Raw genomic sequence first — 46,515 nt, forward strand, 5'->3', positions numbered from 1 at the left:
CGTCGGCGGCGGACCGGGTGGTGTTCCTGGTCGACGGCCGGGTGCACGACGAGCTGTCGGCGCCGGACGCGGAGACCGTCGCGGCCCGGACGGTGTCGCTGGAGAGCCGTACGGCGACGGGGGCGGTGGCGTGCTGAGCACCGCCCTGCGCACCCTGTACGACCGCCGGGCGTCCTTCGTCGGCGGCTTCGTCGCGCTCGCGCTGGGCGTCGCCCTGCTCACCGTGATGGGCCAGGCCCTCGCGGCGTCGCTGCACGCGCCGCACCGCTCCCCGGAGCGTTTCGCCGCCGCCCCGGTCGTCGTCCGGGCCGACGACACGCTCCGGGTGCCGACCCCGGCGGGCCCCCGCACGGCCCGCCTCCCCCACGCCCCGCCCCTGCGGCCCGCCGCGCTGGACGCCCTCGCGACGCTCGGCCGCGTCACCCCGGACCGCTCCTTCCCGGTGCGCCCGGCCGACGGCCCGGCCGGCCTTGTCGGCCTTGTCGGCCACCCCTGGTCGACGGCGCGCTTCGCCCCGTACGCCCTCACCGCCGGGCGGGCGCCCGCGACGCCGGACGAGGTGGTGACGGCGGGCGGCTGGACGCGCCCCGGCGCCCGTCTGCGCACCGCCCACGGCACGGTGACCGTCGTGGGCACGGTCGGCGACCTCGGCTTCGAGCGTGCGGTGTTCTTCACGGACGCCCGCGCGGCGGCCCTCGCCCCCGAGGTGCGGCAGGCGGTGGTCGAGGCGGACGCCACGGCCGTACGGGCCGTGCTGCGCGGCGACGCGCGCGTGCGGGTCCTCACCGGCGCGGAGCGGCGCCTCGCGGACGCCGACCCGGACCGCGACGCGGAGGCGCTGACCGCGCTGAACGCCCTGTTCGGCACGGCGGGCGGGGTCAGCGCGTTCGTGTCGGTGTTCGTGGTCTCCTCGACGTTCGCGTTCGCGGTGGCGCAGCGCCGCCGGGAGTTCGGGCTGTTGCGCACGGCGGGTGCGACGCCGGGTCAGCTCCGGCGCTCGGTCCTGGCGGAGGCGCTGCTGGTCGGCGCGCTCGCCTCGGCGGCCGGGTGCGCGCTGGGGGCGTACGCCGCCCCGCACCTCGGCGCGCTAGTGGTCGACGGCGGCCTGGCCCCGGCCTGGTACCGGGTCGGCGGCGCGGTGTGGCCGTACCACCTGGCCTTCTGGACGGGCCTGTTGGTCGCCCTGGCCGGAGCGGGCGGCGCCGCGTGGCGGGCCGGGCGCACGCCTGCCGTGGAGGCGCTGCGGGAGGTGTCCGTGGAGCCGGCCCGGCTGCCCCGCGCGCGATGGGTGTGCGGGACGCTCCTGCTGCTGACGGCGGCCACCACCCTGGCGTACGCGCTGTGGACCGACCCGGGCGACCTGCTGCACCGCAAGACCTGGGTCAGCCGCCCCCTGCTGCTGGTCGGCGCGGCCGCGGTGCTCTCCCCGGTGCTGGTGCGCCCCCTGGCCCGGCTGTTCGTGCGGCTGCCGGGGGTGCTCGGCGTGCTGGTGCGGCAGAACGTCCTCACGGGCGCCCGGCGTACCGCGTCGCTGGCGGCGCCGGTCATGGTGACCGTGGCGCTCGCGGGCTCGCTGCTGGGGGCGACGGCGACGCTGGGCGGGGCGCGCGCGGCGGAGGTCGAGCGGCAGACGGCCGCGGACTTCGTGGTGACCCCGGCGGACGGCACGGCGTTCGCCCCGGCGGCGCTGGCGCGGCTGCGGCGGGTGCCGGGCGCCGAGGTGTCCGCGACGGCCACGACCGCCGTGCGGACCCTGGAGGACGGCGTCGCACTGGTGGGCTTCCCGGCCCGGGCGGCCGAACCGGGCCCGCTGGAGCGCACGGTGCGCCTGCCGGTGACGGCCGGACACCTCGCCGACCTGGACGACGAGTCGATCGTGGTGACCCGGGAGTGGGCCCGGCACCGGGTGGGTGAGCGGGTACGGGTCTGGCGCGGCGACGGCACGCCGCGCACCCTGCGCATCGCGGCGGTCCTGGCCACGGGCACGGGCGGCAACGGCGCCTACGTCACCCCGGCGAACGCTCCCGGCGCGGGCGTCGACCGGGTGGACGTGCGGGTGCGCGCGGGGGCGTCGGCCGTGACGGTCGCCCGGCACCTGAGGTCGGTCGAAGGGGTGCGGCTGCTGACCAAGGCCCAGTGGGTCCGGGCGAGTTGGCCGCCCCGGAACCGCGCCACGCGCCTGGGCGTCCTGCTGGTCCTCGGCATCGCCCTGCTCTACACGGGCCTGTCGGTGGCCAACACGGCGCTGATGGCGGCGTCGGCCCGCCGCACGGAACTGACGACCCTGCGCCTGACCGGCCTCACCCGCGCCCGGATCCTGCGCCTGACGGCCCTGGAGAGCCTGACGGTGGTGGCACTCGGGTCCGCCCTGGGCGTCCTGGTGACGCTGGCCGACCTGTCGGGCATGACGACGGCCCTGCACCTGCTCACGGCCCCGGCCCCCTTGACCGTCCCGTGGCGCCCCCTCGCCTGGACGACGACCACGTGCGCCCTGCTGTCGCTGTGCGCGTCCCTGACCGCGACGGGTTGGAGCCTGCGCGGCCGCCCGACCCGCGTGTGACCCCGAACACCACGGAGCCCTTGCCGACTTCCGCCGACGAGGGGCTCCCTGCGGTGTGAACCTGCGGGAAGCGCCGCATACATCACGTACGACATGCCAAAGCCCCGGCCGGAAAACCCGGTCGGGGCTTTGAGCTGCGTGGACCTGTGGGGATTTGAACCCCAGACCCCCTCGATGCGAACGAGGTGCGCTACCAGACTGCGCCACAGGCCCTTGCAACGAGTGAAACTCTAGCATCCCCGTCGGCCTGCTCAAAAATCCGTTGTCGGGCGGCCGGGCGGGGCGTCCGGCGCAGGTCACCAGGGGCGCGCCGGGCGCCGCTCCGCGGGGGTCCGGGGACTACTCCGCGGGGGTGCGGGGACCGCTCCGCCGGGGTCCGAGGACCGCGCCAGGGCCCGCTGAGCGTCACTCGTTGGCGGCGCGGGGCCGTTCGCCGTCCTCGTACTGGTCGAACAGCGGGGTGCGGCCCCGCTCGCGGGAGCGGCGGGCCGAGGCGGCGCGCCGGGCGTCGGAGCGCTCCTCGTCCTCGGGCCGGGACTCGGCGGTCTCCGTCCCGGCGCCGGTGCCGGCCTCTGGCTCCGCCTGGTCCGCGGCGACCGTGCTGGAGCGGGCCGAGCTCCAGGTGTCCGGGGCGCCGAGGTCGACGTCCGGCGTGGCGCGCGGGGCGACCGGTGCCGTCACGTACGTCGGCAGGGGCACCGGCACCGGGTCCCAGCTGTCGCCCTGGCCGGGGTGCCGCTGGCGTTCACGCTGCTGGTCGACCCACTCGGCGTGGTCGGTCTGCTCGACGAGGGCACGGCGGTCCGCGGCGAGCGCGAGCAGCCCGGGGTCGGTCTCCGGCTCGGGGGCCGTGGCGGGCTCCTCTGCGCCGGCGTCGGCCTCCACGGACGGCGTGGCCGCCGAGGAGGCCCGGCGGCGCGGCTGGCGCTCGCGCAGGCGCTGCGCGGCGGCCTCGGCCTGGCGCCGGTCCATCTGGTAGGTGAAGCGGCGGCGCTCCTGGGCGCGCAGGTAGCCGATGTACCCGCTGAGCAGGACGGCGGGCACACCGGGCGCCCACAGGAACGCCAGGCCGCCGACGGCCGCGACGACGGCGCCCAGGGTGAAGGCGAGGAACAGCATCACGGTGGTGCGCCGGCGGCGCGCGAGCACCTTCGAGCGCTGGGCCCGCGCCGTGGCCGCCTGCGCGGAGGGGCTCGGCGCGCGCCGGGCACGGGGCACGCGCCGGGCGGCATCGGGTGCCGCGGACGGCGCCGACGACTCGGAAGACGGGGAGGGCTGGGCGGACTCGGAGGACGCCGACGCGGCGTGGCTCCCGGCGAAGGGCTCACCCACCCGCTCGCGCTCGGTCCGCTCGACGCGCTCCACGCGCTCGTGCCGGTCCGCGCCGGGCTGCCCGCCCTCGCGCTCCGGGAGCGTGACCCGGGTCTGCGGGCGGGTCGGGGGCACGGCGAAGGCCCGGACGTCCACCGAGTCGGTGACCGCGTCCGGGTCGGCGTCGGGCTCCGCCTCGTCGGTGGAGCGCGCCCGCAGGTCCTTGGCGTAACGACGCTCCATGGCCGCCCGTCCGGACAGCAACCGGATGGCGGTGCTGAAGCGTTCGGTCGGACGGGCCTCGTTCAGCTCGTCCTGCCTACGGAGCCACATCGGCACCAAGTAGGCGGCCCAGGCCCCGACAATGACTGCGTAGATGAGGCCGCTGCTGCTCACGCCTCACACGGTAGAGGGGATCGCCTGGGGCCATCGCCCAATTGGGCCGGTGTGTCGCACGATCTGGCTGATATTTCGAACTTTTTTTGTGACCGATGCGATCAGTGGCTCACCCGGGCCGGGAATTCATTGCTCCGAGAACGTCGCCCATCGATCAATTTCGAACATATTTTCAATTTCCGGGGTTGCCGGCATTCCCCGGTGTGTTCTGGTGGTCACGGGGCGCGGTGCGGGGCCGCGACCTCCGCCAGCGCGTCAGCAGGCCCTCCGGGACTTCCTCGGCGGTCAGCGCGAAGACCAGGTGGTCCCGCCAGGCGCCGTCGATGTGGAGATAGCGGGGCCGCAGCCCCTCCTCGCGGAATCCGAGTTTCTCCACCACACGTCGGCTGGGGCCGTTCTCGGGGCGAATGCAGACCTCGATGCGGTGCAGGCCGACCGCGCGGAAACAGTGGTCGACGGCGAGCGCCACGGCCGTCGGCATCACCCCGCGGCCGGCGACCGACTGGTCCACCCAGTAACCGACGTGCCCGGAGCACATCGAGCCCCAGGTGATCCCGGCGATCGTCAACTGACCGACGAGCTGCCCCTGGTACTCGATGACGAACGGCAGCATCCGGCCGGCGTTCGCCTCCGAGCGCAGGTGCCGGACCATCTGCCGGTACGTCGGCCGGTGCGCGATCGGCCCGCTGGGCGCGGGCGGCGGGATGGTCGCCTCCCAGGGGCGCAGCCAGTCCCGGTTGCGCCGGTTGACCTCGCGCCACGCGCGTTGGTCGCGCAGCTTTATCGGGCGGAGGACGACGTCGCCCTCCGCCAGTTGGACGGGCCAGGACGGGCTGTTCAGCGCGCACCCCCGGACGGTCTGGTGGGGTCCTCGCCGTGGGCACCGTGACCGTCATGCCCGTCGGTGCGTCGGTGGTCGCCGCCGCGGAGCTGGTCGACGGCGTGCACGAGCAGCGGCTCCAGGACCGCCAGCCCGTCCTTCACGCCGCCGGAGGAGCCCGGCAGGTTGACGATCAGGGTCCGCCCGGCCACCCCGGCGAGGCCGCGCGAGAGGGCCGCGGTCGGCACCTTGTCCCGGCCGAACGCCCGGATCGCCTCCGCGATGCCCGGCACCTCGTGGTCCAGCACCGCGCGCGTGGCCTCGGGGGTGCGGTCGGTGGGCGAGATGCCGGTGCCGCCGGTGGTGACGATCACGTCGTAGCCGCTCTCGACCCCGGCGCGCAGGGCCGCCTCCACGGGGTCGCCGTCGGGGACGACCCGGGGGCCGTCGACGGTGAACCCGAAGCCGGTCAGGCCCGCGGCGATCAGAGGGCCGCCGGTGTCCTCGTAGACCCCGGCGGCGGCCCGGTTGGAGGCGGTGACGACCAGTGCGCGGTACGGCGCGGCGGCGGGGGGCGGCGCGGCGGTCACGGCCGGCTCCAGTCGCCGGACTTGCCGCCCGTCTTCTCCTCCACGCGCACGTCGGTGATGACCGCTCCCTTGTCGACCGCCTTGACCATGTCGATCACGGTGAGCGCGGCGACGGAGACCGCGGTGAGGGCCTCCATCTCGACGCCCGTGCGGTCCGTCGTGCGCACCGTCGCGGCGATCTCCACGGCGTCGTCCGCGACCGACAGGTCCAGTGTCACACCGGACAGGGCCAGGGGGTGGCACAGCGGGATCAGATCGGGCGTGCGCTTGGCGCCCAGGATGCCCGCGATGCGCGCGGTGGCCAGGGCGTCGCCCTTGGGCACGCCCCCGCCGCGCAGCAGCTCGACCACGCGGGGCGAGACGAGGACCCGGCCGCTCGCGCGGGCGGTGCGCGCGGTGACGTCCTTGGCGGACACGTCGACCATGCGGGCGGCGCCCGCCTCGTCGAGGTGCGTCAGTCGGTCCTGCGCTGGGGGTCCGGGGGCTTCCCCCCGGGATGGCACGGTCATGGTGTGTGGCGCTCCCGGTCCGGGCCCGTCGCGGTGCGGCGCACGGGCCTGCTGTGCGCGACACGGTACCCCCAAGTCCCAGGGCGCAACCGCCCAGGACCGCCCCGCGGACCGGTCCGCGCGGGGCTCAGCCGAGCAGGACGACCTCGACCTCGGCGCCCGGCTCGACGGACTCGACGTCCTCGGGGACGACGATCAGCGCGTCGGCGTGCGCGAGGGCCGCGACCAGGTGCGATCCGGCGCCACCGACCGGGCGGACGGCGCCGTCGGCGTAGCTGCCCCGCAGGAACTGGCGGCGTCCCCGGGGCGAGGTCAGCGGGCGGTCGGCGGTGAGCGTCGCGCGCGTGGTGGGCCGGTGGACGTCGGTGAGGCCCATCAGGGTGCGGATGGCGGGGCGGACGAACAGCTCGAAGGAGACGTACGACGACACCGGGTTGCCCGGGAGCGCCAGCAGCGGGATGTGGTCGGGGCCGAGGGTGCCGAAGCCCTGCGGCTTGCCGGGCTGCATGGCGAGCTTGCGGAACTCGACGCCGCTGCCGGGCTCGTCCTCGTCGCCGACGTGCGCCAGGGCCTCCTTGACGACGTCGTACGCGCCGACGCTGACGCCGCCCGTGGTGACCATGAGGTCGGCGCGGACCAGCTGGTCGTCGACGGTGGAGCGCAGGGTGTCGGCGTCGTCGACGACGGCGCCCACGCGGTAGGCGATGGCGCCGGCGTCCCGCGCGGCCGCGGTGAGGGCGAAGCTGTTGGAGTCGTAGATCTGGCCGTCGGCCAGTTGCTCACCGGGCTGGACGAGTTCACTGCCGGTGGACAGCACCACCACGCGGGGGCGCGGGCGCACGCGGACCGTGCCGCGGCCGATCGCGGCGAGCAGAGCGATCTGCGGCGGGCCGAGGACGGTGCCCGCCTCCAGCGCGCGGTCCCCGGCGCGGACGTCGCTGCCCTGCGCGCGCACGTGGGCGCGTGCCTCGGCCGGCCGGTGCACGCGCACGTGCCCGGTGGCGCCCTCGGGGGCGAGGCTGCGGGCGCGCATGCCGTCCACGGGGCCCTCGCCGAGCCCCCCGTCGGTCCACTCCACGGGGACGACGGCCTCGGCGCCCGGGGGCAGCGGGGCGCCGGTCATGATGCGGGCGGCCTGGCCCGGCCCCACCTGGAGCAGGCCGGGCTGTCCGGCCGCGACGTCGCCGACGACCTCCAGGGCCGCCGGGAACTCCTCGCTCGCGCCCGCGACGTCGGCGACCCGGACCGCGTAGCCGTCCATGGAGCTGTTGTCGAACGGCGGCAGGGACACCGGCACCGTGACGTCCTCGACCAGGACGCAGCCCTGGGCGTCGAGGAGGTGCAGCTCGATGGGCTCCAACGGGCGGATCGCGGTGAGGACGTCCTCCAGGTGCTCGTCCACCGACCACAGGCGGTCCTGGCCGGGGGAGTGGGGCGCGGCGGTGCTCAACGTGGTTACAACTCCTCGGTGACGTAACTGCGAAGCCAGGACCGGAAGTCCGGACCCAGATCTTCACGTTCGCACGCGAGTCTGACAATGGCACGCAGATAGTCGCCCCGGTCGCCGGTGTCGTAGCGGCGGCCCTTGAAGACGACGCCGTGCACCGGGCCGCCGACCTTCTCGTCCGCGGCGAGCTGCTGGAGGGCGTCGGTGAGCTGGATCTCGCCGCCGCGGCCGGGCTCGGTCGTGCGCAGTATGCCGAAGATGCTGGGGCCGAGGACGTAGCGGCCGATGATGGCGTAGCTGGAGGGGGCGTCCGCCCGGTCCGGCTTCTCGACCAGGCCGGTCACCTTGACGACGTCGGCCTCGCCGGTGCCCTCCACCGCCGCGCACCCGTAGAGGTGGATCTGCTCGGGGGCGACCTCCATGAGGGCGACGACGCTGCCGCCGTGCTGCTCCTGCACCTCGATCATCCGCTGGAGCAGCGGGTCGCGGGGGTCGATCAGATCGTCGCCCAGCAGGACGGCGAAGGGCTCCTGGCCGACGTGCGGGGCCGCGCAGAGCACCGCGTGGCCGAGGCCCTTGGGGTCGCCCTGGCGCACGTAGTGCATGGTCGCGAGGTCACTGGACTGACGGACCTTGGCGAGCCGGCCGGCGTCGCCCTTCTTCTCCAGAGCCGACTCGAGCTCGTAGTTGCGGTCGAAGTGGTCCTCCAGGGGGCGCTTGTTGCGACCCGTGACCATGAGGACGTCGTCGAGGCCGGCGGCGACGGCCTCCTCGACCACGTACTGGATCGCCGGCTTGTCGACGACCGGCAGCATTTCCTTGGGAGTGGCCTTCGTCGCCGGGAGGAACCGGGTGCCGAGACCTGCTGCGGGGATGACAGCCTTGCTGATCCGTGGGTGCGACTGAGTCATGGGCGCCACCCTATCCGGTGCGTTTGAGAGGAATCTGTAGCTCCGGTTAATAGATGTTCATATGAACTGATTCGAACAGAACGGGAGCGTACGCGTGCATCATCACGGCACAGGCGGGGCCGAGTCTGACAAGCGGATGTTGCGGCGGGAGTTCCTCGCGGTGAGGAACACGTTGACGGCCGATGACGTGCGCGAGTCAGCCCTGGCGCTCGCCGGGCACGCCCTGGAACTACCCGAGTTGGCGCACGCGCACACGGTCGCGGCGTACGTCTCCGTGGGCACCGAGCCCGGCACCCTCGCGCTGCTGGACGCGCTGCGCGCGCGGGGCGCCCGCGTGCTGTTGCCCGCCCTGCTGCCCGACAACGACCTCGACTGGGGCGCCTACGCGGGCGAGGGCTCCCTCGCGCGCGTGCAACACGGCGGCAGGATGGCCCTCTTCGAGCCGACCGGCGCCCGGCTCGGCCCGGACGCCGTGACGGAGGCCGACGTGGTGCTGCTGCCCGGCCTGGCGGCCGACGCGCGCGGCATGCGGCTGGGCCGCGGCGGAGGCTCGTACGACCGGGTGCTGGCCCGGCTGGAGCACGCGGGCGCACGTCCCGCGCTGGTGGTCCTCCTGTACGACACGGAGGTCGTCGCCCGCGTCCCGGCCGAGCCGCACGACCGCCCGGTGCACGCGGTGGTGACCCCGTCGGGCGTCCGCCGCTTCGACCACCCCTGAGACCCGCGGCGGTAACTGAGCGAAGGGGCCCTCCACGCGCGCGTGGAGGGCCCCTTCGCTCAGTTACCGCCGCGGGTCACGGCTTGAGGACGAGGGTGTCCCTGGTGCTCTTGTCGACGGCCTTCTCGCCGAACGCCCAGTCGAGCAGCTCCCCGTCGGCCCACTTGCCCGTCTGGTCGGTGTAGTGGGCGCTGAAGGCGTGCCCGGACGCCCCGGTGAGGTTGATCCACTTCGACTTGTCCAGGTCGTCGAGGTTGACGACCATCCGCATCGACGGCACCCAGACGACGCCGTAGCCGCCCGCCGCGTTCCAGCCGGTCGCGTCGACCGCGGCCTCGCCGCCGCCGAGCTTCCAGGGGCCCCGGTTGAGGACGCGCCGGACGAAGGACGGGCCGCTGGTGCCGAGGGTCTGGTTCTTCAGGAACAGGCGGTGCAGCCGGCCCCAGCTCCAGGTGTCGATGTCCTTGCCGAGCTTGGCGGTCAGCTCCCAGCGGGCGTCGACCATGGCCCGCTTGAACAGCTCGTCCCGGTTCGTGGCGCCGTCGCGGGTGCCCGACTTGGGCGTGGTCCACCAGTCGCTGTCCGGCTTGTCCATCAGCGTGCGGACCACCTGGAACCAGCGGTCCCCGCCGTCCGGCTGCGCCTGGTCGGCGGCGCGCTGGCCGCACTCGCGCACCTTCTGGGTGCGGTCCACGGGACCGGTGCTGTTGACCGGGTCGACCCACAGGCACTGGCCCTCCACCCGCAGCTCCTTGGGCAGCTTGTTGCCGAAGGCGAGCTTGAGGATGTTGCGCCAGACCGCGTTGAAGTAGGCGGCGGCCGCCGAGTCGGCGTCCTGGGTGTAGCCCCAGCCCTGGAGCAGCTTCTGCGCCTCGCGGACGTCCGGGTCGTCCACGTTGATCTTCAGCAGCACGGGCACCAGCAGCTTGGCGATCTCGCTGTCGTTGTCCGTCTGCATCTGACGCATGTCGTCGGTGGAGATCTTGCCGCCGCCCTTGATCTTGGACTTGATCAGGTCGGTGATGCGCTGGCTGCGGGTGCCGTAGCCCCAGTCCGTAGTGAGGGTGTAGGGGTACTTGTCCTCGTCGACGACGGCCTGGTTGGCGGTCACGATGTAGCCGCGGCTGGGGTTGAACTCGTAGGGCAGCTCGTCGAACTCGATGGAGCCGGTCCAGCGGTACTTCGGCTTCCAGCCCGGCGCCGGGACGGAGCCGTCGACGCCCTTCGCGCGCGTGGGGATCTTCCCGGGCAGCTGGTAGCCGATGTTGCCCTTCGTGTCGGCGTAGACCAGGTTCTGCGAGGGGACGTCGAACTTCTTGGCCGCGGCCCGGAAGCCCTCCCAGTCCTTCGCCCTGTCCATGGCGAAGACGGCGTCCATGGTGGTGCCCGGCTCCAGCGCGGTCCACTTCAGGGCCACCGCGTAGCCGTCCGCGCGGTCGGGGGCATCGGTGTCGACGGTGGCCTTCTTGCCGACCTTCAGCAGCTCGTCGTCACGGTCGGACAGCAGCGGCATCCCGTCGGCGGTCTGGCGCACGACGATCTTCCTCGCGGTGCCGCCGGCGACCTTGATGGTCTCCTCGCGCGTGACGAAGGGCCGGACCTTGTCGTCGTACAGGTAGCCGTCGCCCGTGACCTTCTCCAGGTAGAGGTCGGTGACGTCCACGCCGGAGTTCGTCATGCCCCAGGCGATGTCCTGGTTGTGGCCGATGACCACGCCGGGCATCCCGGCGAACGTGTAGCCGGTGACGTCGTACTGGCACGTGCTGGAGACGCTGCGGCAGTGCAGGCCCATCTGGTACCAGACGGACGGCAGCGAGGCCGACAGGTGCGGGTCGTTGGCCAGCAGCGGCTTGCCGGTGATCGTGTGGTCCCCGGACACGACCCAGGAGTTGGAGCCGATGCCGTTGCCGTTCACGCCGACGGCGGTCGGCAGGTCGTCCAGGACGTCGGACAGGCCCGAGAGCTGCCCCTGCAGGGCCGAGCCCTCGGTGCCGCCGGAGGAGCCCGTGCCGCCGGACGAGCCGGTGCCGTCCCCGGAGCCGGTGCCGTCCCCGGAGCCAGTGCCGCCCGACGAGCCCGTGCCCCCCGTGGACGTGCCGTCGGACGAGCCCGAGTCGTTCTTCGACTCGAACGTTCCGGTCAGCTCGTCGTACTGGCCCTGCTGGACGATGGCCCGGTTGCGGCTGTACGGGTACTGCGGGTAGAGGTCGGCGATCTGCTGCGGGCCGAGGCGGCTGGTCATCAGCGCGCGGTCGATCTCGTCCTGCATGTTGCCGCGCAGGTCCCACGCCATCGCCTTCAGCCAGGAGACCGAGTCGACCGGGGTCCACTTCGACGGCTTGTAGTCGTTGGTGAAGCCCAGTGCCGCGTACTCCAGGGAGATGTCCTTGCCGTCCTTGCCGTCGAGGTAGGCGTTGACGCCCTCGGCATAGGCCCGCAGGTACTTCTTCGTGGCGGCGGACAGCTCGCTGTCGTACTCCTTCTGGGCGATCCGGTCCCAGCCCAGGGTGCGCAGGAACTCGTCGTTCTTCACCTGGCTCTTGCCGAACATCTCCGACAGGCGCCCGGAGGTCATGTGGCGGCGGACGTCCATCTCGTAGAACCGGTCCTGCGCCTGGACGTAGCCCTGCGCCTTGAACAGGTCCTCGTCGGAGGAGGCGTAGATCTGCGGGATGCCGTAGCCGTCCCGCTTCACGTCGACCGGGCCGGACAGGCCGGGGAGCGTGATCGAACCCTTGGTCTGCGGGAAGGAGGCGCGCACGGTGCTGATGGACCAGTAGGCACCGAAAGCGATGCCGCCGACGAGGGCCAGCACCAGCACAAGCACGATCAAACGGGCTTTGCGCCCCTTCTTCCTGCCGGACTTGCCGGGCTTGTCACCCGTTGTGGCGGTGGTGTTGGGGGGCATCGCTGTCCTTGCTGTCCTAACGCGAGCGGCAGGTCGGGCTGTGACTTCGAATGAGCGCTGGAGCAACCATAGGCGCAGGGCCCCGTGGCACTTGACGCGGAGTCGGCAACCAGCGCGCAAGGACGTTCGATCACGCCCCGGCGAGCGTCAAGAAATCGTCAAGAGTTAGGTAAGGTAATGAAGTAGTCGGGTGCGGGGGCGCGTCACTTCGTGTCCGATGGACGAGTGCGTCGGCGCGTCACGCGCGTGCGCCAGGGAAAGGGAACCGCCGCTGACTGTTCACCACCTCAACCAGCTCCTGCTCGTCTGCTCGATCGTCCTGCTCGTCGCCGTCGCAGCGGTCCGGATCTCCTCGCGCAGCGGGCTCCCCAGCCTGCTCGTGTACCTCGGCATCGGCGTCCTCATGGGCCAGGACGGCATCGGCGACATCCGCTTCGACAACGCCGAACTCACCCAGGTCATCGGCTACGCCGCCCTGGTCGTGATCCTCGCCGAGGGCGGTCTCGGCACGAAGTGGACGCAGATCCGGCCGGCGCTCCCGGCCGCCTCCGCGCTGGCGCTGGTGGGGGTCGCGGTGAGCGTCGGGGTCACCGCGGCCGGCGCGCACTACCTGGTCGGGCTGGAGTGGCGGCAGGCGCTCATCATCGGCGCCGTGGTCTCCTCCACCGACGCCGCGGCCGTCTTCTCGGTGCTGCGCCGGATCCCCCTCCCCGCGCTCGTGACGGGCACCCTGGAGGCCGAGTCCGGCTTCAACGACGCCCCCGTGGTCATCCTGGTCGTCGCCTTCTCCCGGACCGGGCCCGTCGAGCACTGGTACGTGCTGATCGGCGAGATAGCGCTGGAGCTGGTCATCGGCGCCGCCATCGGGCTCGCCGTCGGCTGGGCGGGCGCCTGGGGCCTGCGCCACGTCGCCCTGCCCGCCTCCGGCCTCTACCCGATCGCCGTGCTGGCCATCGCGGTCGCCGCCTACGCCGGCGGCGCGCTGGCCCACGGCAGCGGCTTCCTCGGCGTGTACCTGGCCTCGATGGTGCTGGGCAACGCGAAGCTGCCGCACTGGCCGGCCACGCGCGGGTTCGCCGACGGGCTCGGCTGGATCGCCCAGATCGGCATGTTCGTGCTGCTCGGCCTGCTGGTCACCCCGCACGAACTGGGCGACGACGTGGTGCCCGCGCTGCTCATCGGGCTGGTGCTCACCATGGTGGCGCGGCCGCTGAGCGTCGTGCTGTGCCTGACGCCGTTCCGGGTGCCCTGGCAGGAGCAGGCGCTGATGTCGTGGGCCGGGCTGCGCGGCGCCGTGCCCATCATCCTGGCGACCATCCCCATGGTCAGCGGCATCGAGGGCAGCCTCCGCGTGTTCAACATCGTGTTCGTCCTGGTCGTCGTCTACACCCTCGTCCAGGGCCCGACGCTGCCCTGGCTCGCCCGCACGCTCGAGCTGGGCGACGAGTCCGAGGCCACCGACCTCGGCATCGAGTCGGCGCCGCTGGAGCGGCTGCGCGGGCACCTGCTGTCGGTCGTCGTCCCGAAGGGTTCCCGGATGCACGGCGTCGAGATCAACGAGCTGCGGCTGCCGGCCGGGGCCGCGGTCACCCTCGTCGTCCGCGAGGGGACGTCGTTCGTGCCGGCGCCCACGACCGTCCTGCGCCGGGGCGACGAACTGCTCGTGGTGGCCACCGACCCGGTGCGCGACGCGGCCGAGGCGCGCCTGCGCGCGGTGGGCCGCGGCGGCAAGCTGGCCGGGTGGCTGGGCACGGGCGGCCGGGGCGGCGGGGAGGGCCGGACGGCGCACGGCTGATGTGTTTCGTGTGCGTTTCGACCTGTTCACCGCTCTGCCGATCACAGGTGAACGCGCGCGTGGTGCTCGTTTTCACAGCCCTGACCAGGTCCGGCCCCGGTATCATGAAGGCGCACCTTGATCGGACCAACTCTGCCTGACGCAGAGCTGGCGCGACCGTATGGCGGCCGGACAGCCCTTCCGCGGCGACCCACCGGTATCTACCGCAGTACGCGCAAGAGGACAGCTCTCGGCGCGCCCTGGTGCCAGGGGACGCGCTACCAGGCGGCAGAAAGGCACGGGCCGTGGCATCCACGGTCACCTCCGAGCCGTCGACGAACTCGCCGGCCCCCTCCCGCCCGGGATACGGACAGCTGCTGCGCACCCGCGGCGCCTGGACGTTCCTGCTGCCGGGCTTCGCGGCACGCCAGCCGTTCGCGATGCTCACCCTCTCCATCGTGCTGCTCGTGCAGCACACCACCGGTTCGTACGGCGCCGCGGGCGCCGCCGCGGCCGTCACCGGCGTCTCCATGGCGCTGTTCGCCCCCTACAGCGGCCGCCTGGCCGACCGCTACGGGCAGCGCGCCGTACTGATCCCCGGCGTCCTCGTGCACACCCTGTCCGGCGTCGGCCTGACCGTCCTCGCGCTGGCGCACGCGCCCCTGTGGGCGCTGTTCGCCGCGGCCGTGCCGACCGGCGCCTCCGTCCCGCAGGTCGGGCCCATGGTGCGGGCCCGCTGGGGCGTGAAGCTGAAGGGCTCGCCGCTGATGACGACCGCGGCGGCCTTCGAGTCCGTCACCGACGAGCTGACCTTCGTCGTCGGACCGCTCCTGGCCACCGCCCTGTGCACCGCCGTCCACCCGGCCGGCGGCCTGCTCACCGAGGCGACGCTGACCCTGGTCGGCGGCCTGCTGTTCGCCGCGCAGCGCGGCACCCAGCCTTCGGTCACCCCGGCCGGCCACGCACGCGTGGAGCACGCCTCCGCGCTGCGCGTGCCCGGCGTGCGCGTGCTGATCGTGGCGTTCCTCGGCATCGGGTCGGTGTTCGGCGGCATGCAGGTGTCGCTCGCCGCGTTCACCGAGTCGATCGGCGAGCCCGGCCTGAACGGCGTCCTGTACGGCGTCTTCGCCGCCGGCAACATGCTCTCCGGCGTCGTCTGCGGCGCCGTCGCCTGGAAGGTGGCCCCGCAGCGCCGCCTGCTCGTCGGGTACGCCGCGCTCGCCCTGACCGCGTCCGGGCTGTGGGCCGCGCACTCCGTCCTCGTGCTCGCGGGCCTGGGCCTGCTGGTCGGCATGTGCATCGCGCCCGCGCTGATCACCGGCTACACCCTGGTCGAAGGGCTGGTCCCGGCCGGGGCCCGCACCGAGGCGTTCACCTGGCTGACCGGCGCGGTCGCGCTGGGGCAGGCGGCCGCCGTGACCGTCGCCGGGCAGCTGGAGGACCGGGTCGGCGGCGGCGCCGGGTTCCTGGTCCCGATGGCCGGCACGGTGCTCGCGCTGGTGACCCTGGTGGCGCTGCGCTCCCGGCTGGTGGCACCGGTCCGCGAGCGCACCGTCGCGCGTGGCGTGGGTCACCGCGAGCCGGTGGCAGTGGACTGATCCCGGGGAATGCGTCACTATGGACCGTCGTTAGCACTCATTGAGTGAGAGTGCCAGGAGGAAGACAGTGCCGACCTACCAGTACCAGTGCACCGAGTGCGGCGAGGGCCTCGAGGCGGTGCAGAAGTTCACCGACGACGCCCTGACCGAGTGCCCCAACTGCGGTGGCCGCCTCAAGAAGGTGTTCTCCGCGGTCGGCATCGTCTTCAAGGGCTCCGGGTTCTACCGCAACGACAGCCGCGGCTCCTCGTCGAGCAGCGCGCCGGCGTCCTCGAAGTCGACGTCGTCCTCGTCGTCGCCTTCCACGTCGACGTCGTCCTCGTCGTCCGACTCGTCGAGCTCCTCCGGGTCGTCGTCGAGCTCCTCGTCGTCGAGCTCCAGCAGCTCCTCCGCCGCGTAAGACGTCGCCGGGCACCCGCCCGTACCGCGTTCCGGGCCCTGCCGTCGGTGACGGTGGGGCCTTCGGCGTGCCACGGGGCCCGCGCGTCGGGCTAGTGTGCTGGTCATGGTGAACGCAGAGATCGGCGTAATCGGCGGCTCGGGCTTCTACTCGTTCCTCGAGGACGTCACCGAGATCCAGGTGGACACCCCGTACGGGGCGCCCAGCGACTCCCTCTTCCTCGGCGAGGTCGCCGGCCGGCGGGTCGCCTTCCTGCCCCGGCACGGACGCGGCCACCACCTGCCGCCCCACCGGATCAACTACCGGGCCAACCTGTGGGCGCTGCGCTCCGTGGGCGTGCGCCAGGTGCTCGGCCCCTGCGCGGTGGGCGGGCTGCGGCCCGAGTACGGCCCCGGCACACTGCTCGTCCCCGACCAGCTGGTCGACCGGACGAAGTCCCGGGTGAACACCTACTTCGACGGGCTCCCGCTGCCCGACGGCGCCGTGCCCAACGTGGTGCACGTGTCGCTGGCCGACCCCTACTGCCCGACGGGCCGGGCGGCGGCGCTCAAGGCGGCGCGGGGCCGGGACTGGGAGCCGGTCGACGGCGGCGCCCTGGTGGTCGTCGAGGGCCCGCGCTTCTCGACCCGCGCCGAGTCGCTGTGGCACCAGGCCCAGGGCTGGTCGGTGGTGGGCATGACGGGCCACCCCGAGGCGGCGCTGGCCCGCGAACTCGAGCTCTGCTACACGTCCCTGACCCTGGTCACCGACCTCGACGCGGGCGCCGAGACCGGCGAGGGCGTCTCCCACGACGAGGTCCTGCGCGTCTTCTCGGCGAACGTCGACCGGCTGCGGGGCGTGCTCTTCGACGCGGTGGCCGCGCTGCCGACGACGGCTGAGCGGGACTGCCTGTGCGCGAACGCGCTGGGCGGGATGGATCCGGGGTTCGAGCTGCCGTGACGTGACGTGACGGGGCTTGGCAGGAGCGGGGGTTCGGAGGGGCGGGGCTTCGGAGGGGCGGGGGCTCGGAGAGGCGGGGGCTCGGGAGGGTCAGGGGCGCGGAAGTCCTCGTTCGGGTGAGGGAGTTGTCCACAACCGGCCGGTGGTGCACCGGCTCCGGCGGGCTTCGGCGCCCGGCCCCATCGTGGGACGCGCAAGCCGATCCCTCGCCCAGGTGGTGATCCCGTGCCGGTCCCCCAGCCCGCCCCCACGTCCGTCCCGTCCCCTTTGTATCCCGCGCCGTTGGGTGCGGACGCGCCTCCGCCGTGCGAGGTGCCGCACTTCCCGCCCGTGCGGGTGCGCGGCGGACGGTGCTCCTTGCGGCGGCTCGTACGGTCCCGGCGGCGAGCCGTGGCGCTGGGACTCGCCGTCACCGCGGCCGCGCTCGTGGCGGCCGGCCCGGTGGACGAGGCGGGCCGCTCCCGCGGTCACCCGGCCGACAACCCGGCCGCCCCTATGCCGACGGCGCCGGCCGATCCCGTACGGCGGGGTCCGCCCGCCGAGCCGGTGTCGGCGCCGGTGCGGATCGCGGACGCGGCCACGGTGCGGCTGCTGCGCCCCGGGGACCGGGTCGACGTGATCGCCGCCGGGCAGACGGCCATCGGGGCGGGGACTGGGGCGGGGACGGGCGCCCAGGTCGTGGCGCGCGGGGCGGTGGTGACGCGGATCCCGGAGTCCGGCGACGTCGGCGAAGGTGCGCTGGTCGTGCTGTCGGTGCCCCGGTCCACGGCGGTGCGCCTGGCGGGCGCGGGGGCGACGGCGCGGCTGGCGGTGGCGCTGTGGTGAGGCGATCAAGTAACACGATCGTGCTACCCGATGGGACAGGCCGAGGTGACGCTGCCGTAGGTTGCAGGACTGTTTGTTCCACGCCCTGTGAGCACGAGGAGAGTCACCCAGGTGAAGGAAAAGCAGGAACCCACCGTCTGGCAGGGCTTCAAGTCCTTCCTGATGCGCGGGAACGTCGTCGACCTGGCAGTCGCGGTGGTCATCGGCGCCGCCTTCACGAACATCGTCAACTCGGTGGTGAAGGGTGTGATCAACCCACTGGTCGGGGCGATCGGCACCCAGAACCTCGACAGCTACAGCTCGTGCCTCAAGGGCCCGTGCGTGAAAGCGGCGGACGGCTCGGTCTCCCACGGCGTGATGATCCTGTGGGGTTCCGTCCTCGGCGCGACGCTGACCTTCGTGATCACCGCGGCCGTCGTCTACTTCCTGATGGTCCTGCCGATGTCGAAGTACCTCGCCCGCGTCGAGGCCCGCAGGAAGGCGCGCGAGGGCACGCGCGAGATCATCGAGGTGACCGAGCTGGAGGTCCTGAAGGAGATCCGCGACGCCCTCGTCTCCCAGCGGGGCTCGGGCCACAGCCGCGAGTAGGCGCGACCCCCGGGTCCTCAGATGTGGTGGGGCGGCTTCTCGTCGAGGAAGCGCTTGAGGTCGGCGGCGCTGTCGTTGCCGGACGGCTGTTCGCCCCAGCCGCGGTCCGTGTCGTCGGAGGACTGCTGGTCCAGCGGGTCGTCGAAGACGAGCGCGGGCCGGGGCTCGGGGGCGGGAGGGGTGCTCATACGTCCAGGGTACGGGCCGAGGAGGACACGGGTCCGTGGGCCGCTGGGTGGGCTTTCCGGAGGTTCGTCTGCTGTGCTGGGACCCATGACGACCGGTTCGACTCCGCCGCACTCCCCTTCCCCCTCGCCCTCGCCGTCCTCTTCTTCCCCGTCCTCCTCATCCCCGTCCTCCTCATCCCCGTCCTCCTCTTCCTCCGCCGCTCGGCCACGGCCGGTGCGCAGGCTCGTCGCCCGGGGGCGGGGCGAGGCGCACCGGGTGGCCTCGCCGCTGGAACTGTTCTTCGACCTGTGCTTCGTGGTCGCCATCGCCCAGGCCGGGGTGGCGCTGGTGCACGCGGTCGCGGAGGGGCACGCGGGACAGGGCGTCCTCGACTACGCGATGGTGTTCTTCGCCATCTGGTGGGCGTGGATGAACTTCACCTGGTTCGCCTCGGCCTACGACAACGACGACGTGCTGTACCGGGTCGTCACGCTCGTGCAGATCGCCGGGGTGCTGGTGCTGGCCGCCGGGGTGTCGCGGGCCTTCGGCGAGCACGACTTCGTGGTCGTCTGGCTCGGGTACCTGATCATGCGGCTGGCGCTGGCGGCCCAGTGGCTGCGTGCCGCCCGCACGGCCGAGGGCGCCGAGCGGACCACGGCGCTGCGCTACGCCTCCGGTGTGCTGCTGTGCATGGTCGGCTGGCTGGGGCTCGTCGTGCTGCCGGAGCCGGCCCGGCCGTGGGTGTTCCTGGTGATGGTGGTCGCGGAGCTGAGCGTGCCGATGTTCGCCGAGCGGGACTTCATGACGTCCTGGCACCCGCACCACATCGCCGAGCGGTACGGCCTGTTCACGATCATCGTGCTCGGCGAGACGATCGCGGCGGCCACGGTCGCCGTGAAGTCGGCGGTCGACGAACACGACGCGCTGGGCGAGCTGGTGCCGATCGCGGTGGGCGGTCTGCTGATCGTGTTCGCGGCCTGGTGGATCTACTTCGTGGTGCCGATCCACGGGCACCTGCGGTCCAGCGCGCAGGCGTTCCTGTGGGGGTACGGCCACTACCTGATCTTCGCGTCGGCGGCGGCGATCGGCGCCGGCCTGGAGGTGGCGGTGGAGCAGGCGGTCGGCACGGCCCACGTGTCGACGACGGCCGCGTCCGCCGCCGTGACGGTGCCGACCGCGCTGTTCCTGGTCACGGTGTGGGCGCTGCACGCGCGGCACTTCAAGGTGGGCCTGGCGCAGCAGCTGGTGCTGCCGGTCACCGCGCTGCTGGTGGTGGGCTGCACGTTCCTCGGTGAGGGGGCGGTGCTCGCGGCGGGCCTGGTGTGCGCGCTCGCGGTGGCCACGGGCACGACACTGACGGCGCGTGCGGAGGCGCGGGAGGACGCGGTGGGGCGGGCCCCGGACGCCGTCGGCTGACCATCGGCTGAGGGCGGACCCCGTGCCGGTGCGGGCGGCGGTGCCGGTGCGGACGCCGGTGCCGGCGCCGAGGGGGGACAGGTGCCGATGCCGGTGGCCGAGGGTGGGCAGGTGCCACTGCCCGCCACCCGGCGTGGGTGACACTGGCTGCCATGACAGTCGACGCTGTGACGGACGTGGCCGGGGTGCGGGTGGGGCACGCGACGCGGGTGGGCGGCGGGTGGCTCACCGGTACGACCGTCGTCCTCGCCCCGGAGGGCGGCGCGGTGGCTGCCGTGGACGTGCGCGGGGGCGGGCCCGGGACGAAGGAGACCGACGCGCTCGACCCGCGCAACCTCGTGCAGCGGGTCGAGGCGGTCGTCCTGACCGGCGGCAGCGCCTACGGGCTCGACGCGGCCTCCGGAGTGATGGCCTGGCTGGAGGAGCAGGGCCGCGGGGTGCGCGTCGGACCGGAGCCCACGCACGTCGTGCCGGTGGTACCGGCCGCCTGTGTCTTCGACCTGGGGCGCGGCGGCGACTTCCGGGCTCGGCCGGACGCGGCCACCGGGCGGGCCGCGGTGGAGGCCGCGGCGGCGACCCCGCCGGGGGCGCCGGTGGCGGAGGGCGGTGTGGGCGCCGGTACGGGTGCGGTGATCGGCGCGTTGAAGGGCGGGGTCGGCACGGCGAGCGTGGTCCTCGACTCGGGGATCACGGTGGGCGCGCTGGTGGTGGCCAACGCCGTGGGCTCACCGCTGGATCCGGCGACGGGCGCGCTGTACGGGGAGTGGTACGAGGGGCGGCGCCCGCGGCTCCCCGACGAGGAGGTGCACGAGGCCGCGCTCCGGCGGCTCGCGAAGAGCGCCGCCAGGAACGCTCCCCCGCCGCTGAACACCACGCTCGCGGTGGTCGCCACCGACGCCCGGCTGTCCAAGGCGCAGGCGCAGAAGCTGGCGGGCACCGCGCACGACGGCATCGCCCGCGCCGTACGGCCGGTGCACCTGCTGCACGACGGGGACACCGTGTTCGCCCTCGCGACCGGCACCCGGCCCCTCGCGAGGGCGGACCAGGACCAGCGGCTGCCCGCGGAGGACGCCCGCGCCGGCGGGGACCTGGCGGCCGTCGACGACCCGCTCGCGCTGAACGACGTGCTCGCCGCCGGCGCGGACGTGGTGACGCGGGCCATCGTGCGGGCGGTGCGCGCGGCCGGGTCCGTCGAGTCGGCGGGCGGCGCGTGGCCGTCGTACACGGAGCTCTACGGGGACGGACGCGGGGAGGCGGACCCGGCCCGGTCGTGATTGTCCCGGTTCTGTCACGTGATGGTGTCCGGCTCGGTGCGGGCGGAACCCCGCCCGGTGTCCCGCCCCTCTTCCCGGTCGTACTGGAGCGGACACCCGCACATCACCTGAAGCTGGAGCAGCCCGTGACAACGCCGGACATTGCAGCGCGGCGCGTACTGGGGGCCGCGGCCGCCCTCGTGGTCGGCGCCCTGACCCTGACCGCCTGCGGAGGCGACGCCAACGCCGACGCCGACCGTAACGCCAAGGGCGGCAGCGGCGGCGCGAAGACGTCGACCGCGCAGATAGCCATCTCGGCCAAGGACGGTTCGACGGGGGCGTCGATCAACACGACCGGCGTCCGCGTGACGGACGGCCGGCTGACCACCGTACGGATGACGGTGGCCGGTTCGGGCGCGGAGGTGCCCGGCGCGCTGTCGGCGGACGGGAAGAGCTGGAAGCCGAAGGAGCAGCTGGAACGGGGCACGAAGTACCAGATATCGGCGACGGCCAAGGACGGCGAGGGCCGCACCTCCGCGGCCAACTCGATCTTCACGACGGTCAGTTCGGACAACAGCTTCATCGGCACGTACACGCCGGACGCGGGCAGCACCGTCGGGGTGGGCATGCCGGTGTCGTTCACGTTCGACAAGGCGATCAGCGACCGCAAGGCGGTGCAGTCGCACATCACGGTCACGTCGAGCAGCGGGCAGCAGGTCGTCGGGCACTGGTTCGGCGCGCAGCGCCTGGACTTCCGGCCGCAGGAGTACTGGAAGGCCGGCTCCAAGGTGACCATGCGGATCGACCTGGACGGCGTCGAGGGCGCCAACGGGGTGCTCGGGGTGCAGAAGAAGACGGTGACCTTCACGGTCGGGCGCTCGCAGGTGTCCACCGTGGACGTCGACACGCAGACCATGACGGTCGTGCGGGACGGCCAGGTGCTCAAGTCGGTGCCGATCTCGTCGGGCAGCCCGGAGCACACCACGTACAACGGGCAGATGGTGATCTCCGAGAAGTTCGTGCAGACCCGCATGAACAGCCGGACGGTCGGGCTGGGCGGGGAGTACGACATCCCGGACGTGCCGCACGCGATGCGGCTGACGCAGTCGGGCACGTTCATCCACGGCAACTACTGGTACAACCGGGGCAATCCGCCCTTCGGCCGGGAGGGCACCAGCCACGGCTGCGTGGGGCTCGCGGACGTGCAGGGCGCGCAGGGCGAGAGTTCGGCCCAGTGGTTCTACGACAACTCGCTCGTCGGGGACGTGGTCGTGGTGAAGAACTCCCCCGACAAGACGGTCACGCCGGACAACGGCCTCAACGGCTGGAACCTGTCGTGGAGCGAGTGGCAGGCGGGGAGCGCGGTGTGAGCGGGCACGCTTCTGCCGCAACACGCCGCTGACCGGCGATTCCTGACGGAAACTCGGGCCGCGCGGGAACATCTCGCGCGGCCCGCGCGTTTTCCCGGCGTACGTTTTCTCGGTTCCCGGACATGATGTCCGGCCGAGGGGCTACGGTATGCACCCACAAGGTGACATGCAGCAACGCCGGGAGAAACCTTGAGCGTTCCGTACGAGACGACAGCGTACGAACCAGCCGAGTCGCCCGAGTCTCCGGAGGAGCACCTCGCGCGGCTTCTCGGCCGTGCCCTGAACTCCTTCGAGCTGCCCGACGACACGATACGGCAGCTCGACTGCGCGCTCGCGCACGACAGCTCGTTGCACTCGGCGCACCACAGCGCGGGCCTGCACCGTGAGACGTACCGGCACACCTGGCTGCTGGCCGACGGCTCGGCTCTGACCCTGTGGGAGCTCGTCCACAACACTGCGCCGGGCAGCGAGCCGCAGCACGAGGTGTACGTCGACGAGGAGGAGCTGCGCGCCGCCACCGGCCGCCTGCCCCTGCCGCCGGACACCCCGGACTTCGAGCTGCCGGTGCTGGTGCAGCTGTCCCCGATCCCCATGCCCCGCCACGAGTACGTGCCGGACGACTCGGCCGACCACGCCCGCCGCCTGCTGCGCCGCGCGGAGAACGCGGACCGGCCGGGGCAGGACCTGGCCGACCTGCTGAGCACCGCGTGCGCCCACCAGATCACCCAGGCGTTCGGCCGCCCCTGCCGGGCGGGCCGCATCGGGCTCGGGTACGCGCTCTACGAGCACGCGTTCCTGCTCCGCGACGGCCGGGAGCTCTCCCTGTGGGAGGTCGAGCACACGGCCACGCCCGACGGCCGGCACATGTGCGAGGTGTACCCGTCGGAGGCGGAGGCCCGCGAGGCGATGGAGCGCCGGGCGGCGCAGGTGGGCTGACCCGGACCCACCCACACGAGCGGCCGACCACGCGCCCCGCAGGGGGCTCCGTGGTCGGCCGTCGTCGTACAGTCCCGATCCCGATCCCGGTCCCGTGGCGGTACCGGCTCCCGCCGGTCCGCTCACGCCGCGACCGGCTGCTCCTCGGGTTCCGGCGCCGTCGGCGTGGTGCCGCCGTCCGCCGTCTCCGTGGGCGTAGTGCCCGGAGCCGGCTTGCGCAGGCCCTTGAGCAGGACGACCAGGGCGGTGGTGGCGCAGACGCCGGCCGCGATGGCGACCAGGTAGAGCAGCGGGTTGCCGATCAGCGGGACCACGAAGATGCCGCCGTGCGGGGCGCGCAGGGTGGCGCCGAACGTCATCGACAGGGCACCGGTGATCGCGCCGCCCACCATCGAGGACGGGATGACGCGCAGCGGGTCCGCCGCGGCGAACGGGATCGCGCCCTCGGAGATGAAGGACGCACCGAGCACCCAGGCGGCCTTGCCGTTCTCGCGCTCGGTCGGGGTGAACAGCTTGCCGCGCACGGTCGTGGCCAGGGCCATCGCCAGCGGCGGGACCATGCCGGCGGCCATCACCGCGGCCATGATCTTCATCGCCGAGTCGCCCGGGTCGGAGACCGCGATGCCGGCGGTGGCGAAGGTGTAGGCGACCTTGTTGACCGGGCCGCCGAGGTCGAAGCACATCATCAGACCGAGCAGGGTGCCGAGCAGGACGGCGTTGGTGCCGGTGAGGCCGTTGAGCCAGTCGGTCATGGCCTTCTGGGCGGAGGCGATGGGCTTGCCGATCACCACGAACATCAGGAACCCGACGATCGCCGAGGAGATCAGCGGGATCACCACCACCGGCATGATGCCGCGCAGGGCCGCCGGGATGCGCACCCGCTGGATCGCCATCACTACGCCACCGGCGATCAGACCGGCGGCCAGACCGCCGAGGAAGCCCGCGTTGATGGTGAGGGAGATCGCGCCGCCCACGAAGCCGGGGACCAGGCCCGGCCGGTCGGCCATGCCGTAGGCGATGTACCCGGCCAGGACCGGGACCAGGAAGCCGAAGGCCACGCCGCCGATCTGGAAGAGCAGCGCGCCCCAGCTGTCGGCCTGGGTCCAGAGGAAGTGGTCCATCACCGACGGCGCCTTGTTGATCTTGTAGCCGCCGATGGCGAAGCCGAGGGCGATCAGCAGACCGCCCGCCGCGACGAACGGGACCATGTAACTCACGCCGGACATGAGCCACTTGCGCAGCTTCGTGCCGTAGCCCTCGGTGGAGTCACCGGTCCGCTCCACCGGCGTGCCCGCGCCCGCACCCCGGCCCGCGCCCGCACCCCGGCCCGCGGCCGCCGGTGCCGTGGCCTCGCCGCGTGCCGCCTTCGCCCGGACCTCGGCGATCAGCTCGGCGGGGCGGTTGATGCCCGCCTTCACGCCGACGTCCACGGTCGGCTTGCCGGCGAAGCGGTCCTTCTCCCGGACCGGCACGTCGTGCGCGAAGATCACGGCGTCCGCCGCGGCGATCACCGCCGGGTCGAGCCGGGTGAAGCCCGCCGAGCCCTGCGGCTCGACGGTGATCTCGACACCCGCCTCACGGCCGGCGTTCTCCAGGGACTCGGCCGCCATGTACGTGTGGGCGATGCCGGTCGGGCAGGAGGTGACGGCGACGATCCGGAACGGGCCCGCCGGGGCGGAGTCGGCAGGGGCCGCGGTCGGGGCCGGGACCGGGGCCGCGGCCGTACTGCCCGCCGTGGCGCCGGCGGAGGCCGCCCCCGGCGCCACGGCGGAGTCATAAGAAGCCGAGGCGGAGTCGTCGGAGACCGGGGCGGAGTCGTCGGAGGCCGGGGCAGCACTCACCGCGCCCGTCCCACCGGCCACCCGCGGCGCCTCGTCCCCGCGGATCAGCGCCGCCGCGCCCTCCGCGTCCGGCACCGACCGCAGCGCGGCGGTGAAGTCGGCGTTCATCAGCTGGCGGGCCAGGGACGACAGGATCGTCAGGTGGGCGTCGTCCGCACCGGCCGGAGCGGCGATGAGGAAGATCAGGTCGGCCGGGCCGTCCGGCGCGCCGAAGTCGATGCCGGCGGCGCTGCGCCCGAAGGCGAGGGTCGGCTCGGTGACGTGCGCGCTGCGGCAGTGCGGGATGCCAATGCCGCCGTCCAGGCCGGTCGGCATCTGGGCCTCGCGGGCGGCCACGTCGGCGAGGAAGCCGTCGAGGTCGGTCACCCGGCCCTGGGCGACCATGCGCTCGGCGAGGGATCGCGCCGCCGCTTCCTTGGTGTCGGCGGACAGGTCGAGATCGACCAGGTCCGCGGTGATCATGTCGCTCATCGCGGGCTCCTTCGCACGCGTATCGCCCGGGCAGTCAGGGGGTGGGCGTGATGGGGGACGGGGGTACTGCGGGGGGCTGCCGGAGGCAGGGGGAGGACCAGGTGCGGGTGCCGAAGGTGGCAGCGGACGGGGGCGCGTGACGGGGAGCCACGCCGCTCCGGCGCCGCGAGAAGGAACGGCGCAGGGACCGTCGGAGCCGTCGGAGCCGTCGGAGCCGTCGGAGCCGTCGGAGCCGTCGGCGTCATGACACCGGCTCCGTCAGTTCCCGGTCGGCCGGGACGTCCGCCGTCACCGTCACCGCGGCCGGGTCGAGGGCGGCCGGGGTCGGCATCACGCTGCCGGGCAGCTGGACGGCGGCCGCGCCGTGCGCGACGGCCGAGGCCAGGGCTTCGGGACCGCTGCCGCCGGCGACGAGGAAACCGGCGAGGGAGGAGTCGCCCGCGCCGACGTTGCTGCGCACGGTCCCCACGCGCGCGGTGGCGAACCAGGTGCCGGCGTCCTCCACCAGCAGCTGGCCGTCCGCGCCCAGGCTGGCGAGGACGGCGCGCGCGCCCATGCCGCGCAGTTCCTCGGCCGCCTTGACCGCGTCGCCCACGGTCGCCAGGGGGCGCCCGACGGCCTGCGCGAGCTCCTCGGCGTTGGGCTTCACCACGTCGGGCGCCGCGCGCAGCGCCTCCAGCAGCGCGGGCCCCGAGGTGTCGAGCGCGATCCGCGCGCCCGAGGCGTGCGCCCGGGTGACGACGTCGGCGTACCAGGAGGGGGCGAGGCCGCGCGGGAGGCTGCCGCAGCAGGCGATCCACGTGGCCTCGCGGGACTGCTCGCGCACGGTCTCCAGGAGCAGTTCCTGCTCGGCGGCGGACAGCTCCGGACCGGGCGCGTTGATCTTGGTGAGGACGCCGTCGGACTCGGCGAGCGCGATGTTGGACCGGGTGGCGCCAGCCACCGGCACGGGGGCGACCTCGATGCCCTGCGCGTCGAGCAGGTCGGCGACGAGGGCGCCCGGCGCACCGCCCAGGGGCAGGACGGCGACCGTGCGCCGGCCGGCGGCGGCGACGGCCCGGGAGACGTTCACGCCCTTGCCGCCCGGGTCCATGCGCTCGCCCGACGCGCGGATGACCTCGCCGCGGTCCAGGGAGGGGACCTCGTAGGTGCGGTCCAGGGAGGGGTTCGGGGTGACGGTGAGGATCATGCGCGCACCACTTCCGTGCCGCCGCGCTCGATCGCGGCCGCGTCGTCGGGGCTCAGCCCGCTGTCGGTGATCAGCAGGTCCACGTCGCCGAGGGCGCCGAAGCGGGCGAAGTGCTCCTGGCCGTGCTTGGCGGAGTCGGCGAGGAGGACGACCCGGCGGGCGGCGGCCATCGCGGCCCGCTTGACGGCGGCCTCGGCGAGGTCGGGGGTGGTCAGCCCGTGCTCGACCGAGAAGCCGTTGGCGGCGACGAACAGCACGTCGGCGCGGATCTCGCCGTACGCCCGCAGCGCCCAGGCGTCCACGGCGGCGCGCGTACGGTGCCGTACGCGCCCCCCGATCAGGTGGAGCTGCATCCCCGGGTGGTCCGCGAGGCGGGCCGCGATGGGCAGGGAGTGCGTGACGACGGTGAGGTCGGCCTCCAGGGGCAGGGCGGCGGCGAGGCGGGCGACCGTCGTACCGGCGTCGAGGATCATCGTGCCCTCGGCCGGCACCTCGGCGAGGGCCGCCTTGGCGATGCGGTCCTTCTCGTCGGCGGCGGTGCCCTCACGCTCGGCGAGGTCCGGCTCGAAGTCGAGGCGTCCGGCGGGGATGGCCCCGCCGTGCACGCGGCGGACCAGGCCGGCGCGGTCCAGGGCCTTCAGGTCCCGGCGGATGGTCTCCGCGGTCACCTGGAACTCCTCGGCCAGCGAGAGCACGTCCACCCGGCCGCCGTCGCGCGCGAGCCGCAGGATCTCCTGCTGCCGCTCCGGTGCGTACATGTCCGTTCGCCTCCGCGTCATGCCCGAACGTGTGGTTTCGCCGTGACGCTACGCCCGGATATCCGGAAAGTAAACAGGTACGGACCCGGTCCGGACACAAACGGGCGGCACTCAGGGTGCTGGGACACGCGAACGGACACCCGTCCCGGACACCCGGACACGCGAACGGGCCCGGCACCCCCTCACGGAGTGCCGGGCCCGCCGGAGCCGAGAGCCCAGGGTCAGGGCACCAGCGCAGGCGGCGCAGGCTCCCCGTCCCGCTCCCCCGCCGTGGACGGCGCCGGGGCCCCGGCCCCCTCGAGGTGCTGGGCCGGACGCCGGGGCAGGGCGAACATCAGCAGGAAGATCGCGCCCATCACCACGGCCACCCAGACCAGCGCGTGCTGGAAGGCGTTCACGAAGGCGGGGCCGATCCGGTCCGGGGTGAGGTGGTCGGAGATCTGCCCGAAGAAGACGACGGACACCAGGCCGAGGCCGAGCGCGTTGCCCATCTGCTGCACGGTGTTGATCAGCCCGGACGCCGAGCCGGCGTGCTCGCGCGGCACCCCGGAGAGGATCGCGTCCGTCAGCGGGGCGACGATCAGGCCCATGCCGAGACCCATCACGACCAGCGGGAGCGCCATCTGCCAGGGGGCGATGTCGAGGCCGTAGCGATCGGACTCCGCGATGTAGAGCAGCACGCCGAGGGCCATCGTCAGGGCGCCCGCCTGGAGGACCCCGCGGCCGAAGCGCGGGACGAGCTGCTGCACGGACAGCCCGGCCGCCACCGACACCGCGATGGAGAACGGCACGCCCGTCAGACCGGCGCGCAGCGGGCTCCAGCCCAGCCCGATCTGCATGTACAGCGTCCAGACCAGGAAGAACACGCCGAGCGCGACGCCGAAGACGGTCTGCACGGCGATGCCCGCGGCGAAGGACTTCACCCGGAACAGGGACAGCTCGATCAGCGGGGAGCCGTCGCGGGCGGCCTTGCGCCGCTCGTAGGCGACCAGCACGCCGAACACCACGAGCGCGCCGGCCATGGACCCGTACCCCCACAGCGGCCAGCCCAGCTCACGGCCGCGGGTCAGCGGGTAGAGCAGCATCAGCAGGCCGAGGCTGACCAGGGCGACCCCGACCAGGTCGAGCTTGAGGGCGTGCGGGGCGCGCGACTCGGTGATGAAGCGGCGGCCCAGGACCAGGGCCGCGATGCCGACCGGCAGGTTGATCAGGAAGATCGGGCGCCATTCGAGGCCGAAGAGGTTCCACTCGGTGAGCAGGGCGCCGAGCAGCGGGCCCGACACCGCGCCGAGTCCGACGATCGCGCCGAACAGCCCGAACACCTTGCCGCGCTCGTGCGCCGGGAAGGTGGCGTGCACGATCGACAGCACCTGCGGGACCATCATCGCCGCCATCGCGCCCTGCAGGATGCGGGAGGCGACCAGCATCTCCGGGTTCACGGCGAAGCCGCACAGGGCGGAGGCGACGGTGAACCCGGCGACGCCGAGCAGGAACAGCCGCTTGCGGCCGTGGATGTCGCCGAGCCGCCCGCCGGTGATCAGGCCCGCGGCGAAGGCGAGCGCGTAGCCCGCGGTGATCCACTGGATCTGGCTGAAGGAGGCGCCGGCGTCGCGCTGGATCGACGGGATGGCGATGTTGACGATCGTGACGTCGACGAGGTCCATGAAGGCCGCCGTCATCACGATGGCCAGCGCGAACCATCGCGTCCGGTCGGGAGGCGCCGCGCCGGTCGGTCCGTCGGAGCGGGTGCTTTTCCGGGTGCCCGGGGTGGTCTCGTTCGAGGTCATGCCGTCACGGTAGGACCGCAATAGGTCAGATCGTGTCCTAGTTCTGCGGCATCCTCGGTGACATGACGACGGACACCCCGGCCCGGCTCCTCCAGCTCCTGTCCCTCCTGCAGACGCCCCGCGAGTGGCCCGGCGGCGAGCTCGCCGACCGGCTCGGGGTGTCCCGGCGCACGGTCCGCCGGGACATCGACCGGCTGCGTGAACTCGGCTATCCGGTGCAGGCCACCCAGGGCGCCGACGGCGGCTACCGGCTGGTCGCGGGCAAGGCCATGCCGCCGCTCGTGCTGGACGACGAGGAGGCGGTGGCGATCGCGGTGGGCCTGCGCGCGGGCGCCGGGCACGCCCTGGAGGGCGTGGACGAGGCGTCCGTGCGGGCGCTGGCCAAGCTGGAGCAGGTGCTGCCCGCACGGCTGCGCCACCGGGTGAGCACGCTCCAGGCCGCCACCACCCCGCTCATCAACGGGGACGGGGCGCGCATCGCGCCCGAGACGCTGACCGTGATGGCGTCGGCGGTGGCCGGCCGGGAGCGGCTGCGGTTCGGGTACTGCGCCAAGGACGGCACCGAGTCGCACCGCCTGACCGAGCCCTACCGGCTCGTCTCGACCGGCCGCCGCTGGTACCTGGTCGCCTACGACCTCGGGCGCGAGGACTGGCGGACGTTCCGGGTGGACCGGGTGCGCGAGCCGTTCGCCACGGGGGCCCGGTTCTCGCCGCGCGAGCTGCCGGAGGGGGACGCGGCGGAGTACCTGCGGCGGTCGATCCGGCGGGGGCACGAGGGCGGGGAGTACGCGTTCGACGTGCTCTTCGAGGCGGACGCGGAGTTCGTGGCCGCCCGGCTGCCGACCTGGCTGGGCCGCCCGGAGCCCGAGCCGGGGACCGAGCCGCGGACCGGCGGCGAGGACGGTGCGCCGGCGCCGCGCTGGTGCCGGGTGCGCGGGACGACCGGCGACCCCGTGCAGTGGCTGGCGGTACGGCTGCTGATGGTGGGCTGCGACTTCCGGGTGCGCGCCCCCGAGGACCTGGTGACGTCGGTACGGGAGCTGGGCGTACGGCTCACCCGCGCGGCGGGCTGACCCGGACGCGGGACCGGCCCGCCGGACACCGGGCGGCACCGGACAGCGGGCGGCGCCGGATACCGGGCGGTCGCACCGCGCCCCGGTGATCTGTCCCGCCCGCTCTCAGGACCCGGCCAACCCCTCCCAGAACCCCCGCAGCGCCCGCAGGTTGGCCAGCGCCAGCTCCGCCGGGCCGTCGGGTCCCGTCGGTGCCGCCGCGCCCTGGGCCCACGTCTCCACCGCCACCCGTACGGCCGCTCCGGCCACCGCCGCCGCGAAGCGCAGGTCGGGTGCGGCAACGTTGTCGCGATGCAGCCGGGCGGCGAGGATGCCGGCCAGGGCGTCCTCGGAGGTGAGGCACACCTCCGCCCAGACCTTGCCCAGGGCGGGGTGGCCGGTGGCCAGCCGGATCAGGGTGCGGACCCACTCCCAGGAGGCCGTGGAGACACCGGCGCCGGGGGTCAGCGTGTGCCGGACCCCGTGCTCCAGCGCCTGGGCGACGGACAGGTGGGCCGGTGCCTCGCGGACCGCCTCGGCCCAGCGCTCGGCACCCGCCGCGTACAGGGGCGCGACGGCCTCTTCCTTGGTGGCGAAGTAGCGGTAGAAGGTGCGCGGTGCGATGCCGGCCGCTTGGGCGATGTCCTCGGCGCGGGTGGTGCGCAGTCCCTGGGTCGCGAAGAGCCGGGCCGCCGCCCTCGCGATCTCCCACCGCGTCTGCGCCTTGCGCCGTTCCGTGAGCGAGGCGGGGGCGGCGGGGGAAGAGGAGGACGATGAGGGCGCCGAGGAAGACGAAGAAGGCGAGGCGGAGGGGGTGCTGCGCGGTGCGGGGGTGGAGCTGATCACGTCGGCAGGCTATGCCGCTGTGGCACAATCTGCCACCGGCGGGCCACCCCGGGGTTCAGGTACGGGGTGCCCCGCCTTTCCAGCGTGGTGCCCGCCCGTCGGGTGAGGGGCGGGCACAGGAGGAGCCGGCTCCGGCGCCCGGGGGGACAGGCGCCGGAGGCCGGCTCTGGGAGAGTCCCGGCGCCGGGGGGGATTGCGTCGGGACGTGGTCGTGGGTGGCCGCTCAGGTCGCTCCAAGAAGTGAGCTCCAGGGTTCCGTGCCTCGAACTCCCGTGCTCACCAAGGTTGTTCCCCGCCCCGCCGGGTTGAAGCGACGGTCCCCCGCCATGTTTGCGCGGGCTTCGGCCACCCGGCGTACGCCGGAAGGCCGGGGCCCGCGCCGCTCACGCCGCGGCTTCGAAGCCGGTGTCGCGGGCGAGCTTCTTCAGCTCCAGCAGGGCGTGCTTCTCGATCTGGCGGATGCGCTCACGGGTCAGGCCGTGCTCCTTGCCGACCTCGGTCAGCGTGCGCTCACGGCCGTCGTCGATGCCGTAGCGCATCTTGATGATGGACGCGGTGCGCGGCTCCAGGCGGTCGATCAGGCCGTCCAGTTCCTCGCTGCGCAGCAGGGTCAGCACCGACTGCTCCGGGGAGACCGCGCTGGTGTCCTCCAGCAGGTCCCCGAACTGGGTCTCGCCCTCGTCGTCCACCGACATGTTCAGCGAGACCGGGTCGCGGGCCCAGTCGAGGACGTCGGTCACGCGCTCCGGCGTCGAGCCGAGCTCGGCCGCGATCTCGGCGGGCTCGGGGTCCCGGCCGTTCTCCCGGTTGAACTCGCGCTGCACGCGGCGGATGCGGCCCAGCTCCTCCACGAGGTGGACGGGCAGGCGGATGGTGCGGGACTGGTCGGCTATCGAGCGGGTGATCGCCTGACGGATCCACCAGGTGGCGTACGTCGAGAACTTGAAGCCCTTGCGGTAGTCGAACTTCTCGACCGCGCGCACCAGGCCGGCGTTGCCCTCCTGGATCAGGTCGAGCAGGGGCAGGCCGCTGCGCGGGTAGCGCCGGGCGACCGCCACCACCAGACGGAGGTTGGAGCGGATGAAGACGTCCTTGGCCCGCTCACCCGCGGCGACCAGGGCCTCCAGCTCCTCCCTGGAGGCGTCGGCCCGCGACTCCTCGAAGCCGTCCAGGACCTGCTGCGCGAACACACCCGCCTCGATGATCTGCGACAGCTCGACCTCCCTGGCGGCGTCGAGCAGCGGTGTGCGCGCGATCTCGTCGAGGTACATGCCGACCAGATCGCGGTCGGCGATCTCGCCGCCGGTGGCGCGAACACTGCGGGCCGCGTCGGCCGTCTCGCCGGTGGCGGACTGACGACGGGCGACGGCACGGGTTGCCATGCGTGCTCCCTTGCGATGGTGGGTCAGCGGGTGGTCCTTCGGCTGCCGGCCACGGGACCACTCCCTTGCGGGATTCGGTCCGGTCCTCTGGGGGGACTCTCCACGGGTGCCCGGCTTCCGACGGATACAACGACTGGAAACAGGACAGAATTCCCCTCGCGTCCTCCGGATCGTGTGATCATGCAGTATCCTGCCCGGCCACACGCGGATGCGGACCCCCGCCGGGACGGGCAAGGGTGCAGGTCAGGACGGGGTCGAGGGGACCTCGGCACCCTCACGGGCCTCAGCGGCCACTCCGCCCGTGAGACGCCCATCACATTCGACACCGTCGTCGTCACCCCCGGGGAGCGCCGCCCGTGGCCGCCCTCCCACCGTGAAGACGGGCCGTACCGCCCGATGGTTGCCACGGACGGGGAAACAGGACACGGCCGGACCAGCGGGACCCAAGGGAGCCACAGCGCCGGACCAGGCAGCCGCCCTGACGACCACCCGCCACCCGCCACCCGCCACCCGCCACCCGTTCAGCCGAACTGCACCGACCGCTTCGCCATTCCCAGCCAGAACCCGTCGATCACGGACTTCTGCGCGTCGAGCTCGCCGTCGGCCTCCGCGGCGCCCATGGTCACGAACAGCGGGGCGAAGTGCTCGGTGCGCGGGTGGGCGTACCGGCCGGCCGGGGCCTTGTTCAGGAAGTCGAGGAGCACGTCCCAGTCCCGGGTCTCCAGCGCGCGCCGCCCCCAGTCGTCGAACTCGGAGGACCAGCTGGGCACCCCGGGGCCGGTGTGGCGCAGCGCGGCGAGGTTGTGGGTGAAGAAGCCGGAGCCGACGATCAGCACGCCCTCGTCGCGCAGCGGGGCGAGGCGGCGGCCGATCTCCATCAGCCGCACCGGGTCGAGGGTCGGCATGGACACCTGGAGCACGGGGATGTCGGCCTGCGGGAACATCTCGACCAGGGGCACGTAGGCACCGTGGTCGAGGCCCCGGTCGGGGATGTCCTGCACGGGGGTGCCGGGGGTGCGCAGCAGCTTGCGGACGGACTCGGCGAGCTCCGGCGCGCCGGGGGCCGGATAGGTCACGCGGTAGTAGTGCTCGGGGAAGCCCCAGAAGTCGTAGACGAGGGGGACGGTCTCGACCGCGCCCAGCGCGAGGGGGGCCTCCTCCCAGTGGGCGGAGACGATGAGGACGGCCTTCGGGCGGGGCAGCGCGGCGGACCAGGCGGCGAGCTCGCCGGGCCACACCGGGTCGTCGGCGAGCGGCGGGGCGCCGTGGCTGAGGTACAGGGCGGGCATGCGCTCTCGCGGGGCGGCGGCGGTCATGACGGCGGCTCTCCCTCACACTCCGGACGTTTGCTTAAAAGTTAAAGCACTAGCGGAGTGCCCACCCTACGACCTCTTTGTTCAAGTTTCAAGGACAGGCGCCGTACGATGGAGACCATGAACACGGCATCCGCACCCGCCGACGAGCCGCAGTGGCTCACCGCCGAGGAACAGCGCGTCTGGCGCGCCTACCTGCACGCCACCACCCTGCTCGAGGACCACCTCGACCGACAGCTCCAGCGCGACGCGGGCATGCCGCACATCTACTACGGCCTGCTGGTCGGCCTCGCCGAGGCACCGCACCGCCGGCTGCGCATGACCGAACTGGCCATGCAGGCGAAGATCACCCGTTCCCGGCTCTCGCACGCCGTCGCCCGCCTGGAGAAGAGCGGCTGGGTGCGCCGGGAGGACTGCCCCTCGGACAAGCGCGGCCAGTTCGCCGTGCTGACCGACGCGGGCCTGGAGGTGCTGCGCCGCACCGCGCCGGGCCACGTCAGCGCCGTACGCCAGGCGCTGTTCGACCGGCTGACCCCGGAACAGCAGAAGTCCCTCGGCGAGATCATGCAGATCGTCGCCGAGGGACTCCAGCCGAACGAAGCGGGGGCGGACCTGCCCTGGCTCCGCTGACCGCCCGGGCGGCGGCGCGGGGCCGGGGCAGGGTTCCCCCGAGGGGGGTGTACGGGCGGGGCGTCCCCTTCCCCGCCGTACACCGGGGATGAACCGGAGGGGTACCTCTGGCAGCCGGGGCTCAGCCGGTCAGTGGGCCACCACCGGCACCGCGATCTCGTCCTCGACCCCGTCGCCCGAGCCCGAGCCGGCGATCGGCCCGAGGTTCGGACGGCCGGCGTTGATGAACGTCACGGCGATCGCGGCGGCCGCGACCAGGATGCCGACGGCGAACCAGATGGCGCTGGTGTAGCCGTGCACCATGCCCTCCAGCTGGACCAGCTGCTGCTGCGGCCGGGACCCGGCGGAGGCGATGTGGTCCTTGATGTACGACGTCGTCGCGGACGCGGCGATCGTGTTCAGCAGCGCCGTACCGATGGCACCGCCCACCTGCTGCGAGGTGTTGACCATCGCGGAGGCGACACCGGCGTCTCGCGGCTCGACGCCCAGCGTGGCCAGGGACATCGCCGGCATGAACGCCGTACCCATGCCGAGGCCCAGCAGGATCATCGCCGGCAGCAGCACGGCCGCGTACGAGGAGCCGATCTCCAGCCGCGTCAGCAGCAGCATGCCGAGCGCGGCGACCAGGAAGCCCGGGCCCATCAGCAGCCGCGGCGCGACCCGGGTCATCAGCCGGGTGCCGATCTGGGTGGAACCGGTGATCATGCCCGCGATCATCGGCAGGAAGGCGAAGCCGGTCTTCACGGGCGTGTAGCCCTTGACGACCTGCAGGTAGTAGGTCAGGAAGAGGAACAGGCCGAACATCGCGATGATCGCGAGGCCGAGCGAGAGGTAGACACCGCCGCGGTTGCGCTCGGTGACCACGCGCAGCGGCAGCAGCGGGGCCTTGACCCGGGACTCCACCAGCACGAACGCGATCAGCAGCACACCGGAGGCGACGAACATGCCGATGGTCAGCGAGTCGCTCCAGCCCTCGGACTCGGCACGGGTGAAGCCGTAGACCAGGGCCACCAGGCCCAGGGTGGACAGCAGGACGCCGGGGATGTCGAGCGGGTTGCGGTTGCGGCCGCCCTCCGGTTCACGGATGACGAAGTACGCGCCGAGCGCGGCGACGATGGCGAACGGGATGTTCACGAAGAACGTCCAGCGCCAGTTCAGGTACTCGGTGAGGAAGCCGCCGAGGATCAGGCCGACGGCGCCGCCGCCACCGGCGATCGCGCCGTAGATGCCGAACGCCTTGGCGCGCTCCTTGGCGTCGGTGAACATCACGGCCAGCAGCGACAGCGCGGCCGGGGCGAGCAGCGCGCCGAACACGCCCTGCAGGGCGCGGGCGCCGAACATCATGGCCTCGTTGGCGGCGGCACCGCCGAGCGCGGAGGCCACGGCGAAACCGGCCAGACCGGTGACGAAGGCGCGCTTGCGGCCCCACAGGTCCGCGATGCGGCCACCGAACAGGAGCAGACCGCCGAAGGCGAGCGCGTAGGCCGTCACGACCCACTGCCGGTTGCCGTCGGAGATGCCCAGGTCCTGCTGGGCGGAGGGCAGCGCGATGTTCACGATGGTGGCGTCGAGGACGACCATCAGCTGGGCGAGCGCGATGAACGCGAGCGCCTTCCAGCGGTTGGCGTCACCCTCTCGGGCGGCGCCGGGAGCCTTCACGGCTGTTTCAGACATGGGGGTACCCACTTCGGGACTTCGGGACGTCGAAAAACGTTGGTGAGAACAGGACGTCGGAACGAAACGTCGGAACGGTGGAATCGAAGGAACGACGAAGGAAGACGAAGAAAGAGGGAGAGAGCAGGTCTCGTGTCAGGTCGGGTCAGGCCTGCCGGAGGTCCTCCAGGGTGACGGGCGTTCCCGGCAGGTCGGACGGGGCCGGGGCCCGCAGTCCGTCCAGGAACAGCTGGAGATGGCGGTGGACGAACCGGTCCCCGTTCGGGCACCCCGTCCCGGCCGGCGGGCGGCTGAGCTGGGCCACCGCGACCATGAGGTCACCGGGCCCGACGTCCTCGCGGAGCTGTCCGGCCTGCCGGGCCCGCTCCATGAGCTGGTCGATCAGCTGCTCGACGCGGACCCGGGAGGCCTCGAGGTCGGGGTGGTTGACGTCGAAGGTGCTGGAGATCATCGGGCACAGCGCGGCGACTCGCTCGTCCGCGGACACGTGCACGAAGCGCTCCAGCGCCTCGAAGGCGTCCCCGGTCTCCGCGAGCGCCTGCCGGGCCGCCTGCGCCGTACGGTCCATGACCTGGCAGACGACCTCGCGCACCAGCGCGTCGCGGTCGGGGAAGTTGCGGTACACCGTGGCGTTGCCGACGCCGGCCCGGCGGGCGACCTCGTCGAGCGGGACGTACGGCCCGAACTCGACGAACATCTCGCGGGCGGCGGTGACGATGCGCTCCCGGTTGCGCAGGGCGTCGGCGCGCGGCCGGGGCGCCTTGCGCTGGACGGGGGCGGTGGTCGTCACGGTGCACTCCTCGGTGGTCGGGCTGGCGATCCGGGGAAGCTGTCCCCGTTTCGCTCGGACACATGGCTAAACGGGGAAGGGGTCCCCGGTTATTTCCCGTCCGGGGACTTTTTTCGAATGTGATGCGCGCCACTCTCCGGGCCGTACGTCGAGGACCCTCTCCCGCCCCCCGCATACCGCCCGGTAACCCACGATCGGCCGTTCCAGCGCGCGTCCCGGCGTGTCGCGGCACAGGGTGATCGCAAGGGTGCAGCCGGTGACGGTGGCTGCCGGGAGCGAAGGGCACCTGCATGCAGCCGCAGCCGAGCAGCCGCCGCATACGCTCCCGGCGGGCCGCCGCGCTCGCCTCGGTGACGCTGCTGACGCTGGCGGTCAGCACCGCCGCGGGCTCCGGCCGGCCGCCCGCCGCGGGCCCCTCCGGCGCGGGCGCGGGCCCGGCGGTCTCCCCCGCCCGCGCCACCACCCTCGCCCCCTGCATGATCACGGGCGGCTCGGCCGTCCAGATGTCCGAGGGCGTCCCCACGCCCGGCGGCTACGCCCGCTCCACCGGCCGCGTCCGCGCCCTCAGCCTGATGATCGACTTCCCGGACGCGCCGGGTCACGGGAACGCGCTGGACCGCTTCCACGAGTTCTTCCCGCAGACCCGGGAATGGTTCCGCACGGCGTCGTACGGCCGCCTCGACTACGTCCCCGAGACACCGGTCCGCCGCTGGCTGCGCATGCCGAAGCCGTTCCGTGCGTACGGCATAGAACGCGGCGCGCCCTTCGAACCGGGGTACCGGCAGCTGGTCCAGGACCTCGTGGCCGCCGCGGACGGCAGGGTCGACTTCGCGTCGTACGACCTGCTGAACGTCCTGGTCACCCCCAACGCCGGCCCCTCCGCGCTGGACACGGTCCTGTCGGTGACGTTCGCCGGCAACGCGGACGCCCCCACCGCCGACGGGGTCCCGGTGGCGAACGCGTCCTTCGTCTACTCCCGCCAGGACGACGGCTCCGGCTCCTACGACAAGACCGGCTACCGCGTGCTGCCCCACGAGAACGGCCACGTCTTCGGCCTGCCCGACCTCTACACCCAGGAGGGCGGGGGCTCGGTCGGCCACTGGGACATCATGAGCGAGGACTGGGGGGCCGACAACGACCTGCTCGGCTGGCACAAGTGGAAGCTGGGCTGGCTGGACGACTCCCAGATCGGCTGCGCGGCGCACCCCGGGACGAGCGAGTACCGCCTGACCCCGCTCGCGGTGACCGGCGGCCCGAAGCTGGTGTTCGTCCCGCTGAGTGCCCGCAGCGGCTACGCGGTGGAGGTGCGCACCCACGCCGGCAACGACGAGGCGGTGTGCCGCCCGGGCGTCCTCGTCTACCGCGTCGACGCGGACGTCGACACCGGCATGGGCCCGGTCACGGTCTACGACGCCCACCGCGACAGCGGCGGCTGCACACGCAGCCCCAACGTCCACGCGGAGCTGTCGGACGCGCCGTTCGTACCGGGCGAGACCTTCAAGGACCCCAAGGCGAAGGTGCGGATCGTGGTGGAGGGGGTGGACGGGGACGGGGGTTACCGGGTGCGGGTGGTGCGGGGTGGGGGGAGGTGAGGGGGTGGGGGGGTGATGAGGGGGTGAGGGGGGTGGGCCAGCGGGACGAGGCGCCCCCGCTTCCCTGTCTTGCCGACGCCCCTGCATGCCTGCCGACCGCGCCGACCTCACCCCTGCCTCCCCCACTGATCCGGTACGCTGTGGACGTCACGCCCACACGCGCGACGCCACCTTCGCCTTCGTAGCTCAGGGGATAGAGCACCGCTCTCCTAAAGCGGGTGTCGCAGGTTCGAATCCTGCCGGGGGCACACGGGAAACTCGGTCAGAGGCCCTTTCGTCCGACGGACGGAAGGGCCTTCTTCTCTCGCAGAACACATCGCTCCGAAGCCGGGAGGAAGGCCGTCGGCCACGACTGACCTGACCCGCCTGACGGGCGGCTTGGGTCGTCCCGTCCACCGGGCACGTCATGCTGCCCTCGATCACCAGCGGCTCCTCGGCGAACCGGCACCGGCACCGGCATGCGGATCTCCCCCATCGACGGCCGGTGGGCGGTGCTGCAAGGAGTTCTCCCCTTCCCACGACCGCGAACTCCGAACGGTGTCCGCAACGCCTTCCGCAAGCCGGCTTTCACCCGGACCGAACCCTCCTGGCGTGCGACGTGTCGCCCCGAGGGGTTCGGAGACCCGGTGAGCGGCGGTCGCGTCGCGTGCGGGTTCGGAAGTGAGCCGGCATTCCATTCGTCCACCCGCTCTGCCGTCCGGCTCCGGGCGGCAGCGCTGTGCTGTGTTCAGGGGACTGCGCGGCGGCCAGTAGTGGTCCAGAGCCGGCGCGCGTCCTTCGACAGCACCTGCCGCGACACGGCAGGGACGGGGTGGCGCTCCTGCCCTTACCCCGCCGGCCCCCGGCTGTGAGGTGCGCGTCCTTCGACGCGGCCGCTTCCGGTTGCGGCCGACGTACGGTTGAAGTACCGAGGGCATCACGCACTCCGGCCCCCGCGCCGGGTCGTCCTCGGCGAGGGACGAGTGAATCCGGGCCGCCCCCGTGGTCGGCTCGGAGACGGGTCGGCACCATGTCCGCCGCAGTCGAGGCACAGCGAGCCCGTCACGGCAGGAGCCGCGCGGAGAGCCCGCGCAGGTTCGCGAACCCGCCGAGAAGAGACGTGGTGGTCCCCTCCCGGCTGGACATCCATCGGCGGGTCCGAGGAGAGCGAACGCTCGTCACGCTCGCCGGCGACATCGGGCCGGCCACCACGCCGCTGCTGCGGGCCGCAGTGGAGCAGTGTCTGCTGGACGGCGCCACCGAGATCGACCTCGACCTCACCACGGTCGGCTCCTGCGATGCCAGGGGCTTGGACGTCCTCCTCTCGGCAGCTCGGCGCGCCGGCCGGGTCCACGCTCGCCTGCGGCTGCACCATCCGTGCGCTCAGATCGTCCGGCTCCTCGATGCCACAGGATCGACTGCGCTGCTCCTTGCGCCCCTCGCGAGCCCCGTGCCGCCCACCGCGTCCAGCGACCTCATGAACACCGCGACGCGGGCGCCCGAGGACCCCGTTCGTCGGCCGGGCCGGCCGGTCCTCAGGGACGGTATCCGCCTTCGCCGGCTGACCCGCCGGCAGGCAGAAGACATGTGCGAGGACATCGCCGACCTGGCTTCGGAGTCCGTAGCGGGCACCGTCCGAGAGGCGTACCACGACCGCGGAGACTTCCTGCACCGCTTGGCGGTCACCGCCCACCGCCCCGGCTTCGCCCTGCTGGTCGCCGAGACGACGGTGCTGGTCGGTTGCGCCTTCGGTTTTCCGGTGGGCTCCGACGGCTCCGACGGCCGGCAGGACGGCGGAAGCCTCCAGGAGATCATCCAGCGACTCACTTCCCGGGCACGGTTCGTCGTCCTCACGCAGGTCGTGGCCCATCCGCACGTTCAGCACCGCGACATCGCCCGCCGCCTGCAACAGCGTCTCCTCACGGACCTGGACTCCTCCCTCGGGGTCACCCTGCTGCATCCTGCCGACCGGGGAGCTCGAGCCGCCTTCTCGTCCTGGGGGTGGCAGAACCTGGGTGAGGTCGTGGGGATGCACGGCGCCGTCGCCCCCTGCGTACTGACCCTGTCCGCTGAAGGACAGCCCTCGGCGCGCCGGTGATGCGGCAGTGCGATGGCTGCGCGCCACACCGCCCGCCACCGTCGGGAGTAATCTGGGGCACACCGAGAACTTCCGGGCGCACCATGACGGTGGCGCCGTTCCCGGCCAGTGACACGACACGGGCAGCCGGAGACCGCACGGCCCGGAACGGGACCGCACGATGAACGCCAGCACAGAGCCCGCCGAGGGCACGGCACCAGGTGACGGACACTGCTACCGCATGCCCTCGCCCCGGCTGCGCCTCACGCCGGACGCCAGCCACGGCCCGCTGGACGGCGCGTGGTGGCCGCGCTGCGGCGCCCTGGAACTGGAGCTGCCCGTACTGGTCGGCTCCTTGGATCCGGGCATCGGCACCATCACCCGCGTGACCGTGGGGACGGCCGCCTGGCCCGATGCCCCGCGGGAGGTGATGGCACCCGGACACGTGATCGAGGTGGTGCTGACCGATTCCGCCGCCGAGGCGCATGCCATCACCGTGGACTGCGGCACCGTGGGGCGTTGAGAACTGCTGGTGATCCCCCCGGACGAGCCGGACCGGGTGGCCACCCGGCTGCTGACCGCCGCCTCCGACCCCGCGAACGCACTGTCGGCTCCGCGCCTGCTGGCGCTCGCCGAGAGCGGCCTCGACGGACAGGACACGGGGGAGCCGGAAGGAGGAGCGGGACCCGGGTGAGCAGCCCGGCCGGCCCCGCCCGACCGGCGGACCGGGCTTTCACGACCGCATGATGGAGCCATGGCACCGACAGATCCGTTGTCATCCCGGCCCGCCCCCGCCCGAAGCGTGACCGCGGAAGGTGAGGAGATGGCCGAACGACGGCGCCCGAACCGGTCCGAGAGCTTCGGGGAAGCGCTCCTCGGAAAGATCTTGGACAGCGCGCACGAACTCCCGCCCCATCTCATCGGGCCCCTGGTCGCCGACGTGATGGAGCGGCTCGATGCCCGTCGTCCGCAGGTGCTGTTGCAGGACTACGGCCAGTTGGTGCTCGTACCGCTGCCCGGTGAGGGGCTGACCGGCGGGGAACCCCAGCTGATCGACGACTCCGACGCGGGCCGCTGTTTCCTCGACGCCGTTCCTGTCGAGGTGCCCCAGGAGGACGGCGTCCGGGTCCATCTGCCGCTGCTGGACGGTGGTGACCAGGTGGGGGTCATGGCAGTGACGCTGGACGTCGTCGATGACGACGACCGCCGCCTGCTTCTCAGGATCTCGGGCCTGGTGGCCGACCTCCTGGTGACCAAGCACGGCTATTCCGACCTGTTCTTCGACGTCCGACGCGATGAGGGGATGAGCGTCGCCGCGGAGATCCAGTGGTCCCTGCTGCCACCGCTGGCCATGATCATGCCCCGGGTCGCCGTCGCCGGGATCCTGGAACCCGCCTACGACGTGGGCGGCGACAGCTTCGACTACGCGCTGAACGGCGACGTCCTCCACGTGGTCATGATCGACGCGATGGGGCACGGACTGGACGCGGCCACGATGGCCACCGTGGCCATCGGCAGCTATCGCCACGCCCGCCGCGCCGGCATCGGGCTGTCGGAGATCTACGCGTTCATGGACCGCGCCGTGGCCGGACAGTTCGGTCCCGAGCACTTCGTCACCGCGCAGATGCTGCAGCTGGACACGACGACGGGACGGGTGCAGTGGGTCAACGCCGGGCACCCGCCGCCGATCCTCGTCCGCGACCACCGCGTCGCACGACGTCTGGCCGCCCCGACGACCCTTCCCGTCGGCCTGGGCGGTTCGGAGCCCCGGGTGAGCGAACTGGGGCTGGTGCCCGGGGACCGAGTCCTCTGCTTCACCGACGGAGTGGTCGAGGAACACAAGAGCGGCGGGGCGGAGTTCGGGGAGGACCAGTTGATCGACTGTGTGAACCGGCTGGAGAGGACCGGCCGCGGCATCCGGGCGGTGACGCGCTCGCTGTCCCACACGCTCAAGCGGGCACGGGGCGGACGGACCAGCGACGACGCGACGCTGCTCATGGTGGAGTGGCGCGGCTGACCGCAGACCGAGCGGCTGCTCAAGGGCACGGGCTTCGTGGTCCGTTCCACCCGGTGAGGCCGGGAGGGGGCCGCCTCAGTGGGGTGACGTGGACCGGAGCATCCCGAGGGACGGGCTCCGCCGCCCTGTCAGCCGACAGGACCGCGCCCGCTGCCGGTGTCTATGAGGATCTGTTCCGCGTCGCTGACGTTGTCCACCCGGACCGCCCGGGCCATCGCGGCACGGGCGGCATCCGGTGCCGCGTCGGGCGGGACGACCAGCAACGAGAAGATGTCCCGGTCGCCCCGGGTGATCAGGACCGTATCGTCACCGACCGGGAAGGAGTCGATGTGCACCACCCGGTCGTCCACGACGATACGCGTCGGCAGACCCTCCCAGGCGGCGGCATCCAACCCCACACGCGACACGGGGCCGAGGTGGGCGACAAGGGCACCCAACAGGGCGGGCAGCTCGGCGCCGATGTCGCGCGAGCGCGGCCACCACGCGCCGTCGAGGACGCCTCTGCGTGATGCTGTCGTCTCCAGCCGCAGAAGCGCAGATCCCGGTCGCACGGCCTCGTGGACGCCACTGGGCAGACGCCGGGGAACAGGTGGTGTGTCCGAGCTGGTCATGAGGACCACCCGTCGGTAGGGCCAGTGCGACGACGGGACCCCGCCCCGCACCTCCCACGCTACTCCTGGCGCCACACGCACCGACGTCCGCAGATCGCCCGCCCCCTCGCCCCGCTACCGGCGGAACCGATCCAGCAGGTCACGGCGGAGGCGTACGAGTCCTGGTCCGAGGGGTGGTCAGGGACGGTTCGCCGCTCCGACGTGCCACTTGACGGCGTCGGTGATGAAATGGCGGCTGCTGACCGGGTCGAGGGCCCGGGCCTGGAGATGGGTGTACATCACGTCATAGGGCCGCACGTCGGACGGCTTCTCCAGGTAGAGGTCGCTGGTGAACCGTTCCAGGTGCACCACCGCCGCCTCGGGACCGTCGGCGAACCTCATGAGGGAGAACCGCCCCGACAGGCCCGGATGAGCGCCGCCCGTGAAGGGGAGGACCTGCACGGTGACGTTGGGCTCCGCGCCGAGCGCGTTCAGGTGTTCCAGTTGCTCCCGCATGATGTCGGGAGAGCCGACGGCACGGCGCAGGACCGATTCGTCCAGGACGGCCCGGAAGCGCAACGGGCCCGCCGGGTCGTAGATCCGGTGCTGCCGGCGCAGCCGCACCTTCAGCCGTGCGGCGGCCTGCCGGGCCGTGAGCCGGGGAATCGATTCCTCGATGACCGCATGGGCGTAGGCGGGGGTCTGCAGCAGATCCGGGACCACCAGGGGCTCATAGGCGTGGACCGAGGCGGCGTCCGTCTCCAGGCCGATGTAGACGCTCTGGGGGATGTCGCCGTAGGCGTGCCACCACCCCCGTGTGCCGGATTCCCTCGCCATCTCGATCAGCGCGTCGACGGCTTTCTGGTCCGACACCCCGTAGACCGCGCACAGGTCGCGCACGTCGCGGGGACTGATCGCGCGGCGGCCGTTCTCCAGATGACTGATCTTGGGCTGGGAGATCATCAGCCGCTCGGCCACTTCCGTGCTCTTCAGTCCACTGGCCTGGCGGAGCCGACGCAGTTCGGCCCCCAGGCGACGTCTCCTGACGGTGGGATTGATGTTCGCCGCCACGGGCGGGGTACCTCCGGGTTCACGTCATCGTTCTGATCCGCAGACTGCCACGCGAGAAGCGATGTTGATCACTCGCCATACCGTCGCGGCCGGGCACCGACCACATCGGATCGTGACGTCGTCATGTGCCGTTTCCACGTGCGTCCGCAGGCGCGGGATCACGTCGCGCGGCCCGGGGAGTTCGTCCGCGCAACCAGGTGTTATCACCGAACAATCAATAAGTACGCATTTCGAAATAATGCGCCGCACGCCAGAGATGAACGCTCGAAAACCAGAAACGCACTTCTATTGTCGCGGGCTCAGGAAGATTCCTCCGTAATATGCACCACCAGATCACGGCTCTCCGGGCGTTCGGTTACAGCCCGGCACGCCACGGCCCCCACAGGAAATGGCCTCTTGATGAAGCTGAAAATCCCTGAGACGGCTCGCCGGCGCTCCTTGCCGGGCTTGCTGGCCTCAGCTCTCGCCGCCACGGTCGCCGCCGCGATGGTCGTCCTGTCGCCCGCCCAGGCAGTCGCCATCGCCACACCGGTACCGCTGGCCACGGCGGCGAGTTTCTCCGTCCTGGCGGGCGCGGGAGTCACCAACACCGGCCCCACGGTGATCAGTCACGACCTCGGGACGTACCCGAACCCCGCGATCACCGGTTTCCCGCCCGGCGAGGTGCTCGGCGCCGTGCACGCCGCCGACGCCGTGGCGGCCCAGGCCAAGTCCGACCTGGTCACCGCGTACAACAACGCGGCGGGTCAGGCCACGGACTTCGCACTCGCAGCGGGCATCGGGAACGGCACGACGCTGCTTCCGGGCGTCTACACCGCCACCTCGGGTGTCGGCATCACCGGCGATCTGATCCTGGACGCCGGAGGAAACCCGAACTCCGTGTGGGTGTTCCAGATTCCGGAGGCCCTGACGACGGCCTCCTCCAGCCGCGTGCTTCTGACCAACGGCGCCTCGGCGTGCAACGTCTACTGGCAGATCGGGAGTTCGGCCACCCTCGGCACGAACTCCACCTTCGTGGGCACCATCATGGCCCTGACGGACATCCACGTGACCACGGGGACCAACATCGAGGGCCGGGCGCTGGCCCGCAACGGCGCCGTGACGCTCGACACCAACCGGATCTTCCTCAACGCCTGCTCGACCGGGACGACCGGGGGCACGACCACCGGCACCACCAGCGGTACGACGACCGGCACCACGACCGGCACCACGACCGGCACCACGACCGGCACCACGACCGGTTCGACGACCGGCAGCACCGCCGGTGCGATCGGCGGAGGCCTGGTCAGCGGTGGTCTGGTCAGCGGTGGCCTCCTGGGCGGGCCGATCGTCAACGTGACGGGCGGCGGCACCTCCGGGAACACCGCGGGCAACACCGCCGGCAACAACGTCACCAAGGGGAACACCTCGGGGAACACCGCGGGCAACACGGCCGGGAACACCGCCGGCCAGCACGGCGGCGGCAGGCCCGGCGAACACCACGGCAAGCCCGGCGAACACGGCGGACCGGACGTCGGTGGTGGGTACGACCACCACCGCAAACCGGGCGAGGACCACCAGGGCGCGCCGGGCAAGCCGGACCACGGCCATGGCGATCGACCCGGCGACGACAACGGCCACGACTACGGCAACTACGGCAACTACGGCTACGGCAACGCACCCAAGTCCGACGGTCAGGAAGACCACGAGAGCTAGTCGGCGGATCGCGGATCCGTACCGCGGATGACGGCGTGCGGCGGGACCTCTCGACCCCGCCGCACGCCGCCGCTGCCGCTGCCGGTGGACGAACAGCCTGTGACGCCGGGCGGCGGAACACGAGAAAGCAAGGTGGGCGGTGTCGAGCGGAACTGACGCGGCACGCGTGAAGGAACACCGACGGACCGATGGCGGCTCGCCGCCGGGGGAACGGAGAACGGACGCCGGTCCGCCCGGCGAGCGGGTCCGGGGTGCCAGGGCCCTGAGAGCGGGCCTGCGCGGTGCCGTCCTCGTGTGCCTGGTGACGACCCTGGTGCATCTCGG

General features: G+C 72.9%; 40 protein-coding genes and 2 tRNA genes (1 of these 42 only partly in view). 22 read left to right on the plus strand and 20 right to left on the minus strand.

The window, feature by feature from the left end; all coding sequences use genetic code 11:
- Nucleotides 1-137: the 3' portion of an ABC transporter ATP-binding protein gene (locus AQJ30_RS16335; protein WP_067234054.1), read on the plus strand. 619 nt of this gene lie to the left of the window's left edge; the window shows 137 of its 756 coding nt (coding positions 620-756); its start codon lies beyond the left edge, outside the window; the stop codon is at nucleotides 135-137.
- Nucleotides 131-2,560, plus strand: coding sequence for an ABC transporter permease (locus tag AQJ30_RS16340; protein WP_067234055.1), 2,430 nt, complete (start codon nucleotides 131-133; stop codon nucleotides 2,558-2,560). The genes AQJ30_RS16335 and AQJ30_RS16340 overlap by 7 nt, the downstream gene beginning before the upstream one ends.
- Nucleotides 2,561-2,699: 139 nt before the next feature.
- Here the strand turns inward: AQJ30_RS16340 and AQJ30_RS16345 are convergent.
- From AQJ30_RS16345 to galU, 7 genes are all read right to left on the minus strand, one after another.
- Nucleotides 2,700-2,773, minus strand: a tRNA-Ala gene (locus AQJ30_RS16345).
- A 192-nt stretch (nucleotides 2,774-2,965) separates the two neighbouring features.
- Complete coding sequence (gene sepX / locus AQJ30_RS16350) at nucleotides 2,966-4,267, minus strand: divisome protein SepX/GlpR (protein ID WP_067234057.1); 1,302 nt, start codon at nucleotides 4,265-4,267, stop codon at nucleotides 2,966-2,968.
- Between the two features lie 172 nt (nucleotides 4,268-4,439).
- Nucleotides 4,440-5,108 (minus strand): GNAT family N-acetyltransferase, encoded by a 669-nt coding sequence (locus AQJ30_RS16355; protein WP_079084079.1) that lies wholly within the window; start codon nucleotides 5,106-5,108, stop codon nucleotides 4,440-4,442.
- The gene (locus AQJ30_RS16360; protein WP_067234060.1) at nucleotides 5,105-5,677 is read right to left on the minus strand and encodes a MogA/MoaB family molybdenum cofactor biosynthesis protein; all 573 of its coding nucleotides are present in this window, start codon (nucleotides 5,675-5,677) and stop codon (nucleotides 5,105-5,107) included. Before AQJ30_RS16360 ends, AQJ30_RS16355 begins: the two co-directional genes overlap by 4 nt.
- Entirely contained in the window at nucleotides 5,674-6,186 is a 513-nt protein-coding gene (moaC, locus tag AQJ30_RS16365; RefSeq protein ID WP_067234062.1) for a cyclic pyranopterin monophosphate synthase MoaC, read from the minus strand. The genes AQJ30_RS16360 and moaC overlap by 4 nt, the downstream gene beginning before the upstream one ends.
- Before the next feature lie 127 nt (nucleotides 6,187-6,313).
- Nucleotides 6,314-7,636, minus strand: coding sequence for a molybdotransferase-like divisome protein Glp (gene glp / locus AQJ30_RS16370; protein WP_067234064.1), 1,323 nt, complete (start codon nucleotides 7,634-7,636; stop codon nucleotides 6,314-6,316).
- A 5-nt stretch (nucleotides 7,637-7,641) separates the two neighbouring features.
- Nucleotides 7,642-8,544 (minus strand): UTP--glucose-1-phosphate uridylyltransferase GalU, encoded by a 903-nt coding sequence (galU, locus tag AQJ30_RS16375; protein ID WP_067234065.1) that lies wholly within the window; start codon nucleotides 8,542-8,544, stop codon nucleotides 7,642-7,644.
- A 136-nt stretch (nucleotides 8,545-8,680) separates the two neighbouring features.
- On the opposite strand from galU, the gene AQJ30_RS16380 reads away from it, so the two are divergent.
- Nucleotides 8,681-9,262, plus strand: coding sequence for a 5-formyltetrahydrofolate cyclo-ligase (locus AQJ30_RS16380; RefSeq protein ID WP_067234067.1), 582 nt, complete (start codon nucleotides 8,681-8,683; stop codon nucleotides 9,260-9,262).
- A 76-nt stretch (nucleotides 9,263-9,338) separates the two neighbouring features.
- Here the strand turns inward: AQJ30_RS16380 and AQJ30_RS16385 are convergent, their stop codons facing one another.
- Nucleotides 9,339-12,170, minus strand: coding sequence for a penicillin acylase family protein (locus tag AQJ30_RS16385; RefSeq protein WP_067234069.1), 2,832 nt, complete (start codon nucleotides 12,168-12,170; stop codon nucleotides 9,339-9,341).
- A gap of 217 nt (nucleotides 12,171-12,387) precedes the next feature.
- Here AQJ30_RS16385 and AQJ30_RS16390 point away from each other — a divergent pair, with 217 nt between their 5' ends.
- From AQJ30_RS16390 to mscL, 6 genes are all read left to right on the plus strand, one after another.
- Nucleotides 12,388-13,965: a potassium/proton antiporter gene (locus AQJ30_RS16390; RefSeq protein ID WP_067234071.1), complete on the plus strand. Its 1,578-nt coding sequence runs from the start codon at nucleotides 12,388-12,390 to the stop codon at nucleotides 13,963-13,965.
- A 284-nt stretch (nucleotides 13,966-14,249) separates the two neighbouring features.
- Complete coding sequence (locus AQJ30_RS16395) at nucleotides 14,250-15,542, plus strand: MFS transporter (protein WP_067234072.1); 1,293 nt, start codon at nucleotides 14,250-14,252, stop codon at nucleotides 15,540-15,542.
- Nucleotides 15,543-15,609: 67 nt separating this feature from the next.
- Nucleotides 15,610-15,942, plus strand: a complete 333-nt coding sequence (locus tag AQJ30_RS36950) for an FmdB family zinc ribbon protein (RefSeq protein ID WP_079084080.1) — start codon at nucleotides 15,610-15,612, stop codon at nucleotides 15,940-15,942.
- A 105-nt stretch (nucleotides 15,943-16,047) separates the two neighbouring features.
- The gene (locus AQJ30_RS16405) at nucleotides 16,048-16,881 is read left to right on the plus strand and encodes an S-methyl-5'-thioadenosine phosphorylase (protein ID WP_067234075.1); all 834 of its coding nucleotides are present in this window, start codon (nucleotides 16,048-16,050) and stop codon (nucleotides 16,879-16,881) included.
- 225 nt (nucleotides 16,882-17,106) lie between these two features.
- Entirely contained in the window at nucleotides 17,107-17,706 is a 600-nt protein-coding gene (locus AQJ30_RS16410; protein WP_079084081.1) for a hypothetical protein, read from the plus strand.
- 111 nt (nucleotides 17,707-17,817) lie between these two features.
- The gene (gene mscL, locus AQJ30_RS16415; RefSeq protein ID WP_067234078.1) at nucleotides 17,818-18,294 is read left to right on the plus strand and encodes a large conductance mechanosensitive channel protein MscL; all 477 of its coding nucleotides are present in this window, start codon (nucleotides 17,818-17,820) and stop codon (nucleotides 18,292-18,294) included.
- Nucleotides 18,295-18,311: 17 nt separating this feature from the next.
- Here mscL and AQJ30_RS37930 read toward each other — a convergent pair whose 3' ends face one another.
- On the minus strand, nucleotides 18,312-18,482 hold the full coding sequence (locus AQJ30_RS37930; RefSeq protein WP_107119598.1) for a hypothetical protein: 171 nt from the start codon (nucleotides 18,480-18,482) through the stop codon (nucleotides 18,312-18,314).
- A gap of 85 nt (nucleotides 18,483-18,567) precedes the next feature.
- Here AQJ30_RS37930 and AQJ30_RS16420 point away from each other — a divergent pair, with 85 nt between their 5' ends.
- The 4 genes from AQJ30_RS16420 to AQJ30_RS16435 all read left to right on the plus strand — a co-directional run bounded on the left by AQJ30_RS16420 (nucleotide 18,568) and on the right by AQJ30_RS16435 (nucleotide 23,437).
- The gene (locus tag AQJ30_RS16420; RefSeq protein WP_079084082.1) at nucleotides 18,568-19,878 is read left to right on the plus strand and encodes a low temperature requirement protein A; all 1,311 of its coding nucleotides are present in this window, start codon (nucleotides 18,568-18,570) and stop codon (nucleotides 19,876-19,878) included.
- A gap of 152 nt (nucleotides 19,879-20,030) precedes the next feature.
- Nucleotides 20,031-21,152: a P1 family peptidase gene (locus AQJ30_RS16425; protein ID WP_067234083.1), complete on the plus strand. Its 1,122-nt coding sequence runs from the start codon at nucleotides 20,031-20,033 to the stop codon at nucleotides 21,150-21,152.
- Between the two features lie 125 nt (nucleotides 21,153-21,277).
- Nucleotides 21,278-22,501 (plus strand): L,D-transpeptidase, encoded by a 1,224-nt coding sequence (locus tag AQJ30_RS16430; protein ID WP_079084083.1) that lies wholly within the window; start codon nucleotides 21,278-21,280, stop codon nucleotides 22,499-22,501.
- A 189-nt stretch (nucleotides 22,502-22,690) separates the two neighbouring features.
- Complete coding sequence (locus tag AQJ30_RS16435; protein ID WP_067234085.1) at nucleotides 22,691-23,437, plus strand: DUF6227 family protein; 747 nt, start codon at nucleotides 22,691-22,693, stop codon at nucleotides 23,435-23,437.
- A 122-nt stretch (nucleotides 23,438-23,559) separates the two neighbouring features.
- On the opposite strand, the gene AQJ30_RS16440 is transcribed toward AQJ30_RS16435, so the two are convergent.
- The 4 genes from AQJ30_RS16440 to AQJ30_RS16455 all read right to left on the minus strand — a co-directional run bounded on the left by AQJ30_RS16440 (nucleotide 23,560) and on the right by AQJ30_RS16455 (nucleotide 29,483).
- On the minus strand, nucleotides 23,560-25,749 hold the full coding sequence (locus AQJ30_RS16440; protein ID WP_067234086.1) for a PTS fructose transporter subunit IIABC: 2,190 nt from the start codon (nucleotides 25,747-25,749) through the stop codon (nucleotides 23,560-23,562).
- Between the two features lie 241 nt (nucleotides 25,750-25,990).
- Nucleotides 25,991-26,938 (minus strand): 1-phosphofructokinase, encoded by a 948-nt coding sequence (gene pfkB, locus AQJ30_RS16445; protein ID WP_067234088.1) that lies wholly within the window; start codon nucleotides 26,936-26,938, stop codon nucleotides 25,991-25,993.
- Complete coding sequence (locus AQJ30_RS16450; protein WP_067234090.1) at nucleotides 26,935-27,696, minus strand: DeoR/GlpR family DNA-binding transcription regulator; 762 nt, start codon at nucleotides 27,694-27,696, stop codon at nucleotides 26,935-26,937. Before AQJ30_RS16450 ends, pfkB begins: the two co-directional genes overlap by 4 nt.
- A 221-nt stretch (nucleotides 27,697-27,917) precedes the next feature.
- The gene (locus AQJ30_RS16455; RefSeq protein WP_107119613.1) at nucleotides 27,918-29,483 is read right to left on the minus strand and encodes an MFS transporter; all 1,566 of its coding nucleotides are present in this window, start codon (nucleotides 29,481-29,483) and stop codon (nucleotides 27,918-27,920) included.
- A 62-nt stretch (nucleotides 29,484-29,545) separates the two neighbouring features.
- On the opposite strand from AQJ30_RS16455, the gene AQJ30_RS16460 reads away from it, so the two are divergent.
- On the plus strand, nucleotides 29,546-30,556 hold the full coding sequence (locus AQJ30_RS16460; RefSeq protein WP_067234094.1) for a helix-turn-helix transcriptional regulator: 1,011 nt from the start codon (nucleotides 29,546-29,548) through the stop codon (nucleotides 30,554-30,556).
- A gap of 105 nt (nucleotides 30,557-30,661) precedes the next feature.
- Here the strand turns inward: AQJ30_RS16460 and AQJ30_RS16465 are convergent, their stop codons facing one another.
- The 3 genes from AQJ30_RS16465 to AQJ30_RS16475 all read right to left on the minus strand — a co-directional run bounded on the left by AQJ30_RS16465 (nucleotide 30,662) and on the right by AQJ30_RS16475 (nucleotide 34,052).
- The gene (locus AQJ30_RS16465) at nucleotides 30,662-31,240 is read right to left on the minus strand and encodes a TetR/AcrR family transcriptional regulator (protein WP_067234749.1); all 579 of its coding nucleotides are present in this window, start codon (nucleotides 31,238-31,240) and stop codon (nucleotides 30,662-30,664) included.
- 524 nt (nucleotides 31,241-31,764) lie between these two features.
- Nucleotides 31,765-32,763 carry a sigma-70 family RNA polymerase sigma factor gene (locus AQJ30_RS16470; RefSeq protein WP_067234096.1) on the minus strand — a complete coding sequence of 333 codons (999 nt, stop codon included), beginning with the start codon at nucleotides 32,761-32,763 and terminating at the stop codon, nucleotides 31,765-31,767.
- Nucleotides 32,764-33,284: 521 nt separating this feature from the next.
- A complete protein-coding gene (locus AQJ30_RS16475) occupies nucleotides 33,285-34,052 on the minus strand; it encodes a dioxygenase family protein (protein ID WP_067234753.1) in 768 nt (255 codons plus the stop codon).
- Between the two features lie 144 nt (nucleotides 34,053-34,196).
- Here AQJ30_RS16475 and AQJ30_RS16480 point away from each other — a divergent pair, with 144 nt between their 5' ends.
- On the plus strand, nucleotides 34,197-34,706 hold the full coding sequence (locus AQJ30_RS16480) for a MarR family winged helix-turn-helix transcriptional regulator (protein WP_067234764.1): 510 nt from the start codon (nucleotides 34,197-34,199) through the stop codon (nucleotides 34,704-34,706).
- A gap of 129 nt (nucleotides 34,707-34,835) precedes the next feature.
- On the opposite strand, the gene AQJ30_RS16485 is transcribed toward AQJ30_RS16480, so the two are convergent.
- Entirely contained in the window at nucleotides 34,836-36,380 is a 1,545-nt protein-coding gene (locus tag AQJ30_RS16485) for an MFS transporter (RefSeq protein ID WP_067234098.1), read from the minus strand.
- Between the two features lie 145 nt (nucleotides 36,381-36,525).
- Complete coding sequence (locus AQJ30_RS16490) at nucleotides 36,526-37,170, minus strand: TetR/AcrR family transcriptional regulator (RefSeq protein ID WP_067234100.1); 645 nt, start codon at nucleotides 37,168-37,170, stop codon at nucleotides 36,526-36,528.
- A gap of 290 nt (nucleotides 37,171-37,460) precedes the next feature.
- On the opposite strand from AQJ30_RS16490, the gene AQJ30_RS16495 reads away from it, so the two are divergent.
- The 6 genes from AQJ30_RS16495 (at nucleotide 37,461) to AQJ30_RS16515 (ending at nucleotide 42,835) form a co-directional block, all read left to right on the plus strand.
- The gene (locus AQJ30_RS16495) at nucleotides 37,461-38,762 is read left to right on the plus strand and encodes a M6 family metalloprotease domain-containing protein (RefSeq protein ID WP_067234102.1); all 1,302 of its coding nucleotides are present in this window, start codon (nucleotides 37,461-37,463) and stop codon (nucleotides 38,760-38,762) included.
- A gap of 175 nt (nucleotides 38,763-38,937) precedes the next feature.
- Nucleotides 38,938-39,010, plus strand: a tRNA-Arg gene (locus AQJ30_RS16500).
- A gap of 851 nt (nucleotides 39,011-39,861) precedes the next feature.
- Complete coding sequence (locus AQJ30_RS36955) at nucleotides 39,862-40,839, plus strand: STAS domain-containing protein (RefSeq protein WP_245726953.1); 978 nt, start codon at nucleotides 39,862-39,864, stop codon at nucleotides 40,837-40,839.
- Nucleotides 40,840-40,999: 160 nt separating this feature from the next.
- Nucleotides 41,000-41,341: a DUF5994 family protein gene (locus AQJ30_RS39405; protein WP_245726954.1), complete on the plus strand. Its 342-nt coding sequence runs from the start codon at nucleotides 41,000-41,002 to the stop codon at nucleotides 41,339-41,341.
- Between the two features lie 9 nt (nucleotides 41,342-41,350).
- Nucleotides 41,351-41,512, plus strand: coding sequence for a hypothetical protein (locus AQJ30_RS39410; RefSeq protein WP_245726955.1), 162 nt, complete (start codon nucleotides 41,351-41,353; stop codon nucleotides 41,510-41,512).
- A 129-nt stretch (nucleotides 41,513-41,641) separates the two neighbouring features.
- Nucleotides 41,642-42,835: a PP2C family protein-serine/threonine phosphatase gene (locus AQJ30_RS16515; RefSeq protein WP_067234104.1), complete on the plus strand. Its 1,194-nt coding sequence runs from the start codon at nucleotides 41,642-41,644 to the stop codon at nucleotides 42,833-42,835.
- A gap of 128 nt (nucleotides 42,836-42,963) precedes the next feature.
- Here the strand turns inward: AQJ30_RS16515 and AQJ30_RS16520 are convergent, their stop codons facing one another.
- Nucleotides 42,964-43,446 (minus strand): DUF5994 family protein, encoded by a 483-nt coding sequence (locus tag AQJ30_RS16520; protein ID WP_067234772.1) that lies wholly within the window; start codon nucleotides 43,444-43,446, stop codon nucleotides 42,964-42,966.
- A 177-nt stretch (nucleotides 43,447-43,623) separates the two neighbouring features.
- Nucleotides 43,624-44,496 carry a helix-turn-helix domain-containing protein gene (locus tag AQJ30_RS16525; RefSeq protein WP_067234105.1) on the minus strand — a complete coding sequence of 291 codons (873 nt, stop codon included), beginning with the start codon at nucleotides 44,494-44,496 and terminating at the stop codon, nucleotides 43,624-43,626.
- 399 nt (nucleotides 44,497-44,895) lie between these two features.
- On the opposite strand from AQJ30_RS16525, the gene AQJ30_RS16530 reads away from it, so the two are divergent.
- A complete protein-coding gene (locus AQJ30_RS16530; protein WP_067234107.1) occupies nucleotides 44,896-46,191 on the plus strand; it encodes an ice-binding family protein in 1,296 nt (431 codons plus the stop codon).
- The last annotated feature ends 324 nt before the right edge of the window (nucleotides 46,192-46,515 follow it).

Source organism: Streptomyces longwoodensis, assembly GCF_001514125.1.
Taxonomy (GTDB): Bacteria; Actinomycetota; Actinomycetes; order Streptomycetales; family Streptomycetaceae; genus Streptomyces; species Streptomyces longwoodensis.

Coding starts and splice junctions, on each gene's coding strand:
- AQJ30_RS16380 (WP_067234067.1), top strand. CDS start 8,681: ATGTTGCGGCGGGAGTTCCTCGCGGTGAGGAACACGTTGACGGCCGAT.
- AQJ30_RS16480 (WP_067234764.1), top strand. CDS start 34,197: ATGAACACGGCATCCGCACCCGCCGACGAGCCGCAGTGGCTCACCGCC.
- AQJ30_RS16520 (WP_067234772.1), bottom strand. CDS start 43,446: ATGACCAGCTCGGACACACCACCTGTTCCCCGGCGTCTGCCCAGTGGC.
- AQJ30_RS16470 (WP_067234096.1), bottom strand. CDS start 32,763: ATGGCAACCCGTGCCGTCGCCCGTCGTCAGTCCGCCACCGGCGAGACG.
- AQJ30_RS16475 (WP_067234753.1), bottom strand. CDS start 34,052: ATGCCCGCCCTGTACCTCAGCCACGGCGCCCCGCCGCTCGCCGACGAC.
- AQJ30_RS37930 (WP_107119598.1), bottom strand. CDS start 18,482: ATGAGCACCCCTCCCGCCCCCGAGCCCCGGCCCGCGCTCGTCTTCGAC.
- AQJ30_RS16390 (WP_067234071.1), top strand. CDS start 12,388: ATGGACGAGTGCGTCGGCGCGTCACGCGCGTGCGCCAGGGAAAGGGAA.
- AQJ30_RS16420 (WP_079084082.1), top strand. CDS start 18,568: ATGACGACCGGTTCGACTCCGCCGCACTCCCCTTCCCCCTCGCCCTCG.
- AQJ30_RS16405 (WP_067234075.1), top strand. CDS start 16,048: ATGGTGAACGCAGAGATCGGCGTAATCGGCGGCTCGGGCTTCTACTCG.
- AQJ30_RS16495 (WP_067234102.1), top strand. CDS start 37,461: ATGCAGCCGCAGCCGAGCAGCCGCCGCATACGCTCCCGGCGGGCCGCC.
- pfkB (WP_067234088.1), bottom strand. CDS start 26,938: ATGATCCTCACCGTCACCCCGAACCCCTCCCTGGACCGCACCTACGAG.
- AQJ30_RS39405 (WP_245726954.1), top strand. CDS start 41,000: ATGAACGCCAGCACAGAGCCCGCCGAGGGCACGGCACCAGGTGACGGA.
- AQJ30_RS16460 (WP_067234094.1), top strand. CDS start 29,546: ATGACGACGGACACCCCGGCCCGGCTCCTCCAGCTCCTGTCCCTCCTG.
- AQJ30_RS16515 (WP_067234104.1), top strand. CDS start 41,642: ATGGCCGAACGACGGCGCCCGAACCGGTCCGAGAGCTTCGGGGAAGCG.
- AQJ30_RS16440 (WP_067234086.1), bottom strand. CDS start 25,749: ATGAGCGACATGATCACCGCGGACCTGGTCGATCTCGACCTGTCCGCC.
- AQJ30_RS16385 (WP_067234069.1), bottom strand. CDS start 12,170: ATGCCCCCCAACACCACCGCCACAACGGGTGACAAGCCCGGCAAGTCC.
- galU (WP_067234065.1), bottom strand. CDS start 8,544: ATGACTCAGTCGCACCCACGGATCAGCAAGGCTGTCATCCCCGCAGCA.
- AQJ30_RS16450 (WP_067234090.1), bottom strand. CDS start 27,696: ATGTACGCACCGGAGCGGCAGCAGGAGATCCTGCGGCTCGCGCGCGAC.
- AQJ30_RS16485 (WP_067234098.1), bottom strand. CDS start 36,380: ATGTCTGAAACAGCCGTGAAGGCTCCCGGCGCCGCCCGAGAGGGTGAC.
- AQJ30_RS16455 (WP_107119613.1), bottom strand. CDS start 29,483: ATGACCTCGAACGAGACCACCCCGGGCACCCGGAAAAGCACCCGCTCC.
- moaC (WP_067234062.1), bottom strand. CDS start 6,186: ATGACCGTGCCATCCCGGGGGGAAGCCCCCGGACCCCCAGCGCAGGAC.
- AQJ30_RS16425 (WP_067234083.1), top strand. CDS start 20,031: ATGACAGTCGACGCTGTGACGGACGTGGCCGGGGTGCGGGTGGGGCAC.
- AQJ30_RS16530 (WP_067234107.1), top strand. CDS start 44,896: ATGAAGCTGAAAATCCCTGAGACGGCTCGCCGGCGCTCCTTGCCGGGC.